This window comes from Thalassospira lucentensis, from assembly GCF_011806425.1.
Lineage (GTDB): Bacteria > Pseudomonadota > Alphaproteobacteria > Rhodospirillales > Thalassospiraceae > Thalassospira > Thalassospira lucentensis_B.
The window spans coordinates 1-57,671 of sequence record NZ_JAATOV010000001.1 but is presented as its reverse complement, the minus strand read 5'-3'; the positions used below and the strand labels follow the sequence as shown (position 1 = coordinate 57,671).

The window sequence follows — 57,671 nt, the reverse complement described above, 5'->3', positions numbered from 1 at the left end:
GGCTGTTGGCCTGAAAATCGGCAGATTTGCTCCAGCCGGCTTTTTGGCAAACTTCAAGCGCCTGATCGCGCAGGCAGTGGCCGTCTTCAAGCAGAAGAAGCTTTTCGTCCTTGATGTCGGCGATTTCGATATGGCGCTTTTTGGTCAGCGGATTGTCCGGGCTACACGCAAAGACAAAGCGATCTTCGAACAGATCAAATTCTTCGAGAAACGGTTCTTCGATCGGAAGGGCAATCAGGGCCATGTCCAATTTGCCCGCCGCCAAAAGCGAGACCAGCTTGGCGGTTTGGTCTTCGCGCAGGAACGGCTGCAATTTTGGGAAGCCTGATTTTAGCTGCGTCATGACATCGGGCAGCAAATACGGGCCGATGGTCGGGATGACGCCGATATGGATTGGCCCCGAAAGTGGTTCGGTCGCGGCCTGTGCCATGGTGGTCAGTTCATCAACTTCTTGAAGGATACTTCGCGCCCGCGAGACGACATCTTCGCCAAGGGGGGTGATCAGAACTTGTCGTTTATTACGCTCCACCAATTGCGCGCCAAGCAGGTTTTCAAGCTCGTTAATTGCGGCCGAAAGACTTGGTTGCGTGATGAAGCATGCCTCAGCAGCGCGGCCAAAATGGCCACATTCTGCGAGTGCGACAAGATATTTGAGCTGCTTGATGCTTGGTTGGGCAGCCATAAATTTTTCCTATCAAGAAGCGAATTTTTATCTATTTGTCTTAGTTAGTGCATTTCTCTACAAATCGCTAGCAATGAGTGTGCTTTTTGCACTTGCTCACAAGATATTTGCGGCCTGTCGGGGGCCGTGGATTGGGATTCTAATAAAGGTTAGGAGAAACCATAATGCTTACCGTTGGTGATACGCTTCCTGAATTTAATCTGACTGGTGTTTCGGGTAAATCCCCGGACAGCTTCGCACCGGTGACCGATAAATCCTATGCTGGCAAATGGAAGATCCTGTTCTTCTGGCCAAAAGACTTCACCTTTGTTTGCCCGACCGAAATCGTTGGTTACGGCGAACTGAACGGTGATTTCGAAGACCGTGATGCGGTTCTTCTGGGTTGCTCGACCGATACCGACTTTGTCCATGCTGCATGGCGCACCCACCACGAAGACCTGGGCGACAGCCCGTTCGTATGGTTGGCTGACGAGAAAAAAGAACTCTCGAATGCGCTTGGTGTTCTGGCCAAAGACGCTGGTGTTGCGCTGCGTGCGACCTTCATCGTTGATCCGGACAATATCATCCGTCACGTGCAGGTAAACGACCTTAACGTTGGTCGTAACCCGCAGGAAGCTCTTCGTATTCTCGATGCGCTTCAGACCGATGAACTTTGCCCGTGCAACTGGACCCAGGGTGACGAAACCCTCTAAGTCTGGTTTGGACGACGAATATGGGATCGGGCTTTGGCCCGATCCCGCTTTCGGCCCAGTTTCAGGCCGATGAAGACCCTTTCGAACAGCCCATCGAATATTGATCGATCATAAAACCTTGCTTTGACCAAAGCAGGTGGTGGCGGCTGATTTGTTTAATGATTTTGCGCCATGCGCAACACGGAAATATGAGGACACCCAATGACTTCGATTACCGAAATCAAAGATGCAATGCCAGCCTATGCCAAGGACCTGAAGCTCAACCTGTCGAGCATGGCAAACAATCCGGGCATGACCGATCAGCAAGTTTACGGCACGGCACTGGCCTGTGCTTTTGCGTCGCGCAACGCCAAACTGACCAAGGCCGTTGCCGCCGAAGCCAAAGCCAAGCTTTCCGAAGAAGCCATTGAAGCCGCCAAAGGTGCGGCGGCGATCATGGGCATGAACAACATCTATTACCGGTTCAACCACTTGGTTTCGGATCAAGAATACAGCTCCATGCCAGCACGCTTGCGGATGAACATCATCGGCAAGCCGGGCATTGATAAAGCCGACTTTGAGCTGTTTTCGATCGCGGTTTCGGCGATCAATGGCTGTGGTATGTGCATTGATAGCCACGACAAAGTGTTGAAAAATGCCGGTATCAAAAAAGAAACGATCCAGAACGCGATCCGCATCGCATCTGTGATCCATGCTGTCGCGGTTGTCATTGACGCCGAAGACGCATTGGCCGACTAAGCCAACAGAATTTCCGGGTAAAAGCCCGATCAAAAGCCCCGGTTGCGTGATGCAGCCGGGGCTTTTTTGTTTGGGGACGCGAAAGTTAGGCGGTGACGGTTTCTTTAAGGCCCATATGCTTAAGGCTTGCTGTGATCACTTGATCTGGTTGATCGAAATGCGGGATGTGACCGCAATCCTTGATCAGCATTTTGGTCACCGGGCCGCTGACATGTTCACAGATGGTGTGGACCTGATAATCGCTGCCAAACGGATCATCATCGCCCTGGATCACCAAAAGCGGACAAGTGATGTTGGGCAGTTCATCAACCATGTTCCAATCGCGAAATTCTGGTTGGCGCCATGTATCGACCCAGGATGAAAAGACCGTGTCGGTTTGGAAAAAGTGATGGCGTTCCAGCTTGGTTTTCCAATCGGTGGTGGCATATGTTTTTGCCGCCTCGGTTATGCCCGCAATGGTGACGTCTTCGACAAAAACATGGGCGGCTTCGCTGATGACCGCGGTGACCTGATCGGGGAAGCGCGCGGCATATTTAAGCGCAATCGTCGCCCCGTCGCTGTGGCCAAACAGGATCGGACGTTCCAGCCCAAGCCCGGCAATCAGCCCATGCAGATAAACATCGCTTTCGGTGTTATGAAAATCAATCGGGCGCGGAACATCACCATCCCCGTGTGGATCGGACCGGCCATGGCCGCGCCGTTCATACACAATCACCGGATGCCGTGTGGCGGTGGCAAGCTTTGCCGGAAAGTCGCGCCACATGCGAATGGTACCAAGTGCTTCGTGCAGGAAAAGGATGGTGGGCGCATCTTCCTTCACATCCATCGGGATAATGCGTTGGCAAGACAGGCTGATGCCATCGACGGTGACGTAGAAATTCTCGTTTAACATGGTTTGTCCGATTTATCGGTAATTTGGTGCGTAATTATTTAATTGGATAATGGACAAAAAAACACGGCCCGGCAAGTGCTGCGCATTGTCGGGCCGTGCCAATGAGCTGATCCGTCGATGACGTGTGGGGTTAAGCGCTTAGTGCCGTGGGTCGTTTTTGAACGATGGTCGAGGCTTGCGCGTTTGAAGACGCATGTCAGAAGGCCGCGTAAAACAACAAGGCCCGGTTCATGTGAACCGGGCCTTGCAGGTAAATGATTTATTGGCGCGTAGGCCTTATTTCAAAGCGGCACAAGCGCGTTTGATGCGTGCGCAAGCTTCGGTAAGCGCCGCATCCGAAGTCGCATAGGAAATGCGGAAATACGGTGCGAGGCCGAATGCCGAACCCTGAACCGCGGCAACGCCTTCGGCTTCGAGCAGGTAGGTGACAAAATCGGTGTCGGTTTCGATTTTTTTGCCATCCGGGGTGGTTTTGCCAATCGCGCCCGCACAGGACGGATAAACGTAAAACGCACCTTCGGGCTTTTTGCATGACAGGCCTTCGCACTCGTTAAGTGCGGCAACCACCAGATCACGACGACCTTTAAAGACTTCTGCGCGTTCTGCGAGGAAGTCTTGCTTGCCGTTCAGGGCTTCGACCGAAGCAGCCTGACTGATCGAGGAGGTATGGGTGCTTGACTGTGACTGGACCTTGTTGATGGCTTTGATCAGCTCAACCGGGCCAGCCGCATAGCCAAGACGCCAACCGGTCATGGCATATGATTTTGACACACCGTTACAGGTCAGCGTACGGGCTTTGAGCTTTGGCTCGATCTGGGCGATGGTGGTGAATTCGAACCCGTCATAGACGAGGTGCTCATACATGTCGTCAGACATGATGTAGACGTTTTCGTGTTTGAGCAAAACGTCGGCAATTGCGCGCAGTTCGTCGCGCGAATAGGCCGCACCGGTCGGGTTGGACGGAGAGTTCAGAACCACCCATTTGGTTTTCGGCGTGATTGCGGCTTCAAGTTCGCTTGCGGTGATTTTGAAGTCGTTTTCTTCCTGGCATTCGACAATAACCGGGGTGCCTTCGGCCATCAGCGCCATGTCCGGGTAAGAAACCCAGTACGGTGCCGGGATGACGACTTCGTCGCCCGGGTTCAGCGTTGCGAAGAACGCATTGAACAGGGTCTGTTTGCCACCACAGCCGACGGTGATTTCGTCGATGGTGTATTCCAGATCATTTTCACGTTTGAACTTTTCGACAATCGCCTTGCGCAGCTCTGGGGTGCCAGCGACCGGAGTATATTTGGTCTTGCCAGCATCGATGGCGGCTTTGGCAGCGGCTTTGATGTTGTCGGGGGTATCGAAATCCGGCTCGCCTGCGCCAAGGCCGATCACGTCAACGCCAGCGGCTTTGAGCTCGGCAGCTTTGGTGGTTACGGCAATGGTGGGCGAAGGTTTGATACGGCTCAAACGGTCGGCAATAAACGCCATTGGTCTGTTTCCCTGGAATGAAAAAGGAGTGAAAAGAATCGCGTTCTTTCGGATCGGACCCTACGCCTGCCTTAATTTCAATTCAAGGCTCATTCGGCGCTTCTGCGGGTTCTTTGGGATGATTTTATACAAAATTCCGGCCCGGTATGATTCTGGATGGATGATCTGATCGGAAAGAACAGCCTATAAAACGTCGCAAGCTGTGGAATGTTCCAATGGCGCTCAATGGCGCTCGTGGCCGCGTCGGTGTGCTGGGATGGTGATCGTTCGACTGATCGTGCGACTGTCGGATCATTCCTGTCATATCCTGCCATCTCCTGACAGTTCTTGTCAGGGGTGGGGCTTGCGGTTGGGTATATTCACCCTATAACTAGGGGTAGGATATAACAGGGGTCTGCCCGATGAATGCACTACCAGAATTTTTGACCAAACGCCGCCCGCCGGTCGACGGATCGCGGGAATTTAAGTTGGTTACGGAATATGAGCCAGCGGGCGATCAGCCTGCCGCCATTGCCGAGCTTATGAACGGCATCAATGATGATGAGCGTGATCAGGTTCTGTTGGGTGTGACCGGGTCGGGTAAGACCTTTACCATGGCCAATATCATTGCCCAGACCCAGCGTCCGGCCTTGGTCTTGGCACCTAATAAGACGCTGGCAGCGCAGCTTTATGCCGAGATGAAGCATTTCTTCCCGGATAATGCGGTCGAGTATTTTGTGTCGTATTACGACTATTACCAGCCAGAAGCTTATTTGCCGCGCTCTGATACCTATATCGAAAAAGACTCGTCGATCAACGAGCAGATCGACCGGATGCGCCACGCGGCCACGCGTGCGATTTTGGAGCGCAACGACTGTATCATCGTGGCATCGGTATCATGCATTTACGGTATCGGGGCGGTGGAAACATATTTGGAAATGACCCAGCGCATTTCAGTCGGCGATGAAATTGATCGCAACGACATCATGAAGCGTTTGGTCGAGCTGCAATATACCCGCAATGACGCGGCCTTTTCGCGCGGTACATTCCGGGTGCGCGGCGATGTGTTGGAAATCTTCCCGGCCCACTCCGAAGATCGGGCGTGGCGTGTTTCGATGTTTGGTGATGAGATCGAAGAATTGGCCGAGTTTGATCCGCTGACCGGGCACAAGTTCGCCAGCATGGATTCCGTGACCGTTTACGCCAATTCGCACCACGTCACCCCGCGTCCGACCTTGGTGCAGGCGATGTCTGGTATCAAGCAGGAGCTTAAAGACCGCCTTGCGCAGTTTGAGCGCGAAGGTAAGCTTTTGGCGGCAGAGCGTATTGAGCAGCGCACGATGTTTGATCTGGAGATGATGGAAACAGTCGGGCACTGCAAAGGGATTGAGAACTATTCCCGCTGGTTGTCAGGGCGTAATCCCGGTGACCCGCCGCCGACCTTGTTTGAATATCTGCCAGAAAACGCATTGCTGTTTGTCGATGAAAGCCACGTTGCCGTGCCCCAGATTGGCGGCATGTTCAAGGGTGACTTTAACCGCAAATTTACGTTGGCTGAACATGGGTTCCGCCTGCCGAGTTGCGTCGATAACCGGCCGCTTAAATTCGAAGAATGGGAAGCCATGCGCCCACAAAGCGTGTTTGTGTCAGCAACACCGGGCAAGTGGGAAATGGAACGCACGGGCGGTGTGTTTACCGAACAGGTAATTCGACCGACCGGCTTGATCGATCCGGTATGCATTATCCGGCCGGTGGAAACCCAGGTCGATGATCTGTTGGGCGAGGCCAAAGAATGTGCCGCCAAAGGTCAGCGTGTGTTGGTTACGACCCTGACCAAACGCATGGCCGAGGATTTGACCGAATACCTGCACGAGCACGGCATCCGCGTGCGGTATCTGCATTCCGATATTGATACGTTGGAGCGGATTGAGATTATCCGTGATCTGCGTCTTGGCGTGTTTGATGTTCTGGTCGGGATTAACTTGCTGCGTGAGGGGCTCGATATCCCTGAATGTGCGTTGGTGGCGATTTTGGATGCCGATAAGGAAGGATTCCTGCGCTCTAAAACCTCATTGGTTCAGACGATTGGTCGTGCGGCGCGTAACCTTGATGGGCGCGTATTGCTTTATGCCGATAAAATGACCGAAAGCCTTGAATACGCAATTGATGAAACCAATCGCCGGCGTGAAAAACAGATTGCCTATAACGAGGCGAATGGCATTACGCCAGAATCTGTGCGGTCACGCATTAACGACGTCATCGAAAGCGTTGCCGAACAGGATTACGTCACCGTCGATACCGGTGTGTCGGGCGATGTGATGATTGGTCATAACCTGCGTGCCCATATCGAGGACCTTGAAAAACGCATGCGCGATGCAGCCGGGAACCTTGAGTTCGAGGAAGCCGCCCGTCTGCGTGATGAGATCAAGCGTCTTGAGAACCAAGAACTGGGACTGGCGGAAGCCGGACCGATGGCGCGCAGTATCGGAACCGCAGGGCCGGGGTCGAAATCGGCCAATAAGCCGAAATATAAGGGGCGCCGTCGCAAGGGCGCATAGGCGTTAAGCCGGGTGCGAAATTCTAGGGCGATTGATTTTGCCATTTTGGCATCTGCATAGGGCGGTTGGTAAAGGGTTTTTGCCAGCCGCCAATTTGCATACCGGACGCAGTAGCCTTAGCACCAGATCATACCCAGACCGCAGATCAGCAATGCCAAATATGGCTAATTTGCCTTAAAGTTAGGTTTGACTAACTTTAGAAGTCCCGCCATATATAGAACCCTTACAAGTCGTAAGGATATTTCACACACAGGCCGATTTTCTGATGTCCCAAGCCGAACGCAGGCCGGTCAAAGATGATGGATGGCGCAGCGACGCATCCGATCCATCGATGATCGAGGTTTTTCGATCCATTGCGGTCTCCAGCCATTCCGGAAAATTCCGTAAGTTCCTTGCCTTTGCCGGGCCGGGATACCTTGTCGCGGTTGGCTACATGGATCCGGGAAACTGGGCGACCTCGTTGGCGGGCGGATCGCAGTTTGGCTATGCATTGTTGTTTGTGGCGTTGCTGTCCAATGTGATGGCGATTGTGTTGCAATCGTTGTGCGCGCGACTTGCGATTGGGTCGGGGCGTGATCTTGCGCAGGCGTGCCGTGACGCATTCCCGGTGTGGGTTTCTTGGCCGTTATGGATTTTTGCCGAACTGGCGATTTGTGCCACGGACTTGGCCGAGGTGATCGGGACGGCAATTGCGCTGAACCTTTTGTTTTCGATCCCGCTTGAACTGGGTGTTTTGATCACAGCGGCCGATGTGCTGTTGATCCTGTGGCTTCAGGGGCGCGGTTTTCGCTGGGTCGAAGGGTTTATTATCTCGTTGCTGGCAGTGATTTCGGTGTGCTTTGGCGTTCAGATCGCCATGGCGGATCCCGATTGGTATGGCGTGATTGTTGGCTTTGCGCCGACCGTCGATCTGTTTGGCAATCAGAATATGCTGTATCTGGCACTTGGCATTATTGGCGCGACCGTAATGCCCCATAATCTGTATTTGCATTCGGGTATTGTGCAGACGCGTGCCTATGAACATACCCCGGCGGGCAAGCGCGAGGCGTTAAAATATGCCACCCTTGATTCGACCATTGCCCTGTCCTTTGCGCTTTTGATTAATGCGTCGATCTTGATTTTGGCAGCATCGACCTTCCACGTCGCGGGGCGGACCAATGTTGATGATATTGGCATTGCGCATGAATTGCTCGCACCGCTTTTGGGGGCGACGGTTGCACCGGCCTTGTTTGCGATTGCACTGTTATGTTGCGGGCTGAGTTCGACGGTCACCGCGACCATGGCCGGACAAATTGTGATGGAAGGGTTCATCAATATTCGTCTGCCCAACTGGATGCGGCGTTTGATTACGCGACTGATCGCGATTGTGCCCGCGATTGCGGTGACGATGATTTACGGCGAAGGGCAAACCGCCAAGCTGTTGATCTTGTCGCAGGTGGTGCTGAGTTTCCAATTGCCGTTTGCGGTGGTGCCGTTGGTGATGTTCACCGCATCACGTGAGAAAATGGGTGATTTGCGCGCACCCGTGTGGCTTACGATGGTGGCGTCTTTGATTGCGGCGATCATTATCGCGCTGAATGTGAAGCTGCTGTACGACATCACGTTCAACGGTGTGATGCTTTAGCGTAATTAACTGCACGGGCATTTTAGATGTTAGATGCAAAAAGGGCTGCCAACCGGCAGCCCTTTGTCATTGGTGCATTTAGGTGCGATTACATAAACAGCTTTTCGTCATCCATGCCCTTGTAGATGTCGGCGACATAATCGCCGTAGCCGTTGTAAATTTGGGTCGGGACGGTTTCACCGCTATTGAGTAAACGTTCGCTTGCCTGGCTCCAGCGGGGATGGGGGACTTTGGGGTTTACGTTCGCCCAAAAACCATATTCATCCTTGTTAAGCTGTTCCCAGAAACTGACCGGGCGTTTGTCGGTAAAGGTAAAGCGCACAATCGATTTGATGTTTTTAAAGCCGTATTTCCATGGCGTAACCAGCCGCAGCGGAGCACCGTTTTGTTTGGGGATTTCTTCGCCGTAAAGGCCGGTGGCAATCAGTGTCAACTCGTTGGTGGCCTCGGCCATGGAGAGGCCTTCGATATAGGGCCATGGATACCAGAATTGACGCAAGCCCGGCATGGTGTCCTTTTGGGTGGCGGTTTCCATTTCGACATATTTTGCGCCAGACAGGGGCTTGGCAAAGTCGACCAGTGCCTTCATCGGGAAGCCGGTCCACGGCACGGTCATTGCCCAAGCTTCAACGCAGCGGAATCGATAAACCCGTTCTTCGAGCGGCATTTTATGCACCAACTCATCGAAATCGATTTCAATTGGTTTTTCGACAAGACCGTCAATCTTGATCGTCCATGGACGCAGTTTAAGCGCCTGTGCAGCCGATGAAATCGATTTGTGGGATCCGAATTCATAGTAGTTGTTGTAGGTCACCGCCTTGGCTTTTTCGGTGATTTCGCGATCAACGGTATAGGCCGGATTGCGGGTTGCCGGATACAGGTCGGCGGTGGGGCTTGTGCCCTGTGCAAGCGCACTTCCAAGCGGAAGGGCCGCGGCGGAGGCGCCAATAGAGCCAGCCGCAATTCCCTTTAGAAATTGCCGACGATCTTTGTAAATGGCTTCGGGGGTGGCATCACGTTCCGGGATTTCCCAGCCTTTGTTGCGGCGTATCAGCATTTCGTCCTCCAAAATCGCACTGAACATACTGTCAGGGCAAAATGACTTTCGGGCAAGTCACGGCTCGGTGAGTAGCCGGTGAAATCTGTTTTGCGGGCTATTTCAATATGTTCGTTCTTTATCCTACGCAGGGGCACGCGCATCTGATCAACTTTTACCTCAAATGATCGTGCGAAGTGATCGGATGGGCGCTATTGTGATCGTAACAAGATCAAGGTCCGATAAAATCAGGGTGAAAACGTGTTTGAGTTCAAAGATATCGAAATATTACAGGACATTGTTAAGGCGGGCGGTTTTCGGGCGGCAGCACAGAAGTACAATCTGTCGCAATCGGCCATTTCGGCCCGGGTTTCCGCCCTTGAAAAGAAGCTTGGCATGATGCTGTTTGATCGCAGCAACCGACAAGTCCGCCTGACAGCGGCAGGATTGCGCTTTATCGAGGAAGCCCAGCGTTTGTCGCGTGCGCGCGATCGCATTTGGCAGGAGCTGACCCATCCCGGCGAGCTGAGCGGCACGGTCAGGATCGGGGTGGCGGAAACGATTGTTCATACGTTGCTGACCGATATGCTCAACACCCTCAAAGATGAGTTTCCCAAAGTACGGTTTGAATTATCGGTTGATACATCCGGACAGTTGAGCAAGGCGCTGAGCGATGATGATATGGATGTGGCGATTTTGCTGCGCGAATCGGTCCCGCAAGGGGCGGTTGCCACCCCGCTTAAGCCGGTTGAGCTTGGTTGGTACTGTCCTGAAAATCTGGAATTGGGCGATCAGCCCTTGTCATTATGCGAGTTGGCGGAGCACGCAATTGTGACCTTCCCGAAAGGAACCCTGCCGTTTCGCGAAGTCGAAAGTATCTTTGCTGCGCCAGATATTTCGCCGCCGACATTGCACGGGTCGGCATCGCTTTCGACAGTGAAGCATTTGGTGGCAGGCGGCTTTGGAATCGGCGTTTTACCGACCCTTATGGTGCAAAATTCCGAATGGGCCGACCATATCAAACCGATCCCGGTTGTGCCCAAAGCATCCCTGTCCTCGTTGCATTTTGTCGTTGCCCATTACCCCGACCGAAACAAAGAAGTTGGGGCAGCCGTTCAGGAGGCAGCAAAGCTATCTGATCAGATTGATCGTTAAAAACGATCATAAATCATTTATAATGATTGCTTGACAAGATCGGTCCCATTTTACAATCTTTCATAAGAGGCAAGTAATGGGACTTAAAATGAACGCATCCAATAGCGCCACCCGTTCCGATCAACTCACATCGACAGATATTGCGCAGATCACGCCGTTGGCGTTGCGCAAATCCATTCGTAGTGGACATCACACTGGAACGACCACCGGATATGCATCGGGGTATCTTCAGGGCAACCTGGTGATTTTACCGCGTGACTATGCCGACGAATTTTTGCAGTTCTGTGCAAAGAACCCGAAATCCTGCCCGCTGATCGGCATGTCCGAACCGGGTTCGCCGTATATTCCGCAGCTTGGCGCGGATCTTGATATTCGTACCGATCTTTCGGGTTATCGCATTTTCCGCGGTGGCACGGATTACACCAGTGCATCGGATGTTTCCGATGTGTGGCGCGATGATCTGGTGACCTTTGTTTTGGGATGTTCGTTTTCGTTTGAGGCGGCCATCACGCGCAGCGGTGTTTCGTTGCGCCACATCGACGCAAAACGAAATGTTCCGATGTATGTGACCAACATTGCCACCAGCCCAGCAGGCCGTTTCCAGGGGCCGTTGGTGGTTTCGATGCGGTCCTTTGCACCCAGCGATGCGATCCGGGCGATTTTATATTCCGATCGATATCGTCTTGCCCATGGGGCACCGGTTCACATTGGTGACCCGGCACAGATCGGTATTACAGATATCCAGAAAGCGGACTTTGGCGATGATCCCGTCATTAAAGACGGGGACATTCCGGTTTTCTGGGCATGTGGCGTGACACCACAAATGGCAATCCGCAATGCGTTGCCAGATTTTGCCATCACACACGAACCGGGTTTCATGCTGGTTACGGATGTACTGGCAGAAGCTGCGGAATTTTCACTTCAGGGCAAACCTGAAATCTACCATCCATAAACACCCTATCAGAGAGGACATTCTTATGAAAAAGATGGTTTCTTCGCTTTTGGCAGTGTCTGCACTTGGTGCAGGTTTCATTGCCACCCCAGCAGTAGCCGCCGAAGAACTTTCGGTTGTCGGCAGCTGGAGCAGCCTGCCGCTTTATAAACAGTACGAAAACCCGTTCTGGACCGAAACCCTGCCTGCAGATTCAAACGGTGACATCACCGTTCAGATGACCACGCATGATCAGATGGGCATTAGCGGCGGCGACGTTTTCCGTCTGCTGAGCGACGGCGTTTTTGATGTTGCCATGACCGTTGGCGATTATGCCGTTGGTGATGCACCAGAACTTGAAGGTCTTGACGTTCCGCTGGTGGCCAACACCGCCGCCGAAGCCAAAGCCATGGTTGAAGCCGCCCGTCCGATGGTTGATGACATCTTTGAGACGCGCTTTAATTCCAAGGTTCTGGCAATTGCGCCATATCCGCCGCAGGTTGTTTTCTGTTCGGGTGATGTCAATTCGCTTGCCGATCTTAAAGGCAAAAAAGTCCGTGGTTCGGGCCGTATGACCACCAAGTTCCTTGAAGCAATGGGTGCAACCGGCGTTAACGTTGCGTTCTCAGAAGTTCCTGGCGCGCTTGAGCGTGGTGTGATCGATTGTGCCGTTACCGGTGCCGGTTCTGGGTACAGTGCAGGTTGGTGGGAAGTTTCCGATAACCTGATGACCATTCCGCTCGGTGGTTGGGATCCGGTTGTGACCGCGATGAACCTTGATAAATGGAACGATTTGTCGCCTGAAACCCAGAAATTCATCAGCGATGAAGTTGCGACCAAATTCGAAGCTCCGGCTTGGGCATCTGCTGCTGATGCGCTTAAAAACGACGTTGCATGCTTGACCGGTAACGGTGAATGCCCGGCAGGCGACGCTGCCAGCATGAAACTGGTTGAAGTTAGCGATGCAGAAGTTGCACAGGCAAAAGCAACCCTGACCGAAACCGTCCTGCCAGAGTGGGCAGAACGTGCAGGTAATGATTGGGTTAAACGCTGGAACGATAGCGTTGGTAAAGTGGTCGGTGTTACCGTTCCGCTGAACTAAGCCTGAACTAAGATAGATATCGGCGGAGGGCCAACTATTGACCAACTCAGTGATTGCGGCCATCCGCCGCACAAATCGTATTATCGCGTTGCTCGTCGGACTTGTTCTGACGGGCACCGTGGTCCTGATTATTTCTGAAATTGTTTTACGCGAAGTGGGCATATCGCTTGGCGGTGCCGAAGAAATTTCCGGCTATGTCATGGCGGGTGTGGCCAGTTGGGGCATGTCATTTGCCCTGACCGAGCTTGCCCATGTGCGTATTGACCTTGTCCGGCTGCGATTGCGTCAGCGCGGCAAGGCGTTGCTTGATCTTATTTCAATTGTCGCACTGGCCGGGGTGGCATCGATTGTTGCCTTTCAGTGCTGGCCGGTCCTGGCAAAAACCATTGAACGGGGATCGCGCGCGAATACGGCGCTTGAAACCCCGCTTTGGATTCCGCAGGTCATCTGGTTTTCGGGCTGGACGTGGTTTGCGGTTTCGTCCTGCGTTCTTGTAATCCTGACATTGGTATTGTTGATGCGTCGTGAGTTTATTGTGGCAGATACCCTTGTTGGTGCGCGCTCCGAAGTGGAGCTGGAACAATGATTTTTGCTGTAACCGCATCTCTTTTAGGCTTTTTGGCTTTGTCGATCCCGGTTGGGATCGTGTTGTTCCTTTTGGGCATTGGTGTTGATCAGTTCTTTACGCCATTTCCGCTGTTGCGCGGGCTTGGGCAAGTTGTTTGGTCATCGTCAAATTCATCGACCCTGATCGCCATTCCGTTTTTCGTCCTGTTGGGGGAAATTCTGGTGCGTGGAGGGATCGCCGAGAAAACCTATGAAGCGTTGGATAAATGGTTTTCGTGGCTGCCTGGTGGGTTGATCCATGCCAACATCGGCACCGCAACGATGTTTTCGGCAACCTCGGGCTCGTCGGTTGCGACGGCCGCGACTGTTGCCACCGTTGCCATGCCGCAGGCTGAAAAGCTTGGCTATGATCCCAAGCTGTTTTCCGGCGCGATTGCGGCGGGCGGGACGCTTGGCATTATGATCCCGCCATCGATCAATTTGATCGTCTATGGCTTTTTGACCGAAACATCCATTCCGCGCCTATTCTTGGCGGGCTTGGTGCCGGGTCTTTTGATGGCGCTGGTCTTTATGCTGGTCACGGTTGTCCTGTGTAAGATCAAACCGTCCCTTGGTGGGCAAAGCCGGTCGTTCACGTGGGCGGAACGTATGGGCAGCCTGCGGCATTTGATCCCGATCCTGATCCTGTTCTTTGCCGTGATTGGATCGATCTATGCCGGGTGGGCGACGCCAACAGAATCAGCCGCCATTGGTGTTGCGATCGCGCTTTTGATTGCGGCGTTTAACCGCGGCGTTTCAAGCGAGATGTTCAAACTGTGCCTGATGGGCACGGTGCGGATTACCGCCATGATCATGTTGGTGGTTGTCGGGGCGTACTTCCTGAACTTTACCCTGACGGCAGCGGGCATGGGCCAAGAGCTTAAAGACCTTTTGACCGGTCTTAACTTTAGCCCGATGGGCACGCTTCTGGTTGTGATCGCGCTTTATATCGTGCTGGGCTTCTTTATCGAGACCCTGTCGCTAATGGTGGCGACCATTCCGATCATTGTCCCGATCATGACCGGCATGGGCTTTGACAAGGTTTGGTTTGGTATTCTTCTGATCGTCTTGATCGAGATGGCGCTGATTACCCCGCCGGTTGGTTTGAACCTTTATGTGGTCCAAGGGGCGCGGAAGTCCGGAAACCTGACCGAAGTCATGCTGGGCACCATTCCGTTTGTTCTGGTGATGGTGGCGATGATTATTGGCCTCGTCTTCCTGCCCGAACTGGCTTTGTTCCTGCCTGATTACCTTTAGGAACCGGGTAGGTCCATTCATCACACTTTTTGGCTGACGGGCCGGGTTTATCCCGGTCCGGGCCCCTTCATTCTGCCGGGATTTAACCCCGGCACCCCCCCCAAATTCAGTAAGACTGGACTTCAACATGCAGATGACATTCATCCTTGCGGGCGAAAAAATTGATTTTGATATTGCCCATTGTACGGTTGCCGGATGGACCGGTCGCGATGCGGCGGCCATTCAGCATCACATCGATGAACTGGCCGAAATCGGTGTAAAGCCGCCATCAAGCGTGCCGCTTTATTACCGCACCGCATCGGGCATGGTGACCCAAGCACCAAGTATTGAAGTTGTTGGCAAAGGTACATCGGGCGAGATTGAGCCGTTCCTGATTGCACATGACGGGACGCTGTATCTTGGTCTGGCATCGGATCATACCGACCGCGAACTTGAAGCCCATTCAGTCGCGCTGTCCAAACAGATTTGTGAAAAGCCGGTGGCGTCGGAAATTTGGCGCTTTGACGAGGTTAAAGACCATATCGAACAGATCGAAATGCGGTCCTGGATTCAGGAAAAAGACGGCGACGATTGGGTTGTCTATCAAGAAGGCACGGTTGCATCGATCCGCCCGTTAACCGATCTGATCGAAGGTTCCAATCTGATGGGATCGGCAGAAAGCGGTAAAGCATCAGTGATGCTGTGCGGCACCCTTGGTGCCAAAGGTGGGGTACGCCCAGCGCGCCGATTTAAGATGGCCTTGCATGACCCGGTACTTGATCGCACGATTGAGCACGCCTATGACATTCAGGAACTGCCGGAAATCGCCTAACCATTTGTTTGGCGACAAAGCGTGCAGACAGAAAACATCACAGAATGGAGGCTGCCCGATGGGTGGGATTATCGATAAGGCCAAGGCGGCGATTGACGCGGTTGATCAGCTTGGTGATTTGGCTGGTAAAATCTTTACCGAGTTTGATCGCGATCGGATCTTGCGCGATGCCGAGCAATGCGAAGAGCAGATTGCCAAAACGCCGAACCTGCCGCTTGCGGGGATGCTGGTATCGATCAAGGATCTGTATGACGAGGCCGGTGTTGCCACAACAGCGGCATCCGAACTTTTGAAAGGTCGCAGCCCAGCGGCAGAAGATTGTGATGTTGTGCGCCGGGTTAAAGAAGCCGGCGCAGTTCCGTTTGGACGCACCACGCTGAGCGAGTTTGCTTATTCCGGTGTTGGTTTGAACCCGCATTACGGAACGCCGGGTAACGTGTTTGACCCGCAAGGCATTCCCGGTGGGTCGACATCGGGCGGTGGTTTGACCGTGGCCCATGGTCTGGTTGATTTCGCACTTGGAACCGATACGGGCGGATCCATTCGTATTCCGTCGGCGATCAATGGTTTGTATGGCTTTAAGCCATCGCGCCTGTCTGTGTCGGGGGCGGGTATCCATCCGCTGGCACAAAGCTTCGACACGCCGGGGCCATTGGCGCCGGACCTTGAAACCGCGATTACGGTGTTTGAAGTCATTTCTGGTCAAACGGTGCCAGCACTTGATGCCAGCCCGGCGCCACTTCGCATCGGTGTTCCGACCAGCGGCTTTGTCGATGGACTGGATGACCGGGTGAAGGCAGATTTTGCCAGTGTCTGCGCGACATTGCGCGATGCCGGGCATGAATTGGTCGATCTTGATCTTGGCTTTATTGCCGAAAACGCGATCCTCAATAAAATGCTGGTATCGGCCGAAGCTTACAAAATCTATGGCAATGATATCGATAAGCTTGAAACATGCGGCGATCCGCGTGTTTTGACCCGCATTAAATTTGCCAAGACTCTGTCAGAGGATGATCTGATTGCCGCCTATGCCAAGCGGACGGACGTTGTATCAATGTTTAGCACAGCGATGGCAGAGGTTGATGTCATGATCGCGCCGACCTTGCCGATGATGGCACCCAAGATTGCCGAGGTCGAAGCCGACTTTGATAACCTTAATGCGATGATGTTGCGCAATACGGGGTATCTGAACCTTGTTGATGCCTGCGCGATTTCGATGCCGGTTCCTGTTGCGGGGCAGGCCGCCCCGGCAGCGTTGATGATTGGCGCACCGCATGGCCATGACAAGGCGGTTCTATATGCTGCGCGTCAGTTGGATCCATTGTTTGACTAAACGACAGATGTTCTAAAATACACAAAGGCCCGGAAAATTCCGGGCCTTTGGTGTTTGTTGGGGGTGCGTTGTGCTGCTGTGGCGAGGGAATTATCCCTCAAGCAGGGAGCGCAGCATCCATGCAGTTTTTTCGTGGACCTGAATGCGCGTGGTCAAAAGATCGGCCGTCGCATCATCATCGGCTGTATCGCAGATCGGATAGAGCGAACGGGCGGTTTTGATCAGGGTTTCATGTCCGGTGATCAATTGCGCGATCATGTCCTTGGCCGCAGGCACGCCTTTTTCTTCTTCGATTGAGGACAGTTCAGCAAAGGCAGAGAAACTTGCCGGAGCAAAGGCGCCGAGCGAACGGATACGTTCGGCAATTTCGTCAATTGCGGCAGCCAGTTCGACATATTGTCCTTCGAACATGGTGTGCAGGGTCTGGAACATCGGACCTGTCACGTTCCAATGGAAATTATGGGTTTTGAGATACAGCGCATAAGAGTCAGCCAGAACGCGGCCAAGGCCGTCGGCGATTTCAGTGCGGTTCGTTTCATTAATACCTATATCAATCTGCATTTTCGTCTCCTTTAGTCAGGGTGGGGGACCCCAAAAGGTTATCGTCCCATTTCGTAAGTCTGAGTATCGCGCATGGGGAAAAGAGAAGCCAATCAATCCTTTGATCGTTTGCAATAGGCTAATTCTATTACAATCTGTGTGGTTATTCCGTGGCTCTGCTTTTGCCGCCAATGTTTCCCAGTGGTGAGCGTGCGTTTGTTAAGGTCACTGATGATGCCGGCCGATGCTTCCCCTTCGCCAGAGGCAGGAGATTTTAGGAAAGTTTATTCCTTTTGGCGGTTTTTTTACGGTGACCAGATGGTGGGTGTTGGAGCGCAGCTGAGCAATATCAATGGCTTAGGTTTTTGCTGCCCTTATTAAACCACAATTCGCCCCGAAATAGCCCAAACCGGCCTGTTTTCCCGCCTTGATTATCGGTCACATTCCTAACTGTCAGCCGAGGACGCGGTCAGCAAAATCTGTCCCCCCTCACAATGCTGGATCGCTTATTTTTCGGGTACTTCCCCCACCTGAAAATTCCGCGGCTGATCGGTCTCCCCAAGACCAAGATGACCCCGAATAAGTTGGGGCGGGTTTATCCCGCCCCCTTTTTTTTTGTGTTGGTCGCGATGCCCCCAAAAATCCCAGCCAAAACCACCTGCCGCAATTTGCCGTAATTCGCCTATAAATGGTCATGTATGGCCGGTTTTTGAGCCTCAATTCGCGGGCATATTCACAATTGTCAGATGCACAAACATCGATGCGGTGCCCCTCCCTCGCTAGCATCGGACCCGTAAAAACGCTGTCCCCCACAGCACTTGCACCCTACGGGTAAGGCACAGCATCTGATAGGTCTCCCCAAGACCATCTGTCCCCAAAGTCCGGGCGAGCTTAGGCTCCCCGGACTTTTATTTTGTCTGCGACTTGGGGGTGAGCGATTTTGTGCTGGACGGCAATTCGCTAAAAGATGTGTGGCGTCTGGCTAGGATGGCGCGGCGTGAGCCTAGTGTTGGCAAGATAGCGCTGCGCTGACTGAGGCATTTGTCTTGCTCGCTCTGCCAGGAAATCAATCTCCTTCCTATATGACATCGCAGGTGCTTTGGTTCTTCTTGCTGAAGCTTGCGTTTCACAAGGCTATAACCGGCCAAAGATAATTCAGAAGATAAATATGCGTAGTATTTAACGCGCTTGGTCGTGATCTACTGACGGGGCGGCTGTCTGATGGAAACAGACAGAAAATTGAAATCCTGAAAAGCGCCTAGCGTGAATCGGTCCGGAGGCTCGCCGCACGGATAATCAGGTTTGGGCAGCGCTTTGAGTGCTGCCGATGCTTTGTTTTGCCATCTCATGCTTGCGCGGGGCATAGTGTGCGGGGGCTGTCACAGATGCTTGGGAAAAGACAAAAAAAAGCCGGGCAACAAATGTGCCCGGCAAGTTTATCAGGGAGGCTTCACGTCTGGGAGACGTAGGACCCCTCGCGGGGCCCTGGGTATGCCGGGCTGGGAGCCCGACAAAGACCGAAAAAACGGTCAGGGAGAAAACTCTGTACCGCGTGCGGTGTTTGCCGCTGCGGTTCGAGAAGCAAGATAGCGTTTTTGACAGGAAAGACCACTGTCAAATTGCTCTTTCAGCCATGCAAAATCTGCATAAATGTAGAAGGCTGCGATATACACGTTTAAATTATTGATTTTAAAAGATTATTTGTCTTTTTGAATGTTCGCGCTCAGCAAGATGTATAAAGAACAGGCAGAACGATTGTGCTAAAGCAAAAAAAATGCCGGTAGCATGGGGTGCTACCGGCGAGATCAACAGGGAGGCTTACGTCTGGGAGACGTATGGAATCGTAAGAAGATTCCAGTGCCAGATATCGTTCTGGCGAACGGATCATCACCTGATCAAAGGGCGGTTGGATCACTGTCGCTTTTGCGTGTGCTCACAACCTATGATGCAAATATAGGTGTGCTTATCTCAGATTTAAAATTGAATAAGATCAATTCAACCATGCGCTGGTTGCATGACTGGGAAATGTCAATAGTTTGAGGTCACTATGACAATTTTGGGGCATGTATGGCGCGGTGAGAAGGGCGTTTAAATCGCGTTTCCACCGAGAATGGTGCGGGAAAACCAGATTTGTATCGTGGGTTGGGCGTGGCGATTTGCCTTCCGAGTCTTTTGCTACACATTTTTGCGTTTAATGCGCGGTGTCTGGGAGTGTCTACATAAGCCGTACCGGGTGCATAATCGGAAAATGCGTGATATTTCAATCCGATATTAGAACAGATTTACCGCCATCGGGTCGATGCGTGCTGTTATCGGCATTGCGTCGTGCCATGTTGTCAGCGCATAGACAAACGGCCCGGCAAAGGCCGGGCCGTCCAGATCGTCACGCGTTTAAAGGTGTTTAGCTTGTTGGGACGGCGCTGCTGGCGGAGGCAGCGGCCTTAGCTTTGACCTTATTAATTTCCTCAATCAGGAAGTCACGGAATACCGCGATGCGCTTTGAATGGCGCAATTCTTCTGGATAGACGAAATAGGCGTCGAAGCTTGGTCCTTCGAGCTCTGGCAAAATGCGCACCAGATTGCTGGTGGTCGGCAGCAGGTAATCGGGCAGGGCCGAAATACCAAGGCCAGACTCCGTGGCGCGGAAAATGCCATAGATGTTGTTAAGCTTAAGGATCGGCCGCATGTCAGGTTTGAATTGCTGGGCGGTTGCCATCATCCAGTTGACATTCGACACCGGTGGACGGGCATCCGCACCGTAGATGATCAGGCGGTGATCTTTAAGCTCTTCGGGTGTTTTGGGCATGCCGTACTGTTTAATGTATTCGGGCGATGCAAACACATGATAGCGCAGCGTCATTAATTGGCGCTGAACAAGGTCGGCCTGACGGGGCGGCTGCATGCGGATCGCGACGTCAGCTTCGCGCATGGCAAGGTCAAGTTCCTCGTCATTGAGCACAAGCGACAGTTCGATTTCCGGATAGCGCTCCAGAAACTCGTTAATCCGTGGCGTTAGCCATGTCGAGCCAAAGGCAACGGTGGTTGTAACCTTAAGCGGGCCACTTGGCCGTTCCTTGGATTCGCGGATGCGGGCTTCTGCCATGGAAAGCTTGGCAAACACATCATGTGCGGTGCGATAAAGAAGTTCGCCCTGTTCCGTCAGGATAAGGCCACGCGCGTGGCGATGGAACAATGGGACCTTCACGCTTTCTTCAAGCGCGCTGATCTGTCGGCTTACGGCCGATTGGCTCAGATTTAGATTTTCCCCCGCATGGGTGAAGCTTCCAGCTTCTGCAACAGCGTGAAACACACGCAGCTTGTCCCAGTCCATAGACCTGCTCCTAGATGTCACTGCCGCACGGTCGCTGCGCCAGTCCCCTGATAATAATGCTCTTCTTTTAGGGGTAATTTGGTTTCAACACTGTTAAGTGCCTCACACAAATGACCCAAGCACATGATTATTAATTCAATATGAGGCCTGTGACGGTTTCTGCAAGCAGGCATTTTGCAAAACGATCTTTGCCGTCTTGCCGATTTCCGATGAAAAGTCAGGTAATTGGCGGGGCTTGACGCAAAATGACGTCGTAAAAAAGGGGATGCAAAAATGCACCCCCTTATCGAATGGTTGATCATAAATGCCCAATGATGCCGCGTGGGGCGTAGGTTGCCGTCCAAGCGATGATCACGGGCAAAGATCATTTGCCAATAAATTGGTCTTATTCGGCTTCTTGTTCTGCAATGAACTTTTCAGCTTCAAGAGCGGCCATGCAACCCATGCCCGCAGCAGTGACCGCTTGACGATAGACTTTGTCGGTTACGTCACCCGCGGCAAAGACACCGTCGATGTTGGTGGTGGTGCTGCCCGGATTGACCAGAATGTAGTTTTCATCATCCATGGTAACCTGGCCTTTAAATACGCCGGTTGCCGGATCGTGACCAATGGCCACAAAGAAGCCGTCTGCCGGGATGTCGAGCATTTCGCCGGTTTTGACGTTGCGCACACGCACACCTTCAACGCCATCCATCGGGCCATCACCGCCCAGGATGTCTTCTACAACGCTGTCCCAGACCACTTCGATCTTTTCGTGTTTGAGCAAACGTTCCTGAAGCATCTTTTCCGCACGCAGTTCGTCGCGGCGATGGATCAAGGTGACTTTTGAGCAGATACCCGCAAGATACAGTGCTTCTTCGACAGCAGTGTTGCCGCCGCCAACCACGGTGACCGGTTTGTTGCGATAGAAGAAGCCATCACAGGTCGCGCAGGCCGAAACGCCGCGCCCGTTGAATTTTTCTTCGCCCGGCAGGCCAAGCCAGCGCGCCTGTGCGCCGGTTGAGATGATGACAGTATCAGCAATATAGGTATCGCCAGAATCGCCCTTACAGACAAACGGACGCTTGGAAAAATCGACTTCGGTGATCAGGTCATGCACCATTTTGGTGCCGACATGTTCGGCCTGTGCCTTCATCTGATCCATCAGCCAAGGACCCTGAATGACATCGGCAAAACCCGGATAGTTTTCAACGTCGGTTGTGATCGTCAACTGGCCACCGGGCTGCAGGCCCATCACCATCATCGGTGAGAGGTTCGCGCGCGCTGCATAAATTGCGGCGGTGTATCCAGCAGGGCCGGAGCCAATGATAAGGACTTTGGTCTGATGTTCTTGGGCCATGTGCTTTGTAATCGTCCGAGGTGAATTAAAACTGACGTCGAACATATTGACTGACCGGGCAAGACGCAACAGCTTCGCACAAAGTTTGCCTGCCTTTTGGCGCGATTTAGCTGCTTTGATATTTCCGCGATTTGGCGGGGGATGTGTGCTGTATGGGGGGGGAGCCTTTGATCCTGCGGATAATTGCAAACAAAAGCAGATTTTAGCGCATTTTCAGCGCCGAAATCGAAGCGCAAGATTGCAATCTTGACCGGAATATATTATTGCCAGCATCGGACCTCGCTGTAATATTGTTTCGTACGAGGTCAGTTTAGCGCACAGAATCGAGGAATAAATGCAACGGGTCAAACTCGACAAGATCGACCGCAGAATTCTGCGCGATCTACAGGAAGATGGCCGCATGACCAATGTGGAACTTGCTCGTCGTGCAGGAATATCAGCCCCACCGTGTTTACGTCGCGTACGTGCGCTCGAAGAAACTGGTTTCATTCAAGGCTATCACGCAGATGTCGATTCCCAGGCACTTGGCTATAATGTCACGGTGTTTGCGATGGTTGGTCTGGCAAGTCAGGCCGAACATGATTTGCGCGCGTTCGAAGCCCGTGCAGCTGAATGGCCAGAAGTGCGCGAATGTCACATGGTCGCTGGTGAAATGGACTTCTTGCTCAAGATCGTTTCCCATAGCTGGGACGAGTATCAGAAATTTCTGACCACCCAGCTAACCGTTGCGGAAAACGTCAACCACGTGAAATCGGCCCTGTCGATTCGCACCGCCAAAAATATGCCCGGTGTGCCGATTGATATCGATGCTGAAGACTAACGGTTTTACGTCTTATAGCGTTCGCTGAATGAAACCCGATATGCGTGATGGCAGGTCGGGTTTTTTCACATCAGAATTCATGCAGCGATGGCACAAGGACGCGGGTCAATTGGATATGTCCCAAAACATTCGCGGTTGTCTGGCGGACGGGCCTTGACCGTTCTTTGATGTGTCCTCAGCACAAAAAAAACGGCCCGTTCAGATGTCGGGCCGTTTTGTATGAAAAGACTTTTCAATCGGGCAATCGCCCAATCAGGAGAAGTCGACCTTCAAAATTTCATAGCTTTTGATGCCGCCGGGAACGGTGACTTCGACAGAATCACCAACCGATTTGCCAATCAGGGCGCGCCCGATCGGAGAGGTGGTTGAGATACGTCCAGCATTGATGTCAGCCTCAATCGGGCCAACAATCTGGTAGGTGGTTTCCTCGTCGGTATCTTCATCGACGAGTTCAACCGTTGCACCGAATTTGACGACAGAACCGGCAAGTGACGGTACATCGATAACTTCGGACCGGCTTAGGACATCTTCCAGCTCGGCAATACGACCTTCGCAGAAACTTTGGCGCTCGCGGGCAGCGTGATATTCGGCATTCTCCGAAAGATCACCATGCTCACGCGCTTCCGAGATTGCCTTGATGATTTCAAGACGTTCAACGGATTTGCGGTGCTTCAGTTCTTCTTCGAGGCGCTGATGCCCTTGCGGGGTCATTGGTACTTTATCCATCGCGCTCACAGCCTATTCTTAATTGCGGTCGATACTACAAAATCAACCGCCCGGCATTACCGCCGGGCGGTCTAAACTCTTTAGCAGGGTTCGGTGAGGAACCTCAGTACTTGTCCCCAAGATATTCCTGAAGCGCGCGAACATCAAGTGCGCCGCGTTTCAGGTTGTCGATGGCACGCAAAGTGGCACGCGCACCAGCAACTGTGGTGTAGTACGGAATATCGTCTGTAAGAGCTGTGCGGCGGATCGAGAAACTGTCGACCACGGCCTGTTTGCTCTCGGTGGTGTTAAATACCAAGTTGATATCACCGTTCTTCATCATGTCGACGACATGAGGACGTCCTTCCTGTACCTTATTGACCGGGGTGACGTCTAGCCCTTCTTTTTCAAGTGCTTTTGCGGTGCCGTGGGTCGCGACCACACCAAAGCCAAGGGCAATCGCATCGCGTGCGAGTTGAACTGCCGCAGCCTTGTCATGGTTTTTAACCGAGATGAAAACGTTGCCTGCCAGCGGCAAAGTATGGCCAGCAGCCATCTGTGCCTTGGCAAAGGCGCGGCCAAAATCGGTATCAAGCCCCATGACTTCGCCGGTTGAACGCATTTCCGGACCAAGCAAGGTGTCAACACCAGGGAAGCGGTTGAACGGAAGGACCGCTTCCTTGACGGCGATATGTTTGAACGGACCGTGATCAATGTCAAAGTCGCTCAGTTTCTCGCCGGCCATGATCCGTGCGCCAATTTTGGCAATTGGGTTGCCGGTTGCCTTGGCGACGAACGGAACGGTACGGGATGCACGTGGGTTCACCTCAATAAGGTAGATCACATCATCCTTGATCGCGAACTGAACGTTCATCAGCCCGACAACGTCAAGCGCCTTGGCCAGTTGAACCGTCTGTACTTTCAGGCGGTCGATCATGTCCTGATCAAGTGAATATGGTGGCAAGGAGCAAGCCGAGTCACCCGAGTGGATACCGGCTTCTTCGATGTGCTGCATGATGCCAGCGACAAAGACGTTTTCGCCGTCCGAGACCGCATCCGCATCAATTTCAATCGCATCTTGCAAGAAGCTGTCGATCAGAACCGGGCTTTTGCCAGACACCTGAACGGCTTCGTGCATGTAGCGCAGGAGATCTTCGGTGGTATGGACGATTTCCATCGCACGACCGCCCAGAACGTAGGACGGACGGATCACGATCGGATAGCCGATGCTTTCGGCGATTTCGACAGCTTCGTCGATCGAACGTGCAATACCGTTGGCCGGCTGTTTCAGGTCCAGCTTGTGGATCAGTTCCTGGAAACGGTCGCGGTCTTCGGCAAGGTCGATGCTGTCTGGGCTGGTGCCGAGGATCGGAATGCCTGCTTTTTCCAGAGCAGCCGAAAGTTTCAGCGGGGTTTGGCCGCCATACTGAACAATCACACCCAGCAATTCGCCATTGCTTTGTTCAAGCTGGCAAAGCTCAATCACGTCTTCGGCGGTCAGCGGTTCGAAATACAGACGGTCCGAGGTGTCATAGTCTGTTGAAACCGTTTCCGGGTTACAGTTGACCATGATCGCTTCGATCCCGGTTTCACGCAGCGCATAGGCCGCATGAACACAGCAGTAATCGAACTCGATACCCTGACCGATACGGTTCGGGCCACCACCAAGAATAATGACTTTCTTACGGTCGGTAACTTCGGCTTCGTTTTCCGGTTCAAAGAACCCGTCGCCTTCGTACATCGAATACATGTAAGAGGTGCGCGACGGGAATTCGGCCGCACAGGTATCAATGCGTTTGTATACCGGGCGAAGACCAAGCGCCTGACGATCAGCACGAACGTCGTCTTCTTCGCGGTCCGCCAGTTCGGCCAGACGCGCGTCCGAGAAGCCAAGCTTTTTCAAGCGCAGCAATTCGTGTTTGTCTTTTGGAACACCGTTGGCACGGACTTTTTCTTCTTCGGCGACCAGCATTTCGATCTGCTTGAGGTACCAAGGATCAAATTTGGTTGCCGACTGAATTTCGTCCAGGGTCATGCCGTGACGGAATGCCTGTGCGGCATACAGAATACGGAACGGGATCGGCTGGGTCAGCTTGGCGCGGATTGCAGCCTTGTCCGGGGCACCTTCGATTTTGACTTCGTTCAGACCGGTCAAGCCGGTTTCCATGGAACGCAGGCCTTTCTGAAGGCTTTCGGCAAAGCTGCCGCCGATTGACATGGCTTCGCCAACCGACTTCATCGCCGTACCCAAAAGCGCCTGTGCACCCGGGAATTTTTCGAATGTGAAGCGCGGGATTTTGGTGACGACATAATCGATGGTTGGCTCAAACGAAGCTGGGGTAACGCCGGTAATGTCGTTATCCAACTCGTCGAGGGTATAACCAACCGCAAGCTTGGCTGCGATTTTAGCAATCGGGAAACCAGTTGCCTTGGACGCCAGTGCGGAGGAACGTGAAACACGCGGGTTCATTTCAATGACGATCAAACGGCCGTCTTCCGGGTTTACGGCAAACTGAACGTTGGAGCCCCCGGTATCGACACCGATTTCACGCAGCACCGCCAAAGAGGCGTCGCGCATGATCTGATATTCTTTGTCCGTCAGGGTCAGTGCCGGTGCAACCGTGATCGAGTCGCCGGTATGAATGCCCATCGGGTCGACGTTTTCAATCGAACAAATGATGATGCAGTTATCCGCATGGTCGCGGACAACTTCCATCTCGTATTCTTTCCAGCCCAAAATGGATTCTTCGATCAGAACTTCGTGGGTTGGTGAAATCGCCAGACCGTTGCGGACAATCTGTTCGAATTCTTCACGGTTATAGGCAATGCCGCCGCCTTCACCGCCAAGGGTGAAGCTTGGGCGGATGATGGCCGGAAGACCGGTGGTTTCAAGCGCCTTAACTGCTTCTTCAAAGGTTCGGACCATGGCAGAACGGGCACTTTCAAGGCCGATTTTGTCCATGGCTTCGCGGAATAACTGACGGTCTTCGGCTTTTTCAATGACGTGCTTTTTTGCACCGATCATTTCAACGCCGTATTTTTCCAGCGTGCCGTCATCATGCAGGGCAAGGGCGGTGTTAAGTGCCGTCTGGCCACCCATGGTCGGCAACAGAACGTCAGGGCGTTCTTTTTCAATGATCTTGGCAACCATGGCCGGCGTGATCGGTTCGACATAGGTCGCATCAGCCAGGTTCGGGTCGGTCATGATGGTCGCTGGGTTCGAGTTGACCAGGATAACCCGGTAACCTTCTTCCTTAAGCGCCTTACAGGCCTGCGCACCGGAATAGTCAAACTCGCAAGCTTGGCCGATGACAATCGGGCCTGCACCGATGATAAGGATTGATTTAATGTCTGTACGCTTCGGCATGTCGTTTTCCGCTTTTCGAAGGGCGGGCGCGTCTGCTGCACCGCCTCGTTAAGTCCGTTAATCGGCGATTTTGGGGCGTGTCCCGATCATCGGGCTTTGGCATCCTCGATCAGACCAACGAAACGTTTGAACAGGTAGTGGCTGTCGTGCGGCCCCGGAGAGGCTTCTGGATGGTACTGAACGGCAAAGACTGGTTTGTCTTTCAGGCGCAAGCCCGCAAGCGATCCGTCAAACAACGAGAAGTGGGTTGCTTCGACAGTGTCGGGCAGGCTGTCCTTATCGACGACAAAGCCATGGTTCTGCGAGGTGATTTCGACAACACCAGTGGTGGTGTCTTTGACCGGGTGGTTTGCACCGCGATGGCCAACATCCATTTTTTGCGTTTTCGCGCCAAATGCCAGCGCCATCATCTGATGACCAAGGCAAATGCCAAAGACCGGCTTGCCGCTGTCGATCAGTTTTTTGATGGTCGGAACGGCATAGACGCCGGTTGCTGCTGGATCGCCCGGGCCATTTGACAAGAAGATCCCATCAGGGTTCATCGCCAAGATGTCCTCAGCCGAGGTTTCGGCCGGAACGACAGAAACTTTGCAATCAAGGGCGGCAAGATTACGCAGGATGTTGCGCTTAATGCCGTAATCAATCGCGACAACGTGGTGTTTGGCATTACCAAGCGTGCCGTAGCCATCCTTAAGAGACCAAAGGGTCTCTTCCCACTCGTAGCCTTCTTCGCAACTGTTGGGCTTGGCAAGGTCCATGCCCTCAAGGCCCGGCCATTCGTTGGCCTTGGCGATCAGGGCAGGGATGTCAAAGGTGCCATCAGGATTGTGGCAAATTACCCCGTTGGGGGCGCCTTCATTTCGGATGCGCTTGGTCAGGCGGCGGGTATCAACCCCGGAAATCCCGATCCGGCCATGTTCGGCCAGCCATTCGTTAAAATGTTTTTGGGCGCGGTAATTTGACGGCTCGGTAATGTCCTGGCGCAGGATGCAGCCAAGGGCAACCGGGGTGGCCTTTTCGATGTCTTCATCGTTGGTGCCAACATTGCCGATATGGGGGAAGGTAAAGGTGATCATTTGACCGGCATAAGACGGGTCGGTCATGATTTCCTGGTAGCCCGTGATCGAGGTGTTGAAGCAGACTTCACCAACGACCTCTCCTCGGGCACCGACGCCGCGTCCCCAAAATACTGAACCATCTGCAAGAACCAGAACGGCAGAAGCACCAGGAGGCGGGGTGTGCGTGGGGGATGACATTGGCAAATGTCCTTTCGATCTTTCCACGGTGAGACACGGAGTCTTTATATATATAATAATTCAACGCAAGCCGACTCAAACGGCTGCTTTTAACCCGCATACCGGACATGCAGATGCGCGACATATATCCAAGTATGGATGACTGTGCGCCCAGGTTGCATCAGTCGAGCCTGTGTAGAGCAGAGTAAGACCCGATCCCGGTAGGCAAATTGGCGGATGTCTACGGGAAGGAGCAGGGGCTGTCAAGGACGCATCTAAACTTTTATTTTATCAGGAAAATCAATGGGTTGGGTGGGGCGGTTTTCTTTGCCTCAGGTGGCGTTTTGCGCTATGTTCGCTCCTTTGTTCCACAGAATCAGAGATGAGCCATGCTGCGATCGCAGCTTAACGACGCTTTGAAAAAGGCCGTCCTTGCGAAGGATGCCTGCTCCGTAACCACCGTGCGCCTCATTTTGGCTGCGCTGAAGGAGCGCGATATCGCCGCGCGCAGCGAGGGCAATACCGATGGTATTTCCGATGACGACATCGTCATGCTGCTTCAGGCGATGGTCAAACAGCGCCGCGAAAGCATTGAAATGTACACCAAGGGCAACCGCCCGGAATTGGCAGAACAGGAAGCAGCCGAGATTGCTGTGATTGAGACGTTCCTGCCAAAACAGCTTTCCGATGAAGAAATCGAAGAAGCTGTACGCAGTACTGTTTCCGATCTTGGCGCGACCTGCCTGAAAGATATGGGCCGTACCATGGCCGCCCTGCGAGAGCAGTATAGCGGCACCATGGATTTCGGCAAAGCTGGCGGCGTTGCTAAAAAACTTCTGGGTTAAGCCCAAGAAGCCTATTTAAATGAAAGCCGGGCGTGTAAAATCGTCCGGCTTTCGTCGTCCCACGGACTGCAATTCAAAACACGATAAACCGCAATCCGGTCGGGCAGGGGTATCAATTTGGGTGCGGCTCATCGTACCTGCATTATGGGATCTAGATCATCATGAGCTTTCCCCAGTCGTTTCTGGACGACCTGCGGGCACGGGTCGATTTGGCGGAAGTTGTCGGATCATCGGTGAAGCTGATCAAACGCGGCCGGGAATATTCCGGGCTGTGTCCGTTCCATTCTGAAAAATCACCGTCTTTTACGGTCAATGACCAAAAGGGATTCTATCACTGCTTTGGCTGTGGCGCGCATGGCGATGTCATCAGCTTTGTGATGAATACGCGCGGCCTGACCTTTGTCGAAGCGGTCGAAGTGTTGGCCAATCAGGCTGGCATGGAAGTGCCCAAGCAATCGCGCGAAGCCCAAGAGCGCGAACAAAAAGCCAAAACCCTGTACGAGGTGATGGAAACAGCCTGCGTGTTCTTTGAGCGCATGTTGCGTATGCCCGAGGGCAAAGAGGGCCTGGATTATTTCCACCAACGTGGCTTGGATGACAAAACCATTGCCGATTTTCGGCTTGGCTTTGCGCCCGATAATCGCGGGGCGCTTAAGGCCGCGCTGAAGCGCGAAGACATTGACGAAAAACTTATGATCGAAGCCGGTCTTTTGATTGAGCCCGAAGATAGCGGCCGGCAAACCTATGACCGGTTCCGCGGACGCGTCATGTTCCCGATCCTTGATCGCCGCGGGCGCGTTGTGGCGTTTGGCGGGCGCGTCATGGGGGATGGTAAGCCAAAGTACCTTAATAGCCCGGATACGCCGCTTTTCCACAAGGGACGTCTGCTGTATGGGCTGCCGCAAGCACGCGAGGCCGCACAGCATGATGCACCGATCATTGTGACCGAAGGCTATATGGACGTGATCGCCCTTCACCGGGCGGGATATCGTGGGGCTGTGGCGCCGCTTGGTACGGCGGTGACAGAAGAACAAATCGGCGAACTTTGGAAAATGACCAACGAGCCGGTCATGTGTCTTGACGGGGATGCGGCAGGTAAACGGGCCGCGGTTCGTGCGGCAGAGCGCGCATTGCCGATTTTGCGTCCGGGGAAATCGTTGGTGTTTTCGATTCTCCCCGAGGGCGAAGACCCCGATACAATGATGTCTGCCCCCGACGGGTTCACAACATTTCAAAAAATTATTGATAACGCCGTGCCGCTGGCGGAACTGGTTTGGCGGATGGAAATGTCGGGGCGCAAAATTGATACCCCGGAACGTCGTGCCGCGCTTGAAGCCGATCTGACGCAGCGGATTTCAGTGATTGCTGACGAAGCCGTGAAGTCACAATACCGGTCGATGTATAATGATCGGACGTGGAAATTGTTTAAAAGCGAAAAACCGGGGAATTCCGGCGGTCGCGGCGGGTTTGGCGGTGGTAAATCGGGTGGTTTTGGCGGCGGCTATCAAAATAAAAAAGGTGGAAGGACTGGCAAACGCGGCAAAAATGACCATTTCTGGGGTCCGGCCGGTAAAGCGGTGCCGGGGATGTCGCGTCCACCAATGCAACAAAAGCGAAGCCTGCAAGACTCGATCCTGCTGGTGACGTTAATTCACCATCCTCAGCTCCATGATGAGGTTGGTGAGCAGCTCGGAATTTATAGTTGTGTAGACTCCGAGCTTGACAATCTTCGTCGGGCCGTCTTAAAGCTGCTTGATGATGATCCGGGACTTGATTCTGATACCATCAAGGTCCAATTGAAGCGCGACGGGCTGTCAGAGACAGTTTTGCGGGTGGTTAGTGCCGATGTTTTAGCGCACGCCGCTTTCGCCAAGCCCGAAACGCCGCTTGAACGGGCCCGAGCGGGTTGGAAACAGGTTTTTTCCATGGCTGTAAGCTCCCTGGAGGACGAAGAGGCAAAATACGCCGTCCGACAGTTGGCAGCAGATACCAGCGAGGAAGAATGGGAGCGGTTTTCTCACAGACGTGAGGATCTCGCCCGCCGCCGGGAAAACGTGTTTAAGCTCGACGACTGATCCGTGGGTGTTCTGCACTTACGATCGGGGGTCGGGCTATTTGTGATTTGCACTGAGAGCACAGTGCTTGGGACAACAACGGTACACAGGCTGTACCCAGCGGGAAACGGGGAATAGATGTCGTCTAAGACTTCGAACGCTGAAGAGAAAAAGAACTCTTCTGAAAACGCAGACGGACCTCTTCTCGATACATATAAGTCGGCCATAAAGAAGCTCATTGCCAAAGGTAAAGAGAAAGGCCACATCTCGGTCGATGAGCTGAATAAGGCGCTGCCTTCTGAGCATTTCTCCTCTGAGCAGATCGAAGACGTGATGAGCAATCTCAATGAGATGGGCATCAATGTCATCGATGGGGATGATTCAGACGATAACGATAGCGAAGAAGCCGAGGCTGATCCGCGCGGTAATATCTCTGAAGATGATGTCGGGCGCACGGACGATCCTGTTCGCATGTATCTGCGCGAGATGGGCAGTGTTGAGCTTCTGTCGCGCGAAGGCGAAATCGCCATTGCCAAACGTATTGAGGCCGGTCGTGACATGATGATTGGCGGGATTTGTGAATCCCCGCTGACCATTCGTGCGATTGTCAATTGGCATGACCAGCTTCAGGCTGGCGAGCTTTTGCTGCGTGATGTGATTGACCTTGAGACCACCTATGGCGGTGGTCCGGATGCGGAAATCGCAGCCCAGGAAAGCGAAGGCGAAGACGCCGACACAGATGAAGTCGATCCAGAGGCAGATGTCGAAAGCTTCGACAGTGCCAATGACGACGATGATGACGAAGCCGAAACTGAAACCCCGCACACCATCGGTGAAGAGGAAGAAGAGGACGACGATGAGTCCGAGACTTCTGAAAAATCCGATGATGACGAGGAAGAAGAGCAGGCCCAGGGCCCACGCGACAGTGACGAAGACGATGACGAGAACGAGCAGGTCAATGTCTCTCTTTCCAAAATGGAAGAAGAGCTGACCGAGCAGGTTCTTGAGAAGTTTGAGCTGATTGCGAAAACCTACGAAAAGCTGCATAAGGCGCAGGAACAGCGTCTTGTCGCGCATAATAAGGGCGAGGCCGTGCCGGCCGCGACCGAAAAGCGCTATAACAAGTTGAAAAACGAGATGGTCGACCTGATGGAAGATGTTCACTTGAACAACTTCCGGATTGAAGAGCTTCTTGATCACATGACCGGTTTGAACAACCGTCTGCTGGGCCTTGAAGGTAAACTTCTGCGCTTTGCTGACCGTTGCAAAATCAAACGTCCCGATTTCATCAAACAGTATCAGGGCCAAGAGCTTGACCCGAACTGGATGGAACGAGTTTCGGGCCTGCCGGGCAAGGGTTGGAAAGCCTTTATCGAACGTTATCCTGAAGAAATCGCCAACCTGCGCGAAGGCATCGGTGGTGTTTCCGCCGAAGTCGGCTTGCCGATTGGTGAATTCCGCCGCGTTTATAGCGTGGTCAACAAGGGCGAACGCGAAGCAGGCCGTGCAAAGAAAGAGATGATCGAGGCCAACCTGCGCCTTGTGATCTCGATTGCGAAAAAATACACCAACCGTGGTCTTCAGTTCCTCGACCTTATTCAGGAAGGCAATATCGGCCTGATGAAGGCGGTGGATAAGTTTGAATATCGCCGTGGGTATAAATTCTCGACTTATGCGACGTGGTGGATCCGCCAGGCGATCACGCGTTCTATTGCCGATCAGGCCCGTACGATCCGTATCCCGGTTCACATGATAGAGACCATCAACAAGCTTGTGCGGACTTCGCGCCAGATGTTGCATGAAATCGGCCGTGAACCGACCCCGGAAGAGCTGGCAGAAAAACTGCAGATGCCGCTTGAAAAGGTTCGTAAGGTTCTGAAAATTGCCAAAGAGCCGATCTCTCTTGAAACACCGATCGGGGACGAGGAAGACAGCCATCTTGGTGATTTCATCGAGGACAAAAATGCGGTTCAACCGCTTGATGCGGCGATCCAGGCAAACTTGCGTGAAACTACGACGCGGGTTCTGGCATCGCTCACCCCGCGTGAAGAACGTGTTTTGCGTATGCGTTTCGGGATTGGCATGAACACCGACCACACCCTCGAAGAGGTTGGTCAGCAGTTCTCTGTGACCCGCGAACGTATTCGTCAGATCGAAGCAAAAGCACTGCGTAAGCTGAAACATCCATCACGTTCACGCAAATTGCGTTCGTTCTTGGATTATTAAGAAATAACACGACGTTCGGGCTTGACCTTAGCTCGAAAATCGCTAGTTTTCGGGACCGCACCAGTGATCTGGTGCGGTCTTTTTTCTGACCCCATGTCAGTTTTGGGGGCCCGTAGCTCAATTGGTTAGAGCCGACCGCTCATAACGGTCTGGTTGGGGGTTCAAGTCCCTCCGGGCCTACCGTGGAGCAGTGTTTACAGAATGTAATCACTGCTCCATCGCTCTCCATATTCCCGCCTAAAATCAGTGGTCAGTCCGAGCCCGCCTGAATTGTCATAATTCGGGGGTATGCAGCAATCGTTCTGCTTTTCTGTAAATCCGAAATGCTAAGCACCTGAGTTCATCAGAAGACAGCTGTTACCTTGTATAGCTCCTAATACTCCTCAATTTTTCTCATAAACGAGATCTGGCTTTTGTGACGCCAAAGCGCATGAAATGGCGGGCGCTTGGGCTGTGTGGCTTTTTCTGTATGGGTTATTAAGGAAAACTGGATTAAATAACCAAAATTATTCGTTTATGTGAAGCGTGTTTCATCCTGTAGGCTTTCGGAAATTAAAAAAGTGATCGGTAGGCCAAAGGTCAAGCTGGTTGCGGGAGGAAACATAGCGATGCATGCGAATGCCTTGGTTGAGGGTTCCAACGTGAGCCTCAACATGCTTCAGACTCAATATATCAAAGTGCGTGGATGGTGGGCCCTATGATGGGCCCGCACGCGACCATCCGTGAAGAGTGGCTCTCTCGCCATGAGGAGCCTATTCTTGATCCTGAACAGCCAATTTTGGATGCACACCATCATCTTTGGGATCGTCCGGGCAGTCGATATCGCTGTGAAGAGTTTCTTGCCGATTTGGCCAAAGGACACAATGTTCGTGCCAGCATTTATGTCCAGTGCCGCACAGGCTATCGCGCGGATGGGCCCGATGCACTTCGTCCTGTCGGTGAGGTTGAAACCATTCGTCGTTGGGCGTGCGATGCGGGGGCAACATCATTTCCGGCCAAGATCATCGCACAGGCCGATTTTATGCTGGGTGCTGCAACCGAACCGGTGATTGATGCCCTCGTGGAGGCTGGTGACGGAATGGTTTGTGGTATTCGTAACACCACGGCCCATCATCCTGATCCACGTTTGATCTCCAATCCCAAACCTGCACCAGCTGGTTTGCTGAAAGCCGATGCGTTTCGCGACGGAGTAAGGGCCGTAGCCAAAGCTGGCCTGGTTCTTGATGTGTGGGCATATCAGACCCAACTTGACGACGTTTTTGATTTGGTTGCCGCCAATCCTGACTTGACGGTTGTTGTTGATCATCTTGGTGGTCCGCTGGGTGCCGGACCATATCGAGATAACCGTTCAGAGCATTTTGCAGCTTGGCAGGCAGGCGTTGAACGATTGGCGCAGTTACCCAATACCCGGATGAAGATTGGTGGTTTTGGTCTGATGGTAATGGGGAAAGATTATCACTTGTCCGATACCCCGCCATCGTCAGAGGAGCTTGCCCAAGATTGGCAAGCGTATGTGGATGTTTGCCTGAACGCATTTGGTGCCAAAAGGACCATGTTCGAGAGCAATTTTCCCGTGGATAAAGGTATGTTTGCCTATCCGGTGCTTTGGAATGCGTTCAAGCGTCTGGCCAGTCCCCTTTCAGCGGATGAGCGCGCAGCCCTGTTCTATGGCACCGCAGCTGAGACCTATGGTGTCGAGTTTCCACAAATCAAAAAGATAATTCAGGGAGAAAACATTTATGAAACAGGCTTTTAAATACCTGATTTCAGGGTTGGCCGTGCTCGGAATGTCCGTCACGGCAGCCAAAGCCGATCAGTATCCCGAGAAAACTGTCGAGATTGTCGTCGGGTTTTCTGCCGGGGGCGGAACAGACGTACTTGCCCGCACCGTAGGGGGTTTCCTCGAAAAGGCGCTTGATGGGGACGAAAGCGTCGTCGTTAAAAATATGCCCGGTGCTGGTGGGCAAATCGGGTTTACGGCCGTTGCCGAGGCAAAACCGGATGGCTACACCCTTGGTACTTTCAATTTGCCGGCGGCCCTCGCACTGACCATGGATAGGAAGGCCGATTACGATGCCACGAGCTTTACCTATCTGGCGAATTTTGTGAGGGACCCGAATACCATTGTTGTTGCCCAAGATTCTGGGGTTGAGGACCTGAACGAATTACTCAAGCGTGCCCGGTCTGAGCCAGGAGCCGTGACAATGGGATTGTCTTCCCTTGGCGGGAATGATCATTTTGCTGGCATCCTGATGCAGAAGGCCGCGGGTGTAGAGTTCTCCTTTGTGCCTTTCAAGGGTGCGGCAAACGCGCGGACAGCAATCATGGGCGGCCACGTTGCAGTTGGCACTATGACACTCGGCCAGACAATCGGATTTGAAGACAATTTAAAGATTTTGGCGGTGCTGGATACTGAACGTTCGACGTTTGCGCCTGACGTTCCGACGGCACGTGAATTGGGCTTTGATGTTCAGATGGGATCCTATCGCGGTCTTGTTGCACCGGCGGGTCTGCCAGATGACGTACGCGACACGCTTCTTGACGCACTGCGTGCGGTAAATGACAACCCGGAATTCCAGAAAACCGCCGCAGAACAGGGTACCCCGATTTCATTTGTTGCAGGAGATGATTTTGCATCTCTGGCCGAACAGCAGGCCGCTGTCGCCAAAGAAATCTGGGAAAACACTCCTTGGAAATAAGGCATTGAATAAAAACAACAAATCCTTGAATGCGAGCGTCACAAAGACGACAAATATTATCAGAAACTGGAGGAAACGATGAAAATTTTGAAAGCAACAGCAATTGCCGCATCCGTGCTTTTGGCGGCGTCGGGAGCCCAGGCTGCAGACTGGACGGCTTATACCTACTCTTCGGTGTCAACGACGGCTGCGGTTCAGGGCATGAAAAGGATCACCGAGGAGGTTTCTAAACAAACCGGCGGGGATTTGGACATTACCCTGCATCTGGGTAAAACGCTGCAAATTGCATCTTCGGACATTACGCAGGCAACCGGTGACGGCATTATTGATTTCGCTGCTGATTATTTCTTTTCTGGCAGTGTACCGATTGCCCGTGTTCTCAATCTGCCGCTGTTGATTGAGAACGATGCCGAGTGGCAAAAAGCTTATGCGGCCATGGAGCCGGTTCTGGCAGAGGCATTTACCAAACAGGGCGTCGTGTATTTGGGAGGATACCGTTATCCGTCGCAGGTTTTCTTCACGACCTTTGATATGAAATCACTCGATGATCTGAACGGGCATAAAATCCGCGTGACCTCGCCAGAACAAGGAAGCTTCGTCGCGGCATTTGGTGGTTCGCCAATTACTCTGTCGGGCAGCGAAGTGCCGACCTCGCTTGAACGTGGTGTGATTGACGGTGTCCTGACTGCAAGTGCGGGCGGTGCCAAGAACTGGCACGAATTCTTGCCCTATAATTACCGGTTCCCGGTGAATTACGGGAACTCGGTCATCATTGCCAATGCAGATTCTTTTGAAGACTTGCCAGAGAAAGACCGTGAGGCTTTGAAAGAAATCGTCAGCGCAGAAGGTCAGGCGATTACTGCGGCTTTTAACGAAGATGAAATCGTTCAGATGAACAAGCAGCAAGATGCCGGTATGACCATTGGTGAGGTCAATCAGGCGGAACTGCCAGCAGCACGTGAGAAAATGGCGGCATATTGGGAAGAATGGGCAGCTGATAAAGGCCCAGAATATGTTAAGGCATTGGCAATCGTGCGTGAAGCGATCGGCAAATAATCATGTCGGCGCACAATGAGAAAGCTGTGCCAGGTGTCGTAGGCCAAATGTTTAATGGTTTGGCACGTGGTGTTTCGGTTCTGGCCGGGGTGACTCTTGTCGCCCTGGTCGGGCTGGTCGTGGCCGAGATTGTCGCACGGTCTGTGTTCAATACCTCTTTGGCCGTGGTCGAGGAACTTGTCGGGTATTTTGTTGTTTTGCTGATGGTACTCGGTGCGGCGAAGGCATTGAGAAAGAACGACCTGTTCCGGGTTTCGTTTATTGCTGATCTTTTGCCGCCTGCGCTCGAACGTGCAAGTCGCGTGTTTTACATCCTTACGGCCATTGCTGTCTGTTGTGTGTTTGCGTGGCGGACGGCGGACCTCGTCGCCAGTTCGTTTTCACGTGGCAAGATTTCCCAAACCGTTATGGAAACTCCGTTATGGATTCCACAGCTTGCCTTGCCGGTCGGTTTCGCCGTGCTTGCACTGTTCCTGCTTGAGCACCTCATGCTGGCGCTTCGTCCCCCTGAAAGGAGAGATAACTAATGGAAGCCATTCTTGCCTTTGGGCTTTTGGTTGGTCTCATTCTGGGCGGGTTCTGGGTGCAGTTTTCCGTCTCAACGGCTGGCTTGCTTTATATCTGGCTGCAAACCGGATTTTCAGGCTGGAAGGCCCTTGGACTTGTAAGTTGGGGATCAGCCAACAGCTTTACTCTCGCGGCCATACCGCTCTTTGTTTTTATGGCAGAGATCCTGTTGGGCAGTGGTTTGAGCGGACGTCTTTATAACGGTGTCGCCCCATTTATCCGTTGGCTACCGGGTGGGTTGCTTCATACAAATATTGCCGGTTGCGGGATTTTTGCAGCAATTTCGGGGGGCAGTGCACCGACTGCTGCTGCGATGTCAACAGTTGCCCTGCCAGAATTATCTAAACGTGGTTACAATCGTCGTATCGTGGCTGGGTCGTTGGCTGCTGGCGGGACGCTTGGTATTTTGATCCCTCCATCGATCACGATGATCATCTACGCGACGTTTACTGAAACGTCGATTGCCCATCTTTTTGCCGCAGGTCTTGTTCCCGGTATCTTGCTGGCGCTGGCCTATATGGGCTTTATCATGTTGCGGATCTGGCGTAACCCGTCGTTGGTGCCTGTCGAACGGACCAAGCCGAGTGCCGGCGAGCTGCGCCGTGCTGCTGGTGATATCTTGCCGTTTCTATTGCTGATTTTTGTGGTTCTGGGCAGCATTTATGGTGGTCTGGCGACACCGACCGAAGCCGGGGCGATCGGTGTGATCGGCGCGACAGCTATCGCGGCCATTTATCGTCGCGTTTCCAAAACGATGATGATAGAGGCCATTTCGCGCACGTTGCGGATGAGCGGGAACATCCTTTTCATCGTATTTACTTCGATGATTTTTGCCTATGCCACGGCGTTGTCCGGTGTTGGTGATAATCTGGCTCACTGGCTTGAAACATCGGGTTATTCGAAATTCGTCTTCTTGCTGATGATCATGGTGACCTTCGCCGTTCTTGGATGCTTTATGGAAGGTCTGGGCATGATCGCTATTATTGTGCCGGTGATATTTCCTGCCCTGATGGCGATGGGCGTCGATCCAGTATGGTTTGGCGTGTTTGTTGTGATCCTGATCGAGTTAGGGCAGTTAACGCCACCTCTTGGGGTTATCTTGTTTGTTGTGGCCAGTTCGTCAGACAAGGTCACGGTCGAAGATGTCGCACTTGGTGTAGCCCCATTCTTTGTGATTATTCTCCTTTTCATCCTGCTTTTGATTGCTGTTCCTGACATCGCGCTTTGGTTCCCGTCTTGGAGCCTCGGAAGGTAAAATATGAGTTATCCTTTTCCACAACCTGTCGTCATTGATGCGACGGTCTTTACCGAGTTGCCCGAATCCTTGCGGCGACGGAATGTCAGTTCCTATTGGGCAGAACGGAACCGTCGGGGCGCGGTGGTTGACTGTTTTCTGGAAGGCCCGTCCTTTGATCGGGAAGGGAACCTGTATTTTGTCGATATTCCATTCGGGCGTGTTTTTAAAGCGTCCCCAGATGGACAGGTCAGTCAGGTTGCTGAATATGACGGTCAACCAAATGGCCTGAAAATTCATCAGGACGGCCGAATTTTTATTGCCGATTTCCAAAATGGTATCATGTTGCTCGACCCGGTAACGGGGGGAGTAACGCCCGTACTACGCGATGCGGAGTCAGAGGGCTTTAAAGGCTGCAATGACCTGCATTTTGATCGCGACGGCATGCTGTACTTCACGGATCAGGGGCAAACAGGTCTGCAGGACCCGACCGGGCGCGTGTATCGCTGGAATCCGCAAAGCGGCGAACTGACATGTTTGATCAACACCGTGCCAAGTCCGAATGGACTGGTGTTGGATCTGTCGGAGCACGTTTTGTATCTGGCTGTGACCCGGGCCAATGCTGTTTGGCGCCTTCCGATTTCGCCAAGTGGTCGTGTGGTGAAGGCTGGTCTATTCTTGCAATTTAGTGGCGGGCGTGCCGGGCCGGATGGCTTGGCACTGACGGATGCCGGTGGTGTCGTCGTGTGCCAGACCGGGATGGGGCTGGTTTGGGTGCATGATGTTTTGGGCCGGCCTATTGCGGTGGTCCGTTCACCGCGCGGATTGGGGACCACCAATTGCGCGTTTGGTGGCCCTGATAACCGAACGCTTTACATTACGGAATCTGATACAGGGACCATCCTTAAAGCTGAATTCGCACCGCATTTAGGCATTTCCGGGCATGCCATGTATTCAGGCCACGGCGTACAAAGCTGAGCAGATCAGTTCGGGCTTGATCTGCTTCCGAGGCAGCTATGACCAAAGAAAAAGGCCACTCAGTGTGTGTTGAGTGGGCTTCTCTTTGGCGGGTTATAGCGGTAACAGAATGTCTTTGGTGAGCTCATCTATCGTGCGTTTGCCCAACAGCCCGAGGTCGCGGTGTATCTCGGATTTGATGATCTCGATCGCATTACCAACGCCGGTCTCGCCGTCTGCGACGGCGGCATAGAGGAATGCTCGCCCAATAAAGACAAATGACGCGCCCAAGGCTAATGCCTTTATAATATCTGTTCCCCGTCGAAATCCGCCATCAATCATGACTGGAATGTCGCCCGCTGCCTCAAGCGCATCGGGAAGAACACGCAGCGGGGATACCGAACCATCAAGCTGGCGGCCACCGTGATTTGATAGAATAACACCATCACAGCCCAGTTCTCGGATTTTCTGTATGTCCTGGTGGGCGAGAACACCTTTTATGATGAGCTTGCCTTGCCATTGATCCCTTATCAGACGCAGATGGTCCCAGTTCAAATGATCCTTACGCCCGAAATCTCGGGTAACATTGAGCGACATGATGGGGGCACCGCGTGTGGCATAGGAATTTTCGAAATGTGGCATTCCCTGCGTGACTAAAGTTCGCACGAAAGTGCCAAACACCCATCTTGGGTGTGTGGCAAATTTCCAGATGGTTTTCGGAGTGAACCGAAGAGGCGTTGAGAACCCGGCACGCAGATTGTTTTCGCGATTGGCCAGAACTGCCGTGTCGACTGTTAGCACCAGTGTCCCAAACCCCGTCCGTTTGACGCGGTCAATCAGGGCGACAATTTTATCGTCTTCTCCGGGCAGATAAGCTTGAAACCAGCAATTGGGATTTGCTTTGAAGACCTGTTCCATGGCGGTCAGCGAAGAACCGCTTAGGATCATTGGAATATTCTGTTTGTCCGCGGCGCGGGCCAGCACGTTGTCCCCGTCATAGGCCATCAAGGCAGAGATGCCCATTGGGGCTATTCCGACAGGCGCATCAAAGCTTTGTCCCAGCAAATTTGTGGTTATTGTCCGATTTGAAACACCACGTAAGACGCGGGGAATAAATCCCCAGTTCTGAAATGCGGTTTGGTTGTCGTTCAAGCTAGCCGATGTTTCGGCGGCACTGGCGATGTAGGTGTAAAGAGGATGAGGGAGGCGGCTGCGTGCAACCGCCTCGTAGTCATCCAGACACAGAAACTGCGTCATTTCTCGAAACTGTTATCAGGCTTCTTGGACCTGATGACACGCATGATCATTGGACCAACAATGACAGCTGCAGTGATGGCGATGATGATTTGGCTTGTGCTGTTCTGCCAAAGGGTTGACCAGTCGTTTCGACCAATACGAAGCGCCAGACGCAGGTTTTCTTCGGCGAAACTACCAAGAATGAGGCCGAGTACCACAGGCGGAAGCGGGAATTTCAGCTTGTCCATGAAATACCCAATCAACCCAAAGCCAAGCATCAAATAGACGTCGAACATCCGTCCATTGATTGAATAGACACCGATAAAGACAAGCGCGATGATAATTGCGCCGAGCATCGGGCGCGGCAAACGCAAAACCTGTGCAAAGCTATTGGTAGCAAACGATCCACCAAGGAAAATAAGAAGGATTGCACCAAAAAGAAATTGCCACATAAAGCCAAAGACAAGGTCCGGGTTATCACGGAACAACATCGGGCCTGGCTGCAAGCCATGAATAAGTAAACCGCCCAGCATGACAGCTGCGACAGATGTTCCCGGCACACCCAGTGTCAGGGCAGGGATCATGGCCGATGCTGTGTCGGCATTGTTTGCGGTTTCAGCCGCAGCAACGCCTTCGGGTTCGCCTTTGCCCCATGTTTCAGGTGTTTTTGATGCCCGGCGTGCTTCGTTATAGCTCAGAAATGCCGCCATGGAGCCACCCGCACCGGGCAGGATACCGATGAGAACCCCGATCACACTTGAACGCAGCCAAGTCTTCCAAAATCCGAACATACTAGGCAGGGCTTTCCAGATGCTGCCGGTGCCAAGGTTAAATTTGTCCTTCGCCGTGTCAAAATCGGGATTTTCCAGAAGATCAATTGCTGGCGGCAAGGCATACAACCCAACCAGCAAGACAACGATATTGATCCCGTCAAGCAGTTCAAGATAACCAAAGGTAAGCCGCTCATAACCGGTAATCGTGTCCGAACCGACAACAGAAACCGTGACGCCGAATGCGGCACTGATCAGCCCCTTGATCGGGTCGCCCCCCAAAAGGAAGACGATTGAGGACAGGCCAAAAACCGCGACCCAGAAAATTTCGGCAGGCCCAAACAGCAAGGTTACTTTAGATAGTGGCGGTGCGAGCAACATTAAAACAATTGCCGATGCAATCCCGCCAATAGCCGAGGAAACAACGGCGACCTGAAGAGCAAATCCTCCTCTGCCCGACTGTGCCATCGGATAACCATCAAAGCTGGTTGCAACCGCGGCAGGTGTGCCCGGAATGCGCAACAAAACGGCCGGGATCGCCCCGCCATACATTGCGCCGTTATAAATCCCGGCCATCATGCCAAGCGCAACCAACGGATCGAGGCCGAAGGTAAACGGAATGAGAACCGAAATCGCCATCGTGGCACTAAGCCCCGGAAGTGCGCCGACGCAAATCCCGGCGACCACACCGACAACGACGGAAAGAACATTGGCCCAGCCCAGAACGTTTGGCAGAGCATCAATCAAATTGGCATACATAAAAGCTCTCCGGCGTCAGGACTGGAAGAATTCCGGCGGCAGGCTTTGGTTCATCAGAACCAGGAAAATCAGCGCGATGCCGCCAACAAAAATCAGCGTGGCAAGGGCAATGCCCTTGATACTGCGATAGCCAAACAGCCAGGCAACCGCCGGAAGCATGATCAATGTCGATGTGTAGAAACCGATCGTCGCAACAGCCAGAACATAGAACCCGACACAAACCACGACGAGCAGGAAACGCGACAGCGAAGAAAACACCGGTTTGACAGCGATGGCTTCGGTTCGGATCAGGTTGCGTAGTATCATCAAGACCGAAAGCGCTATCATTGTGCTGAGCATTGCAATCGGCAACAGCGCGCTCATTTCGGGCATGTCAGTTACTTTGGTGAGGAGCCACGCACAGGCAGCAATAAGTACAACGCCGGCAATGTTGTCAGGTTGCAATATGCGTGAACCGGTTTGGTTCGTCATTTTGCTGGTCTTTCGACTTGTTTGAACCTGAATGCTTGTTTGCGCGGCATACAAAGGATCTTACTGATCCTGTTTCGCACAAAATCAACCAAGCAATGCAGGCATGTTTGGGGAAATCGCCAAAGAGGCACTTCGCACCTCTTTGGCCGTTATCATGAAACCAATATTTACCCGGGGTTATTTCCAGGGGGTGGTTTCCCAAACCGACTTGGCGAAATTGTACTGTTCCTGATTGAGCGCCTTGAAGTCGTCGCCAAGGGTCAGTTTTACCGGATTACCCGACGCCAGCATTGCCTTGGAGAATTCAGGATCATCATACGCCTTTTGGAAAGCATCCAGAAGAGCGCTACGCACATCTTCAGGAAGATCAAGCGGTGCGACGAAGCCACGCATAGAGCCGTTTACGACGTTGATTCCCTGCTCGGAAAAAGTCGGAATGTCATCGGCAAGGTTCGAACGCTCTTCGGTGGCAACACCAAGAATGTTGAGCTCTTCGCGGAAGCCGAGAACTTCTGAAAGGTTGAAGATACCCATCGCTACATGGCCGCCCATCACCGCGGTACGCGCCGGTGCTGATCCCTTGAATGGCGCGATGGTAAATTCGGCGCCGCTATTGCTCTGAAGGCGCATCAGGAAGAAGTGATCATCCCCGCCAAGGCTCGACATGCCGACAGTGATCGCACCCGGATCTTCCTTTGCGGCCGCCATTAGCTTATCCATGGTATCAAGCTTGCTGTCTTTTGCCGTGACAATTACGTTCGGGTCATCAACAACATTGGCAAGATAGGTAAAGCTGTCGGCGGAATAATCAGCTTTTCGGTCAAGTGTACGGGCCATCATGCCCGGCAGGTTGAAGGTGCCGAGCGTGTAGCCATCTGGCTCTGCATTGGCAACCTCAGTCACACCGATCTGACCGCTGGCACCCGGCATGTTTTTGACAACAACCGTGGCGCCATTACCCAGATAACGCTCAAGGAACGGCGCGACCGTGCGGGCCATGACATCGGTACCACCACCTGCGGAATAACCGACGATGATTTCGATTTTCTTTTCCGGATATTCTGCATGGGCGTTCGATGCAAAAGCAGCAACGAGAAACGCGGACGTAACAATCGTTTTGAATTTCATTTTTGTTTCCTCCTGATAGATGAATTCAATCCCGCATCACCGCTTTTTGTTTATGGAAGTGAATATAAATTCATGCTTCCAACAGCTTTTATGATTTTGTGATGCAGGCATTTCGTCTTAGATGATGAGACATCTTAGACATCTCTTTGTCTTGCCACCTCCAATAACTCATTGATGACAAATACTTAACGCACTCCACTTCCTGTTCTCTGTCTGCTTTGCAGCGTTTTTGTAAGTCGCTATCAAATTGGCCTGAGCTTCACGGATCAGGCTGAGATAACCTCGACACCTGCTGCCGCCAGCGCTTTGTCGACCCATGATCGATCGTTGGTGCGTTCCTTGATATGCTGCATCTGGCGTTCTTCGGCTGCTTGTTTTGCCAAGGTCGCTTCAAGGATGGTTTCCGCATCGTTGATCGGCACTGCCAGAACACCGTCAGAATCGCCGAGGATGAGATCTCCTGTTTCAATGGTCATGCCATCAATCGAGATGGTCGCGTTGATTTCGCCGGGGCCGAACTTGTAGGGGCCACGATGGGTGACGCCGACCGCATAGGTGGGCAGATTTACGCTTTTAAACGCATCAAGGTCGCGCAGGCTGCCATACAGAACAAAGCCGGCAACGCCGCGATTGATCGCATGTGCAAGCATTAGCTCACCCATCAACGCATTGTTCAGATCACCCCCGCCATCAACAACGATGATGTCGCCGGGCTCTGCGATATCAATCGCCTTATGCAGCATCAGGTTGTCACCCGGACGGCATTTGACTGTCAGAGCAGGACCTGCAAGAACGCCATCTGTGTGCATCGGACGAAGGTTGGTGCCGCCCGCATATAGACGGCTCATGCAATCGCTCACATTGGCCACTGGCAGGACGCGGAACTTTTCCACCAGCTCTGCCGAGATTTTTTGTTTACGTGGGAAAATACGATTTCCAACAGTCATTCTGTTCACCCTTTCTCGAACAGTTTTGCATCCGCACCGGACGCCAAAATTCTGGCGTTTCCCGCACTAAAAATCTCTGGATTGACGATGCGCTCTGCAGCAATTTTTTTACCCGCCAGCAAATCAAGGATGCCCTCGACGGCCAGAAGACCAACCCGACGTCCGGCAGCTGCTGTTACGCCGCCGACATGCGGGGTGACAACAACCATGCGTTCCGACATCAGCGGATTGTCCTGGGATGGAGGTTCTTGCTCGAAGGTATCCAAACCGGCTCCAGCCAGATGCCCGCTTTGCAGCGCGCCGAGCAAATCCGCCTCGTTGATCAGACCGCCACGTGCGGTGTTGATCAGATAGCTTTGCGGCTTCATGATCTTGAGGCTTTCGGCATTGATCATGTGTTGCGTTGTTGGCAGCAAAGGACAATGCAAGCTGACAATGTCCGCGTCGGATAGCAATTCATCGACGCTTCCAATCCGCTGGACACCTTCTGCGGCGAACACTTCATTTCTCGCCATTGGGTCATAGGCAATTACATTCAGGCCAAGTCCACGCCCCAGGCGGGCGGTATATTGTGCAATAGCACCGAACCCGACCAAGCCAAGCGTCTTTCCGGCGATTTCAACACCAAGGAAACCCGGTTTTTCCCAGCGCCCTTCACGCAGGCCTGACACCAGCGGGACAATTTGTTTGACGGTGGCAAGCAACAAGGCAATCGCATGTTCGGCAACCGAAAGTGCATTTGCGCCTGGTGCGCGCAGGACCGCTATACCGCGCTCGGTTGCGGCTTCGACGTCAATATTGTCGACACCCGCACCATGCTTGGAAATAACTTTGAGATCCGGTGCTGCATCCATGGCAAATGCGCCGAATTTTCCCATGCGTGATATCACGCCTTCGGGGCGGAAGCGCGCAAGATGGTCGGTCAGCACATCGTCGGTGGGGTAAGGCGGGGTATGAACGCGATTAACGCCAGCCTGCTCGATCAGTGCCGATGCTGCCGGATCAAGATCAGGCCCCGTGACAAGGATGTTTACAGGCTCGGTCATTGGCCCACTCCCGCGCACGGCAGTGAATAGAGGTCACCCTGCATGTTTCTTCCCTAAATTAATTCTTATTTGTTTTGCCTTTCCGGCATTAGGAAAGATTAACGATAGATTTTTTTTATTAAAGCGAATAATATTTCCGTATAGATTAAGAAAATTTGGTGAAATTGATGGATACTCGACAGCTCAAGACGTTAGTCGCTGTTTCAGAGCATGGGACGTTCGCCCGCGCGGCCGAAATCGTCCATCTGACACCGTCAGCCGTAAGCCAGCAAATGCAGGCCCTCGAGCAGGAAATGGGGGCCAGTCTGTTTAACCGTGACACACGACCGCCGACACTTAATGTCCATGGGCTTCAACTGCTCGAAACTGCAAGATCGGTTTTACGTGTCGTTGAGGAAACAAGAAGTGCTGTGCGCGGGGAACGAAAGAGCGGCAGCCTCAACATTGGATCAGTCAGAACCAGTACAATCGGTCTTTTGCCAAAAACCATCGTCTCTTTGCGGTCAACGTATCCGGACTTGCGCATCAATTTGCGTGTCGGTCTTTCAAGCTCGATGATTACGGATGTCCACGCTGGTCGTCTTGATATGGCAATTGTGGCTGAACATCTCGGTATTCCGTCGGGTATGACTTGGCGACCATTCATTCGAGAACCGCTTGTTGTTATTGCGCCACGCGGAACACCCGAAATGGATGCACGCACGATTTTGGAAACACTCCCCTTCATCCGATTTCGTAGTAACGTGCCGCTTGCAAATCTAATCGACCTCGAGATTTCCAAGATGGGGATCGTCACCTCCGATACTGCCGAAATTGATACGATTTCCGCAATTGTAGAGTGCGTTGCCGAGGGGCTGGGCGCGACAGTCGTCCCCCATATTGCTGTGCGTGATGAAAAACATGATTTGCTGATAAAGCCATTCGGCGATCCGCAGGTTTATCGTCAAATTGGCGTCGTGCAGCGAATAGCATCCGCCAAAATTGATCTTCTGAACCTTTTCCACGACAAGCTTGCATCTCTGGCCGGAGAGTTCGGTGTACCGAGAGTTTAGAGCGATATTCTTTGTGAAACTCGCCTAGTTGCTGCACTGAAAATGTGTGCAACGATCGTGTCGGGTGAAGAATGTCAGGCTATCCGTCAAATGCGCCGACACAGTTTCGCGGGCATCGCGGTCGATTTGGGTAATGTTTTACAAAGTTGCCGGGAAAACGATTTCAAGCCTCTGAATCATGGACGTTAAGCCCGAACAGTGTGAGGTTGGCAGTATTCAACTAATCCGCTGCTTTCTTGGGTCAGGAGTAAAGGTTCGTTTCGTTTTGACGTTTATCGAGTTCCTCATTGTATCGCCTCAAGGCATGCTGTTCGGTCAGCACTCCGATTACGTGTTGGCTCTTCACGCTTTCAACGACGACTAATGCATCTGCTTCGGCAGAGGAAAAGGTTTTCATTGCTTCACGAGCGTTCATGCTCGGTATCAGCACGGTGTTGGGATATGAAACCAAATCTTTTGCGCAAAGATTTTCATCCTGTTGACGATAAATTTCTGGAACTTGGAGTATCCCGACATAATTATTTGCGTCGTCAACGACGGTAACTCTCTGAGTTGAGCCCAGCGCATAGTCTCGTTTTAGTCGCTCAACATCCGTATCTGCGTGGACAGTTTGCACGTTCTTGCGCATCATCTTGCCCACACTTAGCTCTCGAATCCAACCAATGTCAGCGGCGCTCCGAATGGATTCCCCGCGCAGATGAAATCTCCACGTGGTGAATGAATAACCAAACAGACGGCGTACGGTTATTGATGAAACTACTGCTGCTGCGAGGACCGCGATAGTCAATGGCAGGCTCCCCGTCGTTTCAAGTGCAAGAAAGGCCATTGTCAAAGGAGCGCCGAGAACTGCCGTCGCCATCGCACACATACCGACGATCGCTACTATGAGACCCGGAATTTCAAGGCCAAAAGCAAGCATCCAGCCTAATGCCACCAATTTCCCCAACATGGCGCCGAGAAACAGTGAGGCGAAAAACAGACCGCCTCGGAACCCGGAGCCTATGGAGATTGCCGAGGCGAGAACCTTCAGAGAAATGAGCATCATCAGCACAGGTGCGGTGTAATAGGCGCCAAAACCCACATGGAGTGCAGAATGTCCGGATGAAAGTACCGTGGGTGTTATGAGGGCTAGCCCACCGACGCACCCCCCCCCGATAGTTGGTCTTATCCAGGTTGGGAGGCGGCTCTTGCTAAAAAGCGTCTCAACGAGGGTAACGGTCCTCATCATAACAATTGCCACCAAGGCACTTACGAGGGCCATGACAAATACGAGAGAGTAGTCGGATGCACTCAGATTGCCAGCAAAGCCAACTTGAAAAGATTGCTGTGGCAATACCAGACGCATTGTTGCCACGGCGGCAATCGATGCGACTACCACCGGTGCCAAGCTCGTGACGGTGTAAGTCGCAATAATGAGTTCAAAAGCGTAGAACGCACCGGTCAGTGGGGCGTCGAAAGCTGCCGCGATGGCGCCAGCAGCTCCGCATCCCACAAGAATCCTAAGATCATTTCTTCGCACATGGAAAAGTTGTCCCAGACGAGATGCAAAGGCAGACCCGATCTGAGTGTAACCAGCTTCCATGCCAATTGATGCGCCGAAGCCGTTCGAGATCATCGTTTGCAAGACGAGCAGCAAACTCCCCTTCATGGGGATGCGTCCACCATAAAGTGCGTTGGCTTCCACCGGGTCTACAATTGAGATGCGTTGACTGCGGGTGAAAAGCCAACCAACCAGGCCGAGAATGATGCCACCGACCGCAGGAACAAGTCCTGCCCGCCAAGGTACAATGAACGCTGCGCCGCTTACTTCATGTCCCTCTATCGCGAAAAGGACATGATGTAACCATTGCACAGTTCCAACCATCAGCGCAACGAAACAGCCCGCAATTATTCCAACAAAGCCTGCAACGACGACCAGCCAAATTTCGTCCGTTCGAACAATCGTGCGGAGCCGGTGAGGAATGCGAAACAGCTTTGACTCGGAAGACGGCTCCTGTCCGTCTCCCGAACGGTCGAGTTCGAGCATGGATGACTCCCGAAACTCAGCTGGAGATATAATCGGCGTAGAGATCGGCGATACGCTGAGTCACAAGCCCAGGTTTACCATCTCCGACCTGACGTCCATCAATCCGGGTGACCGGCGTGATGCCGCCCAATGTCCCTGTCACGAAAGCTTCGGAGGCACTGTAAACCTCGGCCAATGTGAAATCCTTCTGGCGCACTACAAATCCGGCATCCGCGTATAGCTTGATGACCTTCTTTCGCGTAATCCCGTTGAAATTGTATCGGCCAGTAGAGGTCCAGAGTTCTTCGCCGCGGACTATGAAGAAATTTGTAGAGTTGCAGCTGGCAACAAACCCGTGAGGATCAAGCATTAGTGCCTCGTCAGCGCCGAGGTTGATCGCTTGGAGTAGGGCCTGGATGAAATTCAGACGGCTATGGGAATTAAGTCGTAAGTCGAAAACATCTGGTGTGCTGCATCGAATTGTCGACGTCATCAGCGTGATACCATTCGCCTTTGACTCCGGCTTAGGTAGTTTGAATTCCGCAACTATAACTACCGTTGCCTGGCCTATCGCGAACCTCGGATCTTGGTTCGGCGTCGTCTTTTTGCCCCGCGTGACCATCAAACGAGCATGGGCACCATCCGTCATGCCGTTTTTTTCGAACGTTTGCTTAAGAGCTGCCTCTAGTTCGTCACGGCTCATACCAATATCAAGCTGAATCGAATTGGCACCTTCAAGAAGCCGGTCGAGGTGTTCATCCAAGGCGACTATCTTCCCGTTTACCAGGCGAACACCTTCCCAAACGCCGTCTCCGAGCCCGAAACCCGCGTCGAACACCGAGACCATGGCCTCGTCACGTTTAAAAAATTCACCATTGAGATAGATCATCACTTCGTCGTTGCGATTATCCGCGACGTATCCTTGCGAACTCGTGTTGCTAGCGGTTGTTGCGGTCATTTCAAGAGCTTCCTATTCATAGTTTTTTTATGGTTTGCGTCCGCAGGGTTAAAACGCAAATTCGGTGAAACGGTTGAGAAACGCCCGTGTGCGCTCCTGTTTTGGGTTTTTAAGAACTTCTGCTGGTGTGCCGACTTCGTGAAAAACACCGTCTGCCAAGAAAATTACTTTGGTCGCGAAATGGTAGGCGAAGCCCAATTCGTGGGTAACCAGCAGCATTGTTCTTCCTTCTTCCGCGAGCTTGCGGATGACAACGAGCACCTCACCAACCAACTCGGGGTCCAGTGATGACGTCGGCTCATCGAACAGAAGTATCTCAGGCTCCATTGCAAGAGAACGGGCGATTGCCACACGTTGTTGCTGTCCACCCGATAACCGGCCCGGATAGGCGTCGTGTTTATCCGCGAGCCCAACTTTGTCGAGTTCCTTAACCGCCAAGTCTCGAGCGGCCTCTTTCTTCATGCCCTTTACAGTCAATAACCCTTCCATGGCGTTCTCGAGAACGGTCATATGTGGAAACAGGTTGAACTGCTGGAAGACCATGCCGACGCGCTCGCGTACCAAACAAAGTTCCGATTCAGGATAACGACGTTCACCGTTTTTGCCGGCGGGTTTTCCGATTTCCTTCCCATCAAGAGAAACCGTTCCGCTGGAGGGCATCTCCATGAAGTTGAGGCAACGCAAAAAGGTACTTTTTCCAGAGCCACTCCCACCGATGATTGCCACACGCTCGCCTTGCTCGACCGAAAAGTCGATTCCTTTCAGCACGTGATGTTCTCCGAATTTCTTATTCAGCTCCGTTACGCGGAGAATAGGTTCATTCATTGCAATGCCTCCTTGAGTCGGCGTTAGGCTTTTGCCGCAAGGCGCTTTTCCAAGCGCGCGGAGAGCCATGTTCCGGGGTAAATCAGGATGAAATAGATGACTGCTACGGTCGTTAGAATTTCAAGTGGTCGGTAGTAGGTCGAACTGAGCAATCGCCCCTGATACATCAATTCATGTACAGACAATACCGACGCGAGAGATGACATCTTGGCGACCTCAATCGCGCGATTGGTGAACGCGGGCAGCATGCGTTTGAATACCTGTGGAAGAATGATCCGCCGTAAAATTTGTGAGTTACGCATACCCAAAGCTCTCGCTCCCTCCCACTGGCCTAGCGCGATCGACTGGATCCCACCCCTGAAAATCTCAGCGGAATAGGCCGACGTGTTTAGCGCCAACCCGAGAAGAGCGGCCGTAAATGGAGACAGTTGGACCCCGATAATGATCGGGAAAGCATAGAAGAACCAGATGAGCTGGATTAGAACCGGAGTGTCGCGGAAGAGCTCGATGTAAAACAGACTTGGCGCTCTAAGCGCTATGCTCTTCGAGGTTCGTGCTAGCGACAGAAAAAAACCAGCAGTAAGGCCAATAAGGATGCTGGGAATCCACAATTCAATGGTGACGAGAAGACCACGAAGAAGGACAGGAAGGCTTTGGAGAATAAGCCCAAAATCAAATTGATAATTCATTGATTGGCTCCTCAGCGATAAGCCGTCAGGCGCGCTTCGGCAATGCGCGAAAGAGTGCTGGCTGTTACAAGTAGAACGACGTACATCAAAGCTATGGTCGTATAGACCTCCAAAGGTCTAAAGGTCTCACTATTGACACGCATTGCCTGATAAAGAAGGTCAGCGTAGGCAAGAGTAGATGCGAGTGCCGTTGTTTTCGTCAGCTCGAAGGACCGTTCGACAAACGGCGCGAACATTCGGGTCATCGCTTGGGGAAGTATGATCCGCCGCATCAACTGTGAATGCCGCATTCCTAGGGAGCGGCCCCCTTCCCACTGACCTTTCTCGATGGAAACGATGCCTCCGCGAAAGACCTCCGCGTAGAAGGCGCCTGATTGCGTGGAAAGAGCGAGCACGGCTGCTACGAAAGGATCCAAACTTATGTTCGCTAGCACTGGAAGGGCATAGTAGAACCAGAAAAAATGAATAATCGGTGGGGTGTTCCGATAAAACTCTATGAACGCGGTGGCGGGTGCCGAAAGATATTTTTTGGGCGAAAGTTTAAGAAACGCCAGGACCAAGCCAACGACGATCCCGAGAACAATAGAGACCGCCGCAATTTTTATAGTGTTCAGAAGACCGACAGCCAAAATGTCCCATCGGGACCAAACGCCGGAGAAATCCCATTGATAGCTCATGAGAAACAGATCCTTGGATGATACGAAGCAGTGATCGCGCAAGCTTCGCTGGCGACCATCCTTTCGTCCGAAACATAAAATATGGGAGGCTAGCTCTCGCCAGCCTCCCGCCAGCCGAGATTACTGCCAGGCTTCTTTTACGAGGCCCGGAATACCCGTGGGATCAATGTTTTTCGACTTCAGGTACGCGTCAAATATCTGGTCCGGAACACCTTCTTTGTAGAGAGAGGCAAACTGCTCACTCACCCAATCGCGGAACGCAGGATCGGCTTCTTTTCGCAGGCCGGCGCTGGTGGGAACCGGGTTGACGGGGGTAGGAAGAATGACTTTACCAAGCTTCAAGCGGGAATACTGAACAACAAGAGCTGGATGGAACTGCACGACGACATCTACGCGCTTCGCTGCGAAGGCCGCGATAGCTTCGTCGTTGTTGGAGAAACGATTGATTTCGGCGTTCTTGGCCATCTCTGTGATGTTCTTGTCAAGCGAGGTGCCAAGCGTAACGCCAATACGGGTGCCAGGCTTGTCAATATCTTCCCAGGACGTCACTTCAGAGTCTGTGGGTACGAGGGCCCCCATAGCGTAGTAGAACAGGGGCGCATCCGGGAAAGCGATAGCTTTTTTTCGTTCTTCTGTCGGATCCAGAACGAACATAAGATCAATCTGGTTTGCCTGAATGGCGGCGACGGCATTTGCCCAAGTCGTTTCAACGGGGACCAACGTAGCCCCTAGGTTGGCAGCAAGCTTCTCGCCCATTGCAACCCCAACGCCCGTCCATTCTTCGGTCATCGGGTCCTTGAAAAACCATGGTTCAGCTGACGTGACACCAATTCGAAGCTGTTTGTCTTGCTTGATGCGCTCAAGGGTTGAAGCATCCTGGGAGAAAGCTGGCGTGGCCATGCAAGTGATAACTGCAGCGCAAAGCGCTACAAAAGTTCTGCGTGTCGTGTTCATTGTAAAGCCTCTGAAGTTGATTACCTGGCGAGTGGCCTTTACGGCTCTTCTTATTGGATCTTGCCGAGTTCGACGGCTCTATCGGCGGCCGCAAGGGTGGTTTTGATCAAAAGTGAGGGGAGTGCGTTTTGGGCCTCGAGCACAGAAAGACCTGCCGCTGTGGTGCCACCGGGGCTGGTTACGGCAACCTTCAAGTCGTGCGCGGTTCTCGTATCCTGTTCAAGGAGGCGTGCAGCGCCAATGACGGTTTGTCGGGCGAATTTCGCCGCCAACTCTCTGGAAAAACCAAGTCTTTGCGCCGCGTCCTGTAGATACTCTGCGAATGCAAACACGTAACCAGGGCCGCTTCCTGTTACGCCTGTTGCAAGATCGATCTCAGTTTCCTTTGTCAGCCAGCAGAATTGGCCTATTGCCCCAAATATTTCTTCTACGATGCGCCGGTCTGCCTCTGACACAGCATCCTGTTCGGCAAAGCCAACACTCATCGCGGTTGCCGCCAAGGCGGGAAGATTGGGCATCACGCGGACGAGCCGCCGCAGGTTGGGGATCGAAGCTTGCAGTCTTTCCAGCGGGATTCCGGCCGCAATAGAAATGACTAAAGCATTGGGAAGGCTAGGCTGTGCTGTTTGAAGGACGGTCTCGACATGTTGGGGTTTGACCGACACAATGCATACGTCAAAGTGCCGATCACGAAGTTCATCAAACTCCGCCACTACGTCGACCGCAGAGTGGGAAGGGAGAAGCTTCCGAGCCTTTTCTACGTCAGGATCGACAGCTGTGATGCTGACCGTTGGGATATTTGCAACTGCACCGCCGGCGATAGCGGCTCCCATGTTTCCGCATCCTATGATCAGGACGGAAAGCGGGGCGGGGGGCAATGGTGTCATTTAGAACCTCCAGCGGCGAGGTCTGATTGCGTCGCGGTGTTTGACTCCGATCCGAGAAGAAACTCTTCTGTTTGTTCGCCTCCACGCGCCATATGGTTTTTGATTTCGGTCCGCATGGCTTCGAAATCATCGCCGAGTGCATTTTCTACATAACTGTCGTGCCCCTCACGGCGGGGACCCCGAATACCATGTGCCCTGTGATGCGCAGCCCAATAGAGCTGAAGGCGCCCACGTATACTTTCCCATGTTTTCAATAGGATTTGGTGGCCGGTGGCTTCGTAGACAAAACCGTGAAGCTGAAGCTCAGCGTCGATGCTCGCAACATCATCTTCCGCATCAATGCACCGGGTTAGGGCGGCGTGGCGAGCGCGGAGTCCTTCGTGGAAGCTTTGATCTCGCCGCGACCAGACCTGCTCAAATGCAAAAATCTCCAGATTGACGCGCATTGAGTAAATTTCCCTGACATCGCTAACCGAGAGATCAACAACGTGGGTTCCGGTGTATGGCACCGTAACAAGTAGACCTTCGTCGATGAGCTGGCGCATGGCCTCTCTCAACGGGCCACGGCTCACACCGAATTGTGCTGCCAAGCTTGACTCAATCACTTGTGCGCCCGGAGGAATTTCACCGCTAAGGATGGCATTGCGCAGTCCGTCAACGATATGGGCCCGGAAAGTCGCCTTCGGAATTCGAATAAAATTTTGTGACACGCCGGAGTTCACATCAGGCCTCATTGCTGGTGATCGATTGTCAACAATCAATCACAGACGATTATTGCCGTCAAGTGAGTCTCTATTTTTAAAAAGATGGAGAGAGGCTTTTGGGCTGAACCCGGCGGTCCTATCGCAGTCTTCGACTGCCGTCTGCTTAATTACATTTTTAGAAGACTCGAAATATGTGAAAGGTTGGAGATTCTCCAGCCAAGTACATGTCGGTATCTTTTGATATCACGTGTTCGAACATTCAGAAGATAGTCAAAGAGGCTGGCTGTCATACGAAAAGCCTCAATTTTCGGTATTCACTTCGTCGTCCGGTTGAGCTCGTGAAGTGCGGATTTACACGTGTCACCCAGCTTCACTTCTGCGAAAGCAATGGGATCAATATTAAGCTTTGCCTGTTCCGTCTCAACGCCCATGAGACAGATTTGACTCAACGGATAATGGAGGATTTTGGCTCATCGTAGCTCGATCAAAGGAAGTGAAGATGAAACAGAAATCCGAGCCGCAGAAACCGACGGCCGAGAACGCAATCAAGGACATACGACGCGCGACAAGCGAGCGGTATGATCATGAAATGGATTGCCGCCGACTTTGATCTCAGCGTCTAGTCTCGGAATTTGGTGGATCAGATCAAGAGTACAGCGTTCCAGTTCTTTTGTTAGGCGGGCAAGCTGTTATGAATAAATTCATAATCTCTCTAATTGTCTGTATGGGTACATGGTTTTTGATGCACTGGGGAAATGTCAGCTTTTCTGTCAATCCTGCAGTTTTTTGTCAGCTTATGTGTCAATCAGTGCCAACTTTTCTGGCAATCGGAAATGCCAAGTAGTTGATTTTGCTGTATCTCAAATGTCACCTTTTGTGGCACCTGACAAGTGTTTACAGAATGTAATCACTGCTCCATCGCTCTCCAACTTCCCGCCTAAAATCAGTCGTCAGTAAGAGCCAGCCGGAATTGTCATAATTCCGGGGTATGGAATTGTTTTTAATACAAAAATACTAATGTGCGATTTTTAATTGAGTAACTAAACTATTGCTTGTGCACTATGTCGAGCCCCAATACTCTTCTCATAAGGGTATTAGTTCTACATTGCACGTACGGATAAGCATTGGATTGTTTATGTTTGTAGGGTGCTGAAATCAGGGGCTCAAATGCAAGACGATCTTATCCAAACCATAGCAAACCGCACCACAGTGATTCTGGCTTCGCAGTTGTTGTCTAACGACAGTGGCCCCGTTAGCATCAGAACAGTTAAGGCATCTGATTACGGCACGGTGTCGCTTGATGTTGACGGCAATGTGGTGTTCACCCCGGATGTGGATTACTACGGCCCGGCAGTGTTTAGCTACACAGCGGATGATGGTGCGGGTGGAAGCAGTACGGCAACTGTGACGGTTGATGTGCGTGCGACGCTTGATGACCCTACCAAACTGCCGCTTGGCTTTGCTATCGACGGTGAAGCGGAAGGTCTTGTCGAATGGGATGTTGCTCAGCTTTCTGATGGCAGCCAAGTTGTAACCTGGTACGACGGCAGTAATCGGATTTGGCGTCAACGCTATGATGCTGCGGGGGCGGCTCTGGGCAATCGCCAGGCAATTAGTGCGGGCGCAGGGGCGACAAGTTTCAATATTACCGGTCTTGCGAATGGCAACTATGTCATCACTTATTCGAAGCCTGGTGGAAGCTCTGGCGATGCCGTTCAGTTCCAGATATTCAATTCGACGGGCAACCGTCTGAAAGATGTCAGTCTTCAGGAAGAAGGTGTGAATAGCACAGACGCGGATGTCATTGGTCTTCAGGATGGCGGGTTTGTGCTTGTGATGAGCCGCAATGTTGATGGCGAAACCGTCGGGCAAGATACATTTGGTCAGCGCTATGATGCTTCGGGTAACGCGGTCGGCGATCTATTTGATTTAAGTGGGCTTGCCGGTGGGAATGACCGCATGTCAACCGGCCTTGAATTGTCTGATGGTCGTTTGCTGCTGATGATGAAAAACGGTGCAAACGAAACTGTTGGTCAGCTGTTCTCATCCGCAGGATATCCGCTGAGCACCCCCTTCGAGGTCCGTGACTTTGTTGGAGCCAATGATGCCACGGATCCGATGTATTCCGGGCTGAGTGCGAAGTCGGCATTGTTGTCGGATGGTCGGGTCGCCGTCGTCAGTGGTCGTAGCCTTGTTGTGTATGAGTTTGGCTCAGACAATGCTGTGACGGAAGCCGCGCGTGTTGATCTTGCTACACTTGACCCGGATGGTGGCAATGTGGTGTCAGGCGATGTCATCGCGCTTTCCGATGGCGGCTACTTCACGGTGTTCAACAGTCGGGAAAGTGATGCATCAAGCGTACATCGTGTTTATGGGCAGCGTTATGACTCCCTTGGCAACCCGTTTAACGGTGTTGTTGATTTTGGCGAATTGGTCGATGGTCCGGAAATCTATGTCAAGCTTGAGCATGCCATTGATGGTGGTGTGTATGTTTATTTCAGCCATCCGACCAATTCCGGGCAAGGTGAACTTTACAAGATCCATGTCGATAGCGGTGTAACTGGCGAAACACTCGATCCAGCGCAATACAGGGAATACGCTCCGATAGTCGAACCTATTGTAGCGTATGGCGACGAGGTTTCGATTGTGTCGAACCGTTCGACGGTCATTCTGGCGTCAGAGCTTCTGGCCAATGACGAAGATCCGGATGGGG

47 protein-coding genes and 1 tRNA gene (1 of these 48 running past the window's edge) are annotated in these 57,671 nt (G+C 52.6%); 24 read left to right on the top strand and 24 right to left on the bottom strand.

The window, feature by feature from the left end; genetic code table 11:
- A protein-coding gene (locus tag HCZ99_RS00240) for a LysR substrate-binding domain-containing protein (RefSeq protein ID WP_167444912.1) crosses the window boundary here: on the bottom strand, positions 1-682 show its 5' portion. Its footprint begins 242 nt before the window's first position; the window shows 682 of its 924 coding nt (coding positions 1-682); its start codon is at positions 680-682; its stop codon lies off the left edge, out of view.
- A 164-nt stretch (positions 683-846) separates the two neighbouring features.
- Here HCZ99_RS00240 and HCZ99_RS00235 point away from each other — a divergent pair, with 164 nt between their 5' ends.
- Both HCZ99_RS00235 and HCZ99_RS00230 read left to right on the top strand, forming a co-directional pair.
- Entirely contained in the window at positions 847-1,374 is a 528-nt protein-coding gene (locus HCZ99_RS00235) for a peroxiredoxin (protein WP_167444911.1), read from the top strand.
- Positions 1,375-1,575: 201 nt separating this feature from the next.
- Positions 1,576-2,112 carry a carboxymuconolactone decarboxylase family protein gene (locus HCZ99_RS00230; RefSeq protein ID WP_167444910.1) on the top strand — a complete coding sequence of 179 codons (537 nt, stop codon included), beginning with the start codon at positions 1,576-1,578 and terminating at the stop codon, positions 2,110-2,112.
- 85 nt (positions 2,113-2,197) lie between these two features.
- Here the strand turns inward: HCZ99_RS00230 and HCZ99_RS00225 are convergent, their stop codons facing one another.
- A complete protein-coding gene (locus tag HCZ99_RS00225; RefSeq protein ID WP_167444909.1) occupies positions 2,198-3,004 on the bottom strand; it encodes an alpha/beta fold hydrolase in 807 nt (268 codons plus the stop codon).
- A 276-nt stretch (positions 3,005-3,280) separates the two neighbouring features.
- Entirely contained in the window at positions 3,281-4,483 is a 1,203-nt protein-coding gene (locus HCZ99_RS00220) for an aspartate transaminase (protein ID WP_167444908.1), read from the bottom strand.
- A gap of 401 nt (positions 4,484-4,884) precedes the next feature.
- Here HCZ99_RS00220 and uvrB point away from each other — a divergent pair, with 401 nt between their 5' ends.
- A complete protein-coding gene (gene uvrB / locus HCZ99_RS00215) occupies positions 4,885-7,020 on the top strand; it encodes an excinuclease ABC subunit UvrB (RefSeq protein ID WP_167444907.1) in 2,136 nt (711 codons plus the stop codon).
- Positions 7,021-7,285: 265 nt separating this feature from the next.
- On the top strand, positions 7,286-8,644 hold the full coding sequence (locus HCZ99_RS00210) for an Nramp family divalent metal transporter (protein ID WP_167444906.1): 1,359 nt from the start codon (positions 7,286-7,288) through the stop codon (positions 8,642-8,644).
- An 88-nt stretch (positions 8,645-8,732) separates the two neighbouring features.
- On the opposite strand, the gene msrP is transcribed toward HCZ99_RS00210, so the two are convergent.
- Positions 8,733-9,701, bottom strand: a complete 969-nt coding sequence (gene msrP / locus HCZ99_RS00205; protein ID WP_167444905.1) for a protein-methionine-sulfoxide reductase catalytic subunit MsrP — start codon at positions 9,699-9,701, stop codon at positions 8,733-8,735.
- Positions 9,702-9,941: 240 nt separating this feature from the next.
- On the opposite strand from msrP, the gene HCZ99_RS00200 reads away from it, so the two are divergent.
- The 7 genes from HCZ99_RS00200 (at position 9,942) to HCZ99_RS00170 (ending at position 16,875) form a co-directional block, all read left to right on the top strand.
- Positions 9,942-10,835, top strand: coding sequence for a LysR family transcriptional regulator (locus HCZ99_RS00200; protein ID WP_167444904.1), 894 nt, complete (start codon positions 9,942-9,944; stop codon positions 10,833-10,835).
- 76 nt (positions 10,836-10,911) lie between these two features.
- The gene (locus tag HCZ99_RS00195) at positions 10,912-11,787 is read left to right on the top strand and encodes a putative hydro-lyase (protein ID WP_254869372.1); all 876 of its coding nucleotides are present in this window, start codon (positions 10,912-10,914) and stop codon (positions 11,785-11,787) included.
- Positions 11,788-11,812: 25 nt separating this feature from the next.
- Positions 11,813-12,868 carry a TRAP transporter substrate-binding protein gene (locus tag HCZ99_RS00190; protein WP_167444903.1) on the top strand — a complete coding sequence of 352 codons (1,056 nt, stop codon included), beginning with the start codon at positions 11,813-11,815 and terminating at the stop codon, positions 12,866-12,868.
- A 37-nt stretch (positions 12,869-12,905) separates the two neighbouring features.
- The gene (locus HCZ99_RS00185; protein ID WP_167444902.1) at positions 12,906-13,454 is read left to right on the top strand and encodes a TRAP transporter small permease subunit; all 549 of its coding nucleotides are present in this window, start codon (positions 12,906-12,908) and stop codon (positions 13,452-13,454) included.
- Positions 13,451-14,731, top strand: a complete 1,281-nt coding sequence (locus HCZ99_RS00180) for a TRAP transporter large permease (RefSeq protein WP_167444901.1) — start codon at positions 13,451-13,453, stop codon at positions 14,729-14,731. The genes HCZ99_RS00185 and HCZ99_RS00180 overlap by 4 nt, the downstream gene beginning before the upstream one ends.
- A 127-nt stretch (positions 14,732-14,858) precedes the next feature.
- The gene (locus tag HCZ99_RS00175) at positions 14,859-15,542 is read left to right on the top strand and encodes a DUF2848 domain-containing protein (RefSeq protein WP_167444900.1); all 684 of its coding nucleotides are present in this window, start codon (positions 14,859-14,861) and stop codon (positions 15,540-15,542) included.
- A 58-nt stretch (positions 15,543-15,600) separates the two neighbouring features.
- Complete coding sequence (locus HCZ99_RS00170; protein ID WP_167444899.1) at positions 15,601-16,875, top strand: amidase; 1,275 nt, start codon at positions 15,601-15,603, stop codon at positions 16,873-16,875.
- 90 nt (positions 16,876-16,965) lie between these two features.
- On the opposite strand, the gene HCZ99_RS00165 is transcribed toward HCZ99_RS00170, so the two are convergent.
- From HCZ99_RS00165 to trxB, 3 genes are all read right to left on the bottom strand, one after another.
- Positions 16,966-17,436 (bottom strand): Dps family protein, encoded by a 471-nt coding sequence (locus HCZ99_RS00165; protein WP_167444898.1) that lies wholly within the window; start codon positions 17,434-17,436, stop codon positions 16,966-16,968.
- A 2,380-nt stretch (positions 17,437-19,816) separates the two neighbouring features.
- Positions 19,817-20,746 carry a LysR family transcriptional regulator gene (locus HCZ99_RS00160; protein ID WP_167444897.1) on the bottom strand — a complete coding sequence of 310 codons (930 nt, stop codon included), beginning with the start codon at positions 20,744-20,746 and terminating at the stop codon, positions 19,817-19,819.
- Between the two features lie 385 nt (positions 20,747-21,131).
- Entirely contained in the window at positions 21,132-22,085 is a 954-nt protein-coding gene (trxB, locus tag HCZ99_RS00155) for a thioredoxin-disulfide reductase (RefSeq protein WP_167444896.1), read from the bottom strand.
- 334 nt (positions 22,086-22,419) lie between these two features.
- On the opposite strand from trxB, the gene HCZ99_RS00150 reads away from it, so the two are divergent.
- Positions 22,420-22,905: an Lrp/AsnC family transcriptional regulator gene (locus HCZ99_RS00150; RefSeq protein WP_167444895.1), complete on the top strand. Its 486-nt coding sequence runs from the start codon at positions 22,420-22,422 to the stop codon at positions 22,903-22,905.
- Positions 22,906-23,157: 252 nt separating this feature from the next.
- On the opposite strand, the gene greA is transcribed toward HCZ99_RS00150, so the two are convergent.
- The 3 genes from greA to carA all read right to left on the bottom strand — a co-directional run bounded on the left by greA (position 23,158) and on the right by carA (position 28,233).
- The gene (greA, locus tag HCZ99_RS00145) at positions 23,158-23,631 is read right to left on the bottom strand and encodes a transcription elongation factor GreA (RefSeq protein ID WP_167444894.1); all 474 of its coding nucleotides are present in this window, start codon (positions 23,629-23,631) and stop codon (positions 23,158-23,160) included.
- Positions 23,632-23,734: 103 nt separating this feature from the next.
- Positions 23,735-26,977 (bottom strand): carbamoyl-phosphate synthase large subunit, encoded by a 3,243-nt coding sequence (gene carB, locus HCZ99_RS00140; RefSeq protein WP_167444893.1) that lies wholly within the window; start codon positions 26,975-26,977, stop codon positions 23,735-23,737.
- Between the two features lie 86 nt (positions 26,978-27,063).
- Positions 27,064-28,233 (bottom strand): glutamine-hydrolyzing carbamoyl-phosphate synthase small subunit, encoded by a 1,170-nt coding sequence (gene carA, locus HCZ99_RS00135; RefSeq protein ID WP_167444892.1) that lies wholly within the window; start codon positions 28,231-28,233, stop codon positions 27,064-27,066.
- A 368-nt stretch (positions 28,234-28,601) separates the two neighbouring features.
- Between carA and HCZ99_RS00130 the strand changes: the two genes are divergently transcribed.
- From HCZ99_RS00130 to HCZ99_RS00085, 10 genes are all read left to right on the top strand, one after another.
- Positions 28,602-29,057: a GatB/YqeY domain-containing protein gene (locus tag HCZ99_RS00130; RefSeq protein ID WP_167444891.1), complete on the top strand. Its 456-nt coding sequence runs from the start codon at positions 28,602-28,604 to the stop codon at positions 29,055-29,057.
- 161 nt (positions 29,058-29,218) lie between these two features.
- Positions 29,219-31,132, top strand: coding sequence for a DNA primase (dnaG, locus tag HCZ99_RS00125; protein ID WP_167444890.1), 1,914 nt, complete (start codon positions 29,219-29,221; stop codon positions 31,130-31,132).
- Between the two features lie 117 nt (positions 31,133-31,249).
- The gene (gene rpoD / locus HCZ99_RS00120; protein ID WP_167444889.1) at positions 31,250-33,337 is read left to right on the top strand and encodes an RNA polymerase sigma factor RpoD; all 2,088 of its coding nucleotides are present in this window, start codon (positions 31,250-31,252) and stop codon (positions 33,335-33,337) included.
- 106 nt (positions 33,338-33,443) lie between these two features.
- Positions 33,444-33,517: transfer RNA gene (locus tag HCZ99_RS00115), tRNA-Ile, on the top strand.
- A 505-nt stretch (positions 33,518-34,022) separates the two neighbouring features.
- Positions 34,023-35,093: an amidohydrolase family protein gene (locus HCZ99_RS00110; protein ID WP_167444888.1), complete on the top strand. Its 1,071-nt coding sequence runs from the start codon at positions 34,023-34,025 to the stop codon at positions 35,091-35,093.
- On the top strand, positions 35,077-36,036 hold the full coding sequence (locus tag HCZ99_RS00105; RefSeq protein ID WP_167444887.1) for a Bug family tripartite tricarboxylate transporter substrate binding protein: 960 nt from the start codon (positions 35,077-35,079) through the stop codon (positions 36,034-36,036). Before HCZ99_RS00110 ends, HCZ99_RS00105 begins: the two co-directional genes overlap by 17 nt.
- A 78-nt stretch (positions 36,037-36,114) precedes the next feature.
- Positions 36,115-37,092 (top strand): TRAP transporter substrate-binding protein DctP, encoded by a 978-nt coding sequence (gene dctP, locus HCZ99_RS00100; protein ID WP_167444886.1) that lies wholly within the window; start codon positions 36,115-36,117, stop codon positions 37,090-37,092.
- A gap of 2 nt (positions 37,093-37,094) precedes the next feature.
- Entirely contained in the window at positions 37,095-37,619 is a 525-nt protein-coding gene (locus tag HCZ99_RS00095; RefSeq protein WP_217701444.1) for a TRAP transporter small permease, read from the top strand.
- Positions 37,619-38,914 carry a TRAP transporter large permease gene (locus HCZ99_RS00090; RefSeq protein ID WP_167444885.1) on the top strand — a complete coding sequence of 432 codons (1,296 nt, stop codon included), beginning with the start codon at positions 37,619-37,621 and terminating at the stop codon, positions 38,912-38,914. Before HCZ99_RS00095 ends, HCZ99_RS00090 begins: the two co-directional genes overlap by 1 nt.
- 3 nt (positions 38,915-38,917) lie before the next feature.
- Positions 38,918-39,871 carry an SMP-30/gluconolactonase/LRE family protein gene (locus tag HCZ99_RS00085; protein WP_167444884.1) on the top strand — a complete coding sequence of 318 codons (954 nt, stop codon included), beginning with the start codon at positions 38,918-38,920 and terminating at the stop codon, positions 39,869-39,871.
- A 93-nt stretch (positions 39,872-39,964) separates the two neighbouring features.
- On the opposite strand, the gene HCZ99_RS00080 is transcribed toward HCZ99_RS00085, so the two are convergent.
- The 6 genes from HCZ99_RS00080 to HCZ99_RS00055 form a co-directional block, all read right to left on the bottom strand.
- Positions 39,965-41,107, bottom strand: a complete 1,143-nt coding sequence (locus HCZ99_RS00080; RefSeq protein WP_167444883.1) for an alpha-hydroxy acid oxidase — start codon at positions 41,105-41,107, stop codon at positions 39,965-39,967.
- A complete protein-coding gene (locus HCZ99_RS00075) occupies positions 41,104-42,615 on the bottom strand; it encodes a tripartite tricarboxylate transporter permease (protein WP_167444882.1) in 1,512 nt (503 codons plus the stop codon). Before HCZ99_RS00075 ends, HCZ99_RS00080 begins: the two co-directional genes overlap by 4 nt.
- A 15-nt stretch (positions 42,616-42,630) precedes the next feature.
- Positions 42,631-43,086: a tripartite tricarboxylate transporter TctB family protein gene (locus HCZ99_RS00070; protein ID WP_167444881.1), complete on the bottom strand. Its 456-nt coding sequence runs from the start codon at positions 43,084-43,086 to the stop codon at positions 42,631-42,633.
- 177 nt (positions 43,087-43,263) lie between these two features.
- Complete coding sequence (locus HCZ99_RS00065) at positions 43,264-44,214, bottom strand: Bug family tripartite tricarboxylate transporter substrate binding protein (RefSeq protein ID WP_167444880.1); 951 nt, start codon at positions 44,212-44,214, stop codon at positions 43,264-43,266.
- Between the two features lie 266 nt (positions 44,215-44,480).
- Positions 44,481-45,161 (bottom strand): RraA family protein, encoded by a 681-nt coding sequence (locus HCZ99_RS00060; protein ID WP_167444879.1) that lies wholly within the window; start codon positions 45,159-45,161, stop codon positions 44,481-44,483.
- A gap of 5 nt (positions 45,162-45,166) precedes the next feature.
- Positions 45,167-46,207 carry a hydroxyacid dehydrogenase gene (locus HCZ99_RS00055; RefSeq protein WP_167444878.1) on the bottom strand — a complete coding sequence of 347 codons (1,041 nt, stop codon included), beginning with the start codon at positions 46,205-46,207 and terminating at the stop codon, positions 45,167-45,169.
- A 167-nt stretch (positions 46,208-46,374) separates the two neighbouring features.
- Between HCZ99_RS00055 and HCZ99_RS00050 the strand changes: the two genes are divergently transcribed.
- On the top strand, positions 46,375-47,259 hold the full coding sequence (locus HCZ99_RS00050; RefSeq protein ID WP_167444877.1) for a LysR substrate-binding domain-containing protein: 885 nt from the start codon (positions 46,375-46,377) through the stop codon (positions 47,257-47,259).
- Between the two features lie 241 nt (positions 47,260-47,500).
- On the opposite strand, the gene HCZ99_RS00045 is transcribed toward HCZ99_RS00050, so the two are convergent.
- The 8 genes from HCZ99_RS00045 to HCZ99_RS00010 all read right to left on the bottom strand — a co-directional run bounded on the left by HCZ99_RS00045 (position 47,501) and on the right by HCZ99_RS00010 (position 54,976).
- Positions 47,501-49,285: a chloride channel protein gene (locus tag HCZ99_RS00045; RefSeq protein WP_167444876.1), complete on the bottom strand. Its 1,785-nt coding sequence runs from the start codon at positions 49,283-49,285 to the stop codon at positions 47,501-47,503.
- Positions 49,286-49,301: 16 nt separating this feature from the next.
- Positions 49,302-50,222, bottom strand: coding sequence for an aminotransferase class IV (locus HCZ99_RS00040; RefSeq protein ID WP_167444875.1), 921 nt, complete (start codon positions 50,220-50,222; stop codon positions 49,302-49,304).
- A 48-nt stretch (positions 50,223-50,270) separates the two neighbouring features.
- The gene (locus HCZ99_RS00035; RefSeq protein WP_175581357.1) at positions 50,271-51,047 is read right to left on the bottom strand and encodes an amino acid ABC transporter ATP-binding protein; all 777 of its coding nucleotides are present in this window, start codon (positions 51,045-51,047) and stop codon (positions 50,271-50,273) included.
- A 23-nt stretch (positions 51,048-51,070) separates the two neighbouring features.
- Positions 51,071-51,736, bottom strand: coding sequence for an amino acid ABC transporter permease (locus HCZ99_RS00030; protein ID WP_167444874.1), 666 nt, complete (start codon positions 51,734-51,736; stop codon positions 51,071-51,073).
- 11 nt (positions 51,737-51,747) lie between these two features.
- Positions 51,748-52,413: an amino acid ABC transporter permease gene (locus tag HCZ99_RS00025; protein WP_167444873.1), complete on the bottom strand. Its 666-nt coding sequence runs from the start codon at positions 52,411-52,413 to the stop codon at positions 51,748-51,750.
- Between the two features lie 120 nt (positions 52,414-52,533).
- Entirely contained in the window at positions 52,534-53,367 is an 834-nt protein-coding gene (locus tag HCZ99_RS00020; RefSeq protein ID WP_167444872.1) for a transporter substrate-binding domain-containing protein, read from the bottom strand.
- 50 nt (positions 53,368-53,417) lie between these two features.
- A complete protein-coding gene (proC, locus tag HCZ99_RS00015; RefSeq protein WP_303047811.1) occupies positions 53,418-54,254 on the bottom strand; it encodes a pyrroline-5-carboxylate reductase in 837 nt (278 codons plus the stop codon).
- On the bottom strand, positions 54,251-54,976 hold the full coding sequence (locus tag HCZ99_RS00010) for a GntR family transcriptional regulator (protein WP_217701443.1): 726 nt from the start codon (positions 54,974-54,976) through the stop codon (positions 54,251-54,253). Before HCZ99_RS00010 ends, proC begins: the two co-directional genes overlap by 4 nt.
- A 1,149-nt stretch (positions 54,977-56,125) precedes the next feature.
- Between HCZ99_RS00010 and HCZ99_RS00005 the strand changes: the two genes are divergently transcribed.
- A partial coding sequence (locus HCZ99_RS00005; RefSeq protein WP_167444870.1) for a cadherin-like domain-containing protein occupies positions 56,126-57,671 on the top strand: 1,546 nt, incomplete at its 3' end.

Coding starts and splice junctions, on each gene's coding strand:
- HCZ99_RS00235 (WP_167444911.1), top strand. CDS start 847: ATGCTTACCGTTGGTGATACGCTTCCTGAATTTAATCTGACTGGTGTT.
- HCZ99_RS00230 (WP_167444910.1), top strand. CDS start 1,576: ATGACTTCGATTACCGAAATCAAAGATGCAATGCCAGCCTATGCCAAG.
- HCZ99_RS00225 (WP_167444909.1), bottom strand. CDS start 3,004: ATGTTAAACGAGAATTTCTACGTCACCGTCGATGGCATCAGCCTGTCT.
- HCZ99_RS00220 (WP_167444908.1), bottom strand. CDS start 4,483: ATGGCGTTTATTGCCGACCGTTTGAGCCGTATCAAACCTTCGCCCACC.
- uvrB (WP_167444907.1), top strand. CDS start 4,885: ATGAATGCACTACCAGAATTTTTGACCAAACGCCGCCCGCCGGTCGAC.
- HCZ99_RS00210 (WP_167444906.1), top strand. CDS start 7,286: ATGTCCCAAGCCGAACGCAGGCCGGTCAAAGATGATGGATGGCGCAGC.
- msrP (WP_167444905.1), bottom strand. CDS start 9,701: ATGCTGATACGCCGCAACAAAGGCTGGGAAATCCCGGAACGTGATGCC.
- HCZ99_RS00195 (WP_254869372.1), top strand. CDS start 10,912: ATGGGACTTAAAATGAACGCATCCAATAGCGCCACCCGTTCCGATCAA.
- HCZ99_RS00190 (WP_167444903.1), top strand. CDS start 11,813: ATGAAAAAGATGGTTTCTTCGCTTTTGGCAGTGTCTGCACTTGGTGCA.
- HCZ99_RS00180 (WP_167444901.1), top strand. CDS start 13,451: ATGATTTTTGCTGTAACCGCATCTCTTTTAGGCTTTTTGGCTTTGTCG.
- HCZ99_RS00175 (WP_167444900.1), top strand. CDS start 14,859: ATGCAGATGACATTCATCCTTGCGGGCGAAAAAATTGATTTTGATATT.
- HCZ99_RS00170 (WP_167444899.1), top strand. CDS start 15,601: ATGGGTGGGATTATCGATAAGGCCAAGGCGGCGATTGACGCGGTTGAT.
- HCZ99_RS00165 (WP_167444898.1), bottom strand. CDS start 17,436: ATGCAGATTGATATAGGTATTAATGAAACGAACCGCACTGAAATCGCC.
- HCZ99_RS00160 (WP_167444897.1), bottom strand. CDS start 20,746: ATGGACTGGGACAAGCTGCGTGTGTTTCACGCTGTTGCAGAAGCTGGA.
- trxB (WP_167444896.1), bottom strand. CDS start 22,085: ATGGCCCAAGAACATCAGACCAAAGTCCTTATCATTGGCTCCGGCCCT.
- HCZ99_RS00150 (WP_167444895.1), top strand. CDS start 22,420: ATGCAACGGGTCAAACTCGACAAGATCGACCGCAGAATTCTGCGCGAT.
- greA (WP_167444894.1), bottom strand. CDS start 23,631: ATGGATAAAGTACCAATGACCCCGCAAGGGCATCAGCGCCTCGAAGAA.
- carB (WP_167444893.1), bottom strand. CDS start 26,977: ATGCCGAAGCGTACAGACATTAAATCAATCCTTATCATCGGTGCAGGC.
- carA (WP_167444892.1), bottom strand. CDS start 28,233: ATGTCATCCCCCACGCACACCCCGCCTCCTGGTGCTTCTGCCGTTCTG.
- HCZ99_RS00130 (WP_167444891.1), top strand. CDS start 28,602: ATGCTGCGATCGCAGCTTAACGACGCTTTGAAAAAGGCCGTCCTTGCG.
- dnaG (WP_167444890.1), top strand. CDS start 29,219: ATGAGCTTTCCCCAGTCGTTTCTGGACGACCTGCGGGCACGGGTCGAT.
- rpoD (WP_167444889.1), top strand. CDS start 31,250: ATGTCGTCTAAGACTTCGAACGCTGAAGAGAAAAAGAACTCTTCTGAA.
- HCZ99_RS00110 (WP_167444888.1), top strand. CDS start 34,023: ATGGTGGGCCCTATGATGGGCCCGCACGCGACCATCCGTGAAGAGTGG.
- HCZ99_RS00105 (WP_167444887.1), top strand. CDS start 35,077: ATGAAACAGGCTTTTAAATACCTGATTTCAGGGTTGGCCGTGCTCGGA.
- dctP (WP_167444886.1), top strand. CDS start 36,115: ATGAAAATTTTGAAAGCAACAGCAATTGCCGCATCCGTGCTTTTGGCG.
- HCZ99_RS00095 (WP_217701444.1), top strand. CDS start 37,095: ATGTCGGCGCACAATGAGAAAGCTGTGCCAGGTGTCGTAGGCCAAATG.
- HCZ99_RS00090 (WP_167444885.1), top strand. CDS start 37,619: ATGGAAGCCATTCTTGCCTTTGGGCTTTTGGTTGGTCTCATTCTGGGC.
- HCZ99_RS00085 (WP_167444884.1), top strand. CDS start 38,918: ATGAGTTATCCTTTTCCACAACCTGTCGTCATTGATGCGACGGTCTTT.
- HCZ99_RS00080 (WP_167444883.1), bottom strand. CDS start 41,107: ATGACGCAGTTTCTGTGTCTGGATGACTACGAGGCGGTTGCACGCAGC.
- HCZ99_RS00075 (WP_167444882.1), bottom strand. CDS start 42,615: ATGTATGCCAATTTGATTGATGCTCTGCCAAACGTTCTGGGCTGGGCC.
- HCZ99_RS00070 (WP_167444881.1), bottom strand. CDS start 43,086: ATGACGAACCAAACCGGTTCACGCATATTGCAACCTGACAACATTGCC.
- HCZ99_RS00065 (WP_167444880.1), bottom strand. CDS start 44,214: ATGAAATTCAAAACGATTGTTACGTCCGCGTTTCTCGTTGCTGCTTTT.
- HCZ99_RS00060 (WP_167444879.1), bottom strand. CDS start 45,161: ATGACTGTTGGAAATCGTATTTTCCCACGTAAACAAAAAATCTCGGCA.
- HCZ99_RS00055 (WP_167444878.1), bottom strand. CDS start 46,207: ATGACCGAGCCTGTAAACATCCTTGTCACGGGGCCTGATCTTGATCCG.
- HCZ99_RS00050 (WP_167444877.1), top strand. CDS start 46,375: ATGGATACTCGACAGCTCAAGACGTTAGTCGCTGTTTCAGAGCATGGG.
- HCZ99_RS00045 (WP_167444876.1), bottom strand. CDS start 49,285: ATGCTCGAACTCGACCGTTCGGGAGACGGACAGGAGCCGTCTTCCGAG.
- HCZ99_RS00040 (WP_167444875.1), bottom strand. CDS start 50,222: ATGACCGCAACAACCGCTAGCAACACGAGTTCGCAAGGATACGTCGCG.
- HCZ99_RS00035 (WP_175581357.1), bottom strand. CDS start 51,047: ATGAATGAACCTATTCTCCGCGTAACGGAGCTGAATAAGAAATTCGGA.
- HCZ99_RS00030 (WP_167444874.1), bottom strand. CDS start 51,736: ATGAATTATCAATTTGATTTTGGGCTTATTCTCCAAAGCCTTCCTGTC.
- HCZ99_RS00025 (WP_167444873.1), bottom strand. CDS start 52,413: ATGAGCTATCAATGGGATTTCTCCGGCGTTTGGTCCCGATGGGACATT.
- HCZ99_RS00020 (WP_167444872.1), bottom strand. CDS start 53,367: ATGAACACGACACGCAGAACTTTTGTAGCGCTTTGCGCTGCAGTTATC.
- proC (WP_303047811.1), bottom strand. CDS start 54,254: ATGACACCATTGCCCCCCGCCCCGCTTTCCGTCCTGATCATAGGATGC.